Annotated in this window: 42 protein-coding genes and 1 pseudogene (2 of these 43 only partly in view); 22 read left to right on the top strand and 21 right to left on the bottom strand. The window is 58.2% G+C overall.

Annotated features, from left to right (window positions below):
• Both rloB and rloA read right to left on the bottom strand, forming a co-directional pair.
• Positions 1-947: the 5' portion of an osmotic stress tolerance membrane protein RloB gene (gene rloB / locus ACA075_RS09855; protein WP_497298293.1), read on the bottom strand. 589 nt of this gene lie to the left of the window's left edge; only the first 947 of its 1,536 coding nucleotides appear in the window; the start codon lies at positions 945-947; its stop codon lies beyond the left edge, outside the window.
• Positions 948-952: 5 nt separating this feature from the next.
• On the bottom strand, positions 953-1,489 hold the full coding sequence (gene rloA, locus ACA075_RS09860) for a retropepsin-like aspartic peptidase RloA (protein ID WP_497298294.1): 537 nt from the start codon (positions 1,487-1,489) through the stop codon (positions 953-955).
• Between the two features lie 299 nt (positions 1,490-1,788).
• Between rloA and ACA075_RS09865 the strand changes: the two genes are divergently transcribed.
• From ACA075_RS09865 to prpD, 6 genes are all read left to right on the top strand, one after another.
• Positions 1,789-2,511: a GntR family transcriptional regulator gene (locus ACA075_RS09865; protein WP_010456551.1), complete on the top strand. Its 723-nt coding sequence runs from the start codon at positions 1,789-1,791 to the stop codon at positions 2,509-2,511.
• Positions 2,508-3,398, top strand: a complete 891-nt coding sequence (gene prpB, locus ACA075_RS09870) for a methylisocitrate lyase (RefSeq protein ID WP_010456549.1) — start codon at positions 2,508-2,510, stop codon at positions 3,396-3,398. The genes ACA075_RS09865 and prpB overlap by 4 nt, the downstream gene beginning before the upstream one ends.
• 216 nt (positions 3,399-3,614) lie before the next feature.
• A complete protein-coding gene (gene prpC, locus ACA075_RS09875) occupies positions 3,615-4,742 on the top strand; it encodes a bifunctional 2-methylcitrate synthase/citrate synthase (RefSeq protein WP_219096370.1) in 1,128 nt (375 codons plus the stop codon).
• A gap of 202 nt (positions 4,743-4,944) precedes the next feature.
• Positions 4,945-7,539, top strand: a complete 2,595-nt coding sequence (gene acnD / locus ACA075_RS09880; RefSeq protein ID WP_497298295.1) for a Fe/S-dependent 2-methylisocitrate dehydratase AcnD — start codon at positions 4,945-4,947, stop codon at positions 7,537-7,539.
• Positions 7,540-7,593: 54 nt separating this feature from the next.
• A complete protein-coding gene (prpF, locus tag ACA075_RS09885) occupies positions 7,594-8,784 on the top strand; it encodes a 2-methylaconitate cis-trans isomerase PrpF (protein WP_219096372.1) in 1,191 nt (396 codons plus the stop codon).
• A gap of 214 nt (positions 8,785-8,998) precedes the next feature.
• Complete coding sequence (prpD, locus tag ACA075_RS09890) at positions 8,999-10,483, top strand: 2-methylcitrate dehydratase (RefSeq protein ID WP_497298296.1); 1,485 nt, start codon at positions 8,999-9,001, stop codon at positions 10,481-10,483.
• A gap of 36 nt (positions 10,484-10,519) precedes the next feature.
• Here the strand turns inward: prpD and ACA075_RS09895 are convergent, their stop codons facing one another.
• Complete coding sequence (locus ACA075_RS09895; RefSeq protein WP_497299221.1) at positions 10,520-11,407, bottom strand: DMT family transporter; 888 nt, start codon at positions 11,405-11,407, stop codon at positions 10,520-10,522.
• A 136-nt stretch (positions 11,408-11,543) separates the two neighbouring features.
• Here ACA075_RS09895 and ACA075_RS09900 point away from each other — a divergent pair, with 136 nt between their 5' ends.
• Positions 11,544-12,953 (top strand): aminotransferase-like domain-containing protein, encoded by a 1,410-nt coding sequence (locus ACA075_RS09900; RefSeq protein WP_497298297.1) that lies wholly within the window; start codon positions 11,544-11,546, stop codon positions 12,951-12,953.
• Positions 12,954-13,074: 121 nt separating this feature from the next.
• Here the strand turns inward: ACA075_RS09900 and ppsR are convergent, their stop codons facing one another.
• Positions 13,075-13,893 carry a posphoenolpyruvate synthetase regulatory kinase/phosphorylase PpsR gene (ppsR, locus tag ACA075_RS09905; protein ID WP_077748193.1) on the bottom strand — a complete coding sequence of 273 codons (819 nt, stop codon included), beginning with the start codon at positions 13,891-13,893 and terminating at the stop codon, positions 13,075-13,077.
• A 174-nt stretch (positions 13,894-14,067) separates the two neighbouring features.
• Here ppsR and ppsA point away from each other — a divergent pair, with 174 nt between their 5' ends.
• The 8 genes from ppsA (at position 14,068) to ACA075_RS09945 (ending at position 22,215) form a co-directional block, all read left to right on the top strand.
• Positions 14,068-16,443 carry a phosphoenolpyruvate synthase gene (gene ppsA, locus ACA075_RS09910; protein ID WP_219096376.1) on the top strand — a complete coding sequence of 792 codons (2,376 nt, stop codon included), beginning with the start codon at positions 14,068-14,070 and terminating at the stop codon, positions 16,441-16,443.
• A 188-nt stretch (positions 16,444-16,631) separates the two neighbouring features.
• Complete coding sequence (locus ACA075_RS09915; protein ID WP_497298298.1) at positions 16,632-17,621, top strand: alpha/beta fold hydrolase; 990 nt, start codon at positions 16,632-16,634, stop codon at positions 17,619-17,621.
• 121 nt (positions 17,622-17,742) lie between these two features.
• Positions 17,743-18,234 carry a ribonuclease E activity regulator RraA gene (gene rraA, locus ACA075_RS09920; RefSeq protein WP_010456528.1) on the top strand — a complete coding sequence of 164 codons (492 nt, stop codon included), beginning with the start codon at positions 17,743-17,745 and terminating at the stop codon, positions 18,232-18,234.
• A 26-nt stretch (positions 18,235-18,260) separates the two neighbouring features.
• A complete protein-coding gene (gene cmaX, locus ACA075_RS09925) occupies positions 18,261-19,256 on the top strand; it encodes a divalent cation transporter CmaX (RefSeq protein WP_497298299.1) in 996 nt (331 codons plus the stop codon).
• A gap of 63 nt (positions 19,257-19,319) precedes the next feature.
• Positions 19,320-19,568, top strand: coding sequence for a hypothetical protein (locus ACA075_RS09930; RefSeq protein ID WP_007944521.1), 249 nt, complete (start codon positions 19,320-19,322; stop codon positions 19,566-19,568).
• 2 nt (positions 19,569-19,570) lie between these two features.
• Positions 19,571-20,395: a mechanosensitive ion channel family protein gene (locus ACA075_RS09935; protein WP_008027407.1), complete on the top strand. Its 825-nt coding sequence runs from the start codon at positions 19,571-19,573 to the stop codon at positions 20,393-20,395.
• A gap of 87 nt (positions 20,396-20,482) precedes the next feature.
• On the top strand, positions 20,483-21,073 hold the full coding sequence (gene sigX / locus ACA075_RS09940; RefSeq protein ID WP_131062998.1) for an RNA polymerase sigma factor SigX: 591 nt from the start codon (positions 20,483-20,485) through the stop codon (positions 21,071-21,073).
• A 107-nt stretch (positions 21,074-21,180) separates the two neighbouring features.
• Complete coding sequence (locus tag ACA075_RS09945) at positions 21,181-22,215, top strand: OmpA family protein (protein WP_497298301.1); 1,035 nt, start codon at positions 21,181-21,183, stop codon at positions 22,213-22,215.
• A 75-nt stretch (positions 22,216-22,290) separates the two neighbouring features.
• Here ACA075_RS09945 and cobA read toward each other — a convergent pair whose 3' ends face one another.
• From cobA to ACA075_RS09970, 5 genes and pseudogenes are all read right to left on the bottom strand, one after another.
• Positions 22,291-23,076, bottom strand: a complete 786-nt coding sequence (gene cobA / locus ACA075_RS09950) for a uroporphyrinogen-III C-methyltransferase (RefSeq protein ID WP_497298302.1) — start codon at positions 23,074-23,076, stop codon at positions 22,291-22,293.
• 10 nt (positions 23,077-23,086) lie between these two features.
• Entirely contained in the window at positions 23,087-25,801 is a 2,715-nt protein-coding gene (locus ACA075_RS09955; protein ID WP_497298303.1) for a nitrate reductase, read from the bottom strand.
• Positions 25,802-25,803: 2 nt separating this feature from the next.
• Positions 25,804-27,060 (bottom strand): annotated as a pseudogene (locus tag ACA075_RS09960) (NAD(P)/FAD-dependent oxidoreductase); the annotation flags it as partial.
• Between the two features lie 454 nt (positions 27,061-27,514).
• A complete protein-coding gene (locus ACA075_RS09965) occupies positions 27,515-29,185 on the bottom strand; it encodes a bifunctional protein-serine/threonine kinase/phosphatase (RefSeq protein ID WP_497298304.1) in 1,671 nt (556 codons plus the stop codon).
• A gap of 7 nt (positions 29,186-29,192) precedes the next feature.
• Entirely contained in the window at positions 29,193-30,404 is a 1,212-nt protein-coding gene (locus ACA075_RS09970; RefSeq protein ID WP_219096380.1) for a nitrate/nitrite transporter, read from the bottom strand.
• A 43-nt stretch (positions 30,405-30,447) separates the two neighbouring features.
• Here ACA075_RS09970 and ACA075_RS09975 point away from each other — a divergent pair, with 43 nt between their 5' ends.
• Entirely contained in the window at positions 30,448-30,627 is a 180-nt protein-coding gene (locus tag ACA075_RS09975; protein ID WP_497298305.1) for a hypothetical protein, read from the top strand.
• 117 nt (positions 30,628-30,744) lie between these two features.
• Here the strand turns inward: ACA075_RS09975 and ACA075_RS09980 are convergent, their stop codons facing one another.
• On the bottom strand, positions 30,745-31,320 hold the full coding sequence (locus ACA075_RS09980) for an ANTAR domain-containing response regulator (protein ID WP_008146285.1): 576 nt from the start codon (positions 31,318-31,320) through the stop codon (positions 30,745-30,747).
• 15 nt (positions 31,321-31,335) lie between these two features.
• Positions 31,336-32,547: a CmpA/NrtA family ABC transporter substrate-binding protein gene (locus ACA075_RS09985; protein ID WP_497298306.1), complete on the bottom strand. Its 1,212-nt coding sequence runs from the start codon at positions 32,545-32,547 to the stop codon at positions 31,336-31,338.
• A 231-nt stretch (positions 32,548-32,778) separates the two neighbouring features.
• On the opposite strand from ACA075_RS09985, the gene ACA075_RS09990 reads away from it, so the two are divergent.
• A complete protein-coding gene (locus ACA075_RS09990; RefSeq protein WP_497298307.1) occupies positions 32,779-33,798 on the top strand; it encodes a quinone-dependent dihydroorotate dehydrogenase in 1,020 nt (339 codons plus the stop codon).
• Positions 33,799-34,081: 283 nt separating this feature from the next.
• On the opposite strand, the gene rmf is transcribed toward ACA075_RS09990, so the two are convergent.
• Entirely contained in the window at positions 34,082-34,297 is a 216-nt protein-coding gene (gene rmf / locus ACA075_RS09995) for a ribosome modulation factor (protein WP_003223300.1), read from the bottom strand.
• Between the two features lie 529 nt (positions 34,298-34,826).
• Between rmf and rlmKL the strand changes: the two genes are divergently transcribed.
• Both rlmKL and ACA075_RS10005 read left to right on the top strand, forming a co-directional pair.
• Positions 34,827-37,103 (top strand): bifunctional 23S rRNA (guanine(2069)-N(7))-methyltransferase RlmK/23S rRNA (guanine(2445)-N(2))-methyltransferase RlmL, encoded by a 2,277-nt coding sequence (rlmKL, locus tag ACA075_RS10000; RefSeq protein ID WP_497298308.1) that lies wholly within the window; start codon positions 34,827-34,829, stop codon positions 37,101-37,103.
• 141 nt (positions 37,104-37,244) lie between these two features.
• On the top strand, positions 37,245-39,647 hold the full coding sequence (locus ACA075_RS10005; protein WP_497298309.1) for a sensor domain-containing diguanylate cyclase: 2,403 nt from the start codon (positions 37,245-37,247) through the stop codon (positions 39,645-39,647).
• A gap of 135 nt (positions 39,648-39,782) precedes the next feature.
• Here ACA075_RS10005 and dacB read toward each other — a convergent pair whose 3' ends face one another.
• The 3 genes from dacB to ACA075_RS10020 all read right to left on the bottom strand — a co-directional run bounded on the left by dacB (position 39,783) and on the right by ACA075_RS10020 (position 43,914).
• On the bottom strand, positions 39,783-41,243 hold the full coding sequence (dacB, locus tag ACA075_RS10010) for a D-alanyl-D-alanine carboxypeptidase/D-alanyl-D-alanine endopeptidase (RefSeq protein ID WP_497298311.1): 1,461 nt from the start codon (positions 41,241-41,243) through the stop codon (positions 39,783-39,785).
• A gap of 1,019 nt (positions 41,244-42,262) precedes the next feature.
• Complete coding sequence (locus ACA075_RS10015) at positions 42,263-43,021, bottom strand: hypothetical protein (RefSeq protein WP_497298312.1); 759 nt, start codon at positions 43,019-43,021, stop codon at positions 42,263-42,265.
• On the bottom strand, positions 43,021-43,914 hold the full coding sequence (locus ACA075_RS10020) for a TIR domain-containing protein (RefSeq protein ID WP_497298313.1): 894 nt from the start codon (positions 43,912-43,914) through the stop codon (positions 43,021-43,023). Before ACA075_RS10020 ends, ACA075_RS10015 begins: the two co-directional genes overlap by 1 nt.
• A 902-nt stretch (positions 43,915-44,816) precedes the next feature.
• Here ACA075_RS10020 and ACA075_RS10025 point away from each other — a divergent pair.
• Both ACA075_RS10025 and ACA075_RS10030 read left to right on the top strand, forming a co-directional pair.
• On the top strand, positions 44,817-45,734 hold the full coding sequence (locus ACA075_RS10025; RefSeq protein WP_497298314.1) for a hypothetical protein: 918 nt from the start codon (positions 44,817-44,819) through the stop codon (positions 45,732-45,734).
• Positions 45,735-45,741: 7 nt separating this feature from the next.
• Positions 45,742-47,091, top strand: coding sequence for a phosphoribosyltransferase-like protein (locus ACA075_RS10030; RefSeq protein ID WP_497298315.1), 1,350 nt, complete (start codon positions 45,742-45,744; stop codon positions 47,089-47,091).
• Positions 47,092-47,131: 40 nt separating this feature from the next.
• On the opposite strand, the gene ACA075_RS10035 is transcribed toward ACA075_RS10030, so the two are convergent.
• From ACA075_RS10035 to ACA075_RS10050, 4 genes are all read right to left on the bottom strand, one after another.
• Entirely contained in the window at positions 47,132-48,163 is a 1,032-nt protein-coding gene (locus ACA075_RS10035) for an AAA family ATPase (protein ID WP_497298317.1), read from the bottom strand.
• Complete coding sequence (locus tag ACA075_RS10040) at positions 48,148-49,716, bottom strand: ATP-dependent nuclease (protein WP_497298318.1); 1,569 nt, start codon at positions 49,714-49,716, stop codon at positions 48,148-48,150. The genes ACA075_RS10035 and ACA075_RS10040 overlap by 16 nt, the downstream gene beginning before the upstream one ends.
• A gap of 79 nt (positions 49,717-49,795) precedes the next feature.
• The gene (locus ACA075_RS10045) at positions 49,796-50,716 is read right to left on the bottom strand and encodes a hypothetical protein (RefSeq protein ID WP_497298319.1); all 921 of its coding nucleotides are present in this window, start codon (positions 50,714-50,716) and stop codon (positions 49,796-49,798) included.
• A gap of 572 nt (positions 50,717-51,288) precedes the next feature.
• On the bottom strand, positions 51,289-51,633 hold the full coding sequence (locus ACA075_RS10050) for a YggL family protein (protein ID WP_007971486.1): 345 nt from the start codon (positions 51,631-51,633) through the stop codon (positions 51,289-51,291).
• Between the two features lie 300 nt (positions 51,634-51,933).
• On the opposite strand from ACA075_RS10050, the gene ACA075_RS10055 reads away from it, so the two are divergent.
• A complete protein-coding gene (locus tag ACA075_RS10055; protein ID WP_497298320.1) occupies positions 51,934-53,631 on the top strand; it encodes a DUF6119 family protein in 1,698 nt (565 codons plus the stop codon).
• Positions 53,632-53,711: 80 nt separating this feature from the next.
• On the opposite strand, the gene ACA075_RS10060 is transcribed toward ACA075_RS10055, so the two are convergent.
• A complete protein-coding gene (locus tag ACA075_RS10060) occupies positions 53,712-54,230 on the bottom strand; it encodes a hypothetical protein (RefSeq protein WP_497298321.1) in 519 nt (172 codons plus the stop codon).
• A protein-coding gene (hyoA, locus tag ACA075_RS10065; RefSeq protein ID WP_497298322.1) for an NACHT domain-containing antiphage protein HyoA crosses the window boundary here: on the bottom strand, positions 54,193-57,671 show its 3' portion. It continues 385 nt past the right edge of the window; 3,479 of the gene's 3,864 nt are visible here — the last part of the coding sequence; its start codon lies beyond the right edge, outside the window; its stop codon occupies positions 54,193-54,195. The genes ACA075_RS10060 and hyoA overlap by 38 nt, the downstream gene beginning before the upstream one ends.

Consider the following 57,671-nt stretch of genomic DNA (forward strand, 5'->3'; position numbering starts at 1 on the left):
ATCATGAAGGTCTGCTGGGTTTGCAGCGGCAAACCGTACAGCGAGTATTCGAGGAAGTTGGCGTCGGTGTTTTCGTCGGTCAGCTTGGCCAGGCGAATCGCGTTCATTTCGCTGTTGTTCAGGCTGAACGTCACGTTGGCTTTCTTGCCGCCATCGACGGTGATCAGGTTTTCGTCGCCGGTCCACCACAGCAGGCGGTCGGTCGGCAGGCCTTGTTCGCCGGTTTCCGGGTTGAAATACAGCCAATCGGTGCCGTTGAAGCTGCGCAGCCAGAGTTCCGGCAGTTGCGGCTGGTCAGCCACCAGGCGGATGGTGTGGACCTTTTCCACCGGCACGTGAGCGATGGACAGGACCAGCTCGACGATTTTAGCCTTGTGCCCGGGGGACGGATCGCCGCCCAGCAACAGCTTCACGTTGTCATCGTTGAGATTGTTGACACGCTTGATGGCTTCGCCGATGAAGGTTTCGACGTCGGCCGAGTGTTGGCGGATCGGCGCGAGCAGGGCTTCGGCGGCGACTTTTTCCGCGCCTTCGACGGCGATGCTGTCGCGGAAGGTCGGGCCCTTGACCTTGGATTTTTCGCCGGTGTAACGCTTGGTCAGCACCAGACGGTAATAAAGGGTCTGATTGCCCTTGGCCCGGCGCGCCGACCAGGTGACCTTGCGGTTGCCGTCGACGCGGTTCACGGCCACGCCGTAGTTATTGGAAATGAAACTCTCGTTGAGGCTGACGTAATCGCGGCTCAGCGGCGGCACGAACATCTGGATCTTGACCGGGTCTTTGGCACTGGCGACGAACTCGACCTTGGCGTCGATGTTCCACAAGTCGTCGGTGGCGTCTTCGGTCACGGGAATGCCGAGCACGAAAATCTGATAGGCCGTAACTGAAATGCCCAGCACCACCAGGATGGCGATCAGCAGTTTCAGATGGAGGGTAAGAGAGCGCATTGGAATTACTCTGCGGTATGTGCGTCGGTGGCGCAGGCGGGTTTGCCAGCAGCGTATTTAAGACTGGGGTCGACCAGCGCGTCGAAGCGTTTCAGCGCTTCGGAGCCAATCAGGAGCGGATATTGGAAGGCACTACGGTCGGTTAGGTTCACTTCGATGCTGCGTAAAGCTGAACCCATGCAGATATCCAGCTCGATCACCGGACGGGCGGTGTACTTCTTGCCTTCATCCGGGTCGTAGTCGCCGGCACGACGCTTGATCTTGCTGACGCGGGCCAGTGGCCGTTCGATGGGGTGCGAATGGGCAGCGTCGATGGCCAAATAGAAGCGCACCCAGGACTCGCCATTGCGTTTGAAGCGTTTGATGTCGCGGGCACTCAAGGACGCTGTTTTCGCCCCGGTGTCGAGTTTGGCGGCGACTTCAAGGTTGATGCCGTCCAGGGAAGCGTACTCGTTGAGGCCGTACACGGTCTTTTCCCCCGCCACGGCGAAACCGGGCAGGCAAAGAAGATAAAGGAATGTCGGGAAGGGCTTGAGTCTCATAAATCCTGGTGCGCAGCGGTCCGTACTTCGATTCAAGGCCCTGGCATCGCTGCGCAAGCTCCCTCGTATGCCTATCAACTATTTATGACAAGCAGTGCAGATGTCACAAACAAATGCGGGCGGCATTCTAGCACGGTGGGTTTATGGCGCCAGCGCTGGCGGGGGGCTATAAACAGAAGGGCTGCTTGGTTGTGGTGCAGTCGGTTATTAGACGATTGTCGACAATACCTATTTATCCTTTGACTGTTGCGCCTGTTTTCGCTAGTTTTTGCGGCATTGGCTTTCAAGGTGTCGACAATATGCTGGATCAACTCGATCCTCCGGTGGTAACGCAAGACGAGTCGGAGACGCTTTCCGAAAACGTCTTCCGCCGCATTCAGGCGGCCATCGTCAAAGGCGAGATCGCCCCGGGCAGCAAGATCTCCGAGCCGGAGCTGGCCCGCACCTATGGCATCAGCCGCGGACCGCTGCGCGAGGCGATCCATCGTCTGGAAGGCCAGCGCTTGCTGGTCCGCGTGCCGCATGTCGGGGCGCGGGTGGTTTCGCTGAGCCATGCCGAGCTGCTGGAGCTCTACGAAATTCGCGAATCCCTCGAAGGCATGGCCTGTCGGCTGGCGGCCGAGCGCATGACCGTCGAAGAAATCGACGAACTGCGCCGGGTCCTCGAAACCCACGAGCGCGATGAGGCGTTTCAGGCCGGCGTTGGCTATTACCAGCAGGAAGGCGACTTCGACTTCCACTACCGGATCATCCAGGGCAGCGGCAACCGCACCCTGACGCAAATGCTCTGCGGCGAGCTCTATCAGCTGGTGCGCATGTACCGCATCCAGTTTTCCACCACGCCCAATCGCCCGCACCAGGCCTTTGCCGAACACCACCGAATCCTCGACGCCATCGCCGACCGTGACGGTGAGTTAGCCGAGTTGTTGATGCGCCGTCACATCGGCGCCTCCAAACGCAATATCGCCCGTCACTACCAGGACGGCGCTAACCAGACAGCCACTGAACGAGGTGAGTCATGAGTTCCAACAAGAGCACTCCAGGCCAGCGTTTCCGCGATGCGGTCGCCAGCGAACATCCGCTGCAAGTGGTCGGCGCGATCAACGCCAACCACGCGCTGCTGGCCAAGCGCGCCGGTTTCAAGGCTATTTACCTGTCGGGTGGCGGGGTGGCTGCCGGCTCCCTCGGCGTGCCGGACCTGGGCATCACCGGCCTGGATGACGTGCTGACCGACGTGCGTCGCATTACCGACGTCTGCGACCTGCCGCTGCTGGTGGACGTGGACACCGGTTTCGGTTCCTCGGCGTTCAACGTCGCGCGCACCGTCAAGTCGATGATCAAGTTCGGCGCGGCGGCGATTCACATCGAAGACCAGGTCGGCGCCAAGCGTTGCGGTCACCGTCCTAATAAAGAGATCGTGTCGCTGCAGGAAATGGTCGACCGGATCAAAGCCGCCGTCGATGCGCGCACCGATGACAGCTTCGTGATCATGGCCCGCACCGACGCCCTAGCGGTGGAAGGCCTGGAATCCGCGCTGGATCGCGCCGCCGCCTGCATCGAGGCCGGCGCCGACATGATCTTCCCGGAAGCCATCACCGAACTGGACATGTACAAACTGTTCGCCAACCGCGTGAAAGCGCCGATCCTGGCCAACATCACCGAATTCGGCGCGACGCCGCTGTACACCACCGAGCAACTCGCCGCTGCCGATGTGTCGCTGGTGCTGTACCCGCTGTCCGCTTTCCGCGCCATGAACAAGGCGGCGGAAAACGTCTACACCGCAATCCGTCGCGACGGCACGCAACAGAACGTCATCGACACCATGCAGACCCGGATGGAGCTTTACGATCGCATCGACTACCACACCTTCGAGCAGAAGCTCGATGCGTTGTTTGCTGCGAAGAAGTAAAGGTTTATGTAGCAGCTGCCGAGCAGCGCGAGGCTGCGTTCGAGGCCGAAGGACTCGCCAGGCCAAGCCAGGCGATCGCGTGCAGGTTTACCACTGCTTCGTCCGAACGCGGCCCGAACCGAACGCAGCCTCGCGCTGGTCGGCAGCTGCTACAGAATCAAGATAACCGTGTAGAAATTGCAGATTCCCTAACAAATTCAAAAACTGGAGACAGCAATGGCCGAAGCAAAAGTACTCAGTGGCGCCGGGCTCCGTGGCCAGGTTGCCGGGCAAACCGCTCTGTCCACCGTGGGCCAATCGGGCGCCGGCCTGACCTATCGCGGCTACGACGTTCGCGAACTGGCGGCTGACGCACAATTCGAAGAAGTCGCCTACCTGCTGCTTTACGGCGAACTGCCGACCAAAGCACAACTCGCCGCTTACATCAGCAAACTGGGCAAGCTGCGCGACCTGCCGCAAGCGCTGAAAGAAGTGCTGGAGCGCATCCCCGCCGACGCCCACCCGATGGACGTGATGCGCACCGGTTGCTCGTTCCTGGGCAACATCGAGCCGGAGAAAGACTTCTCCGAACAACACGACGTGACCGACCGCCTGCTGGCCGCGTTCCCGGCGATCATGTGCTACTGGTATCGCTTCAGCCACGACGGCAAACGCATCAGCTGCGTGAGCGACGAACAATCCATCGGCGGCCACTTCCTGCACCTGTTGCACGACAAGAAGCCGAGCGAGTTGCACGTCAAGGTGATGAACGTTTCGCTGATCCTCTACGCGGAGCACGAGTTCAACGCCTCGACGTTCACCGCACGGGTTTGCGCCTCGACCCTGTCGGACATGTATTCCTGCGTCACGGCCGCCATCGGCTCGCTGCGTGGTCCGCTGCATGGCGGCGCCAACGAAGCGGCGATGGAAATGATCGAGCGCTTCAGCTCGCCGCAAGAGGCGGTCGAGGGCACCCTCGGCATGCTGGCGCGCAAGGACAAGATCATGGGCTTCGGCCACGCGATCTATAAAGACAACGATCCGCGCAACGAAGTGATCAAGGGCTGGTCGAAAAAACTCGCCGACGAAGTGGGCGACACCGTGTTGTTCCCGGTTTCCGAAGCCATCGACGCAACCATGTGGGAGCAGAAGAAACTGTTCCCGAACGCCGACTTCTACCATGCGTCGACGTACCACTTCATGGGCATCCCGACCAAGTTGTTCACACCAATTTTCGTCTGCTCGCGCCTGACCGGCTGGGCAGCGCACGTGTTCGAACAACGTGCCAACAACCGCATCATCCGCCCGAGCGCTGAGTACGTCGGCGTCGAACAGCGCAAGTTCGTGCCAATCGAACAACGCTGAATGGTGAAGGCCGACGCAGGGATTTGAAAGTAATGCAAATTCCTGTGGGAGCGGGCTTGCCCGCGATGACGGAGTCACATTCGACATAAATGTCGCCTGACCCACCGCTATCGCGAGCAAGCTCGCTCCCACAGGGGACGTGTTGAATTCAAACCGGATGTCTGGCCCCACCCTTTGAAACTACCGTGACCGAGTCCTGACGATGAACACTGAATTCCGTAAACCGCTGCCCGGCAGCCATCTGGATTACTTCGACGTCCGTGCGGCTGTCGAGGCCATCCAGCCTGGCGCCTACGACACTCTGCCGTACACCTCTCGCGTGCTGGCGGAAAACCTGGTGCGTCGCTGCGACCCGGCCACGCTCACCGAATCCCTGAAGCAATTCATCGAGCGCAAACGCGACCTCGACTTCCCGTGGTTCCCGGCTCGCGTGGTGTGCCACGACATTCTCGGCCAGACCGCGCTGGTTGACCTCGCCGGCCTGCGTGACGCCATCGCCCTGCAAGGTGGCGACCCGGCGCAAGTGAACCCGGTGGTGCCGACGCAGTTGATCGTCGACCACTCCCTGGCCGTCGAGCGCGGTGGCTTCGATCCAGAGGCGTTCGAGAAGAACCGCGCCATCGAAGACCGTCGCAACGAAGACCGTTTCCACTTCATCAACTGGACCAAAAAGGCCTTCAAGAACGTTGATGTGATTCCACCGGGCAACGGGATCATGCACCAGATCAACCTGGAGAAAATGTCTCCGGTGATCCAGGTACGTGACGGCGTGGCGTTCCCCGACACTTGCGTCGGCACCGACAGTCACACCCCGCACGTCGATGCGCTGGGCGTGATCGCCATCGGTGTCGGTGGCCTGGAAGCCGAGAGCGTGATGCTCGGCCGCGCATCGTGGATGCGCCTGCCGGAAAGCGTCGGCGTCGAATTGACGGGCAAGCTGCAACCGGGCATCACCGCCACCGACATGGTGCTGGCGTTGACCGAGTTCCTGCGCAAGCAAAAAGTCGTCGGTGCATGGCTGGAATTCTTCGGTGAAGGCGCCGCCGCGCTGACCCTCGGCGACCGCGCAACCATCTCCAACATGGCCCCGGAATACGGCGCCACGGCAGCGATGTTCTACATCGATCAGCAGACCATCGACTACCTCAAACTCACCGGCCGTGAAGACGAGCAAGTGCAGTTGGTCGAGAACTACGCCAAGCAAACCGGCCTGTGGGCTGACAGCCTGAAAGGCGCGCAATACGAGCGCGGGTTGACCTTCAACCTGTCCTCGGTGGTGCGTAACATGGCCGGCCCGAGCAACCCGCACGCCCGCGTCGCCACCTCAGACCTCGCCGCCCAAGGCATCTCCGGTCAGTGGGAAGAAGTGCCCGGCCAGATGCCGGACGGAGCGGTGATCATCGCCGCCATCACCAGTTGCACCAACACCAGCAACCCGCGCAACGTCATCGCCGCCGGCCTGCTGGCGCGCAATGCCAACAAGCTCGGGCTGACTCGCAAGCCGTGGGTCAAATCGTCCCTGGCGCCGGGTTCGAAAACCGTCGCGTTGTACCTCGACGAGGCCGGCCTCACCAGCGAACTGGAGCAGCTCGGTTTCGGCATAGTGGCCTTCGCTTGCACCACCTGCAACGGCATGTCCGGCGCGCTGGACCCGGCGATCCAGCAAGAGATCATCGACCGCGACCTGTACGCCACTGCCGTGTTGTCCGGCAACCGTAACTTCGACGGCCGGATCCACCCGTATGCGAAGAACGCCTTCCTCGCTTCGCCACCGTTGGTGGTTGCTTACGCCATCGCCGGCACCATCCGTTTCGACATCGAAAAAGATGTGCTGGGTGTGGTCGATGGCAAGGAAATCCGCCTGAAAGACATCTGGCCGAGCGACGAAGAAATCGACGCGGTGGTGAAGGCTTCGGTCAAGCCGGAGCAGTTCCGTCAGGTCTACATCCCGATGTTCGCCATCCATGAAGACACCGGCCCGAAAGTGACGCCGCTGTACGACTGGCGCGAGATGAGCACCTACATCCGCCGTCCGCCGTACTGGGAAGGCGCGCTGGCCGGGGCGCGTCCGCTCAAGGGCATGCGCCCGCTGGCGGTGCTGCCGGACAACATCACCACCGATCACCTGTCGCCGTCGAACGCGATCATGCTGGACAGCGCGGCGGGTGAATACCTGGCGAAAATGGGCCTGCCGGAAGAGGACTTCAACTCTTACGCGACTCACCGTGGCGACCACCTGACCGCGCAGCGCGCCACCTTCGCCAACCCGAAACTGTTCAATGAAATGGTTCAGGAAAACGGCAAGGTCAAGCAGGGTTCTCTCGCTCGCGTCGAGCCGGAAGGCCAAGTGATGCGCATGTGGGAAGCCATCGAAACCTACATGGAACGCAAGCAGCCGCTGATCATCATCGCCGGCGCCGATTACGGTCAGGGTTCGTCCCGCGACTGGGCGGCGAAGGGCGTGCGTCTGGCCGGTGTCGAGGCGATTGCCGCTGAAGGTTTCGAGCGCATCCACCGCACCAACCTGGTGGGCATGGGCGTGTTGCCACTGGAGTTCAAACCGGGCACCGACCGTCACACCCTGGCCATCGATGGCAGCGAAACCTATGACGTGATCGGTGAGCGCACGCCGCGCGCCGAGCTGACGCTGGTGATCAACCGCAAGAACGGCGAACGTGTCGAAGTGCCGGTGACCTGCCGCCTCGACACCGCTGAAGAAGTGTCGATCTACGAGGCGGGTGGCGTTTTGCAGCGTTTCGCGCAGGACTTCCTCGAAGAATCGGCGGTTGCCGTTTAACACGATGAGTTCGGGCGGGACCCTGCGGTCCCGCTCGATCCTAAAAGGAACATCATGGCTCACGTACCTCAAATTAAAATCGCCGCCACCTACATGCGTGGCGGCACCAGCAAGGGCGTGTTTTTCAGCCTGAAAGACCTGCCCGAAGCGGCACAGGTTCCAGGCCCGGCGCGCGATGCCTTGTTGCTGCGCGTGATCGGCAGCCCCGACCCCTACGACAAGCAAATCGACGGTATGGGCGGCGCGACCTCCAGCACCAGCAAAACCGTGATCCTGTCCAAAAGCATCAAGGCCGATCACGACGTCGATTACCTGTTCGGTCAGGTGTCCATCGACAAGCCTTTCGTCGACTGGAGTGGCAACTGCGGCAACCTGTCGGCGGCGGTCGGTTCGTTTGCCATCAGCAATGGTTTGGTGGACGCCAGCCGCATCCCGCACAACGGTGTGGCGGTGGTTCGCGTGTGGCAGGCCAACATTGGCAAGACCATCATCGCCCATGTGCCGATCACCAACGGTGAAGTGCAGGAAACCGGCGATTTTGAACTCGACGGCGTGACCTTTCCGGCGGCCGAAGTGCAGGTCGAATTCATGGACCCGGCGGCGGAGGAAGAGGGCGGTGGCGGTTCGATGTTTCCTACCGGCAACCTGGTGGATGACCTCGAAGTACCCGGCGTCGGAACCTTCAAGGCGACCATGATCAATGCCGGCATCCCGACGATTTTCGTCAATGCCGAAGACATCGGCTACACCGGCACCGAGTTGCAGGGTGCGATCAACAGCGATCCGAAAGCGCTGCTGATGTTCGAGACCATCCGTGCTTATGGCGCATTGCGCATGGGCTTGATCAAAGACCTGGACGAAGCCGCCAAGCGTCAGCACACGCCGAAGGTGGCCTTTGTCGCCAAGCCTGCCGACTACGTTGCTTCGAGTGGGAAAGCGATCGCGGCGGGTGATGTCGACTTGCTGGTGCGCGCGTTGTCGATGGGTAAATTGCATCACGCGATGATGGGCACGGCGGCGGTTGCCATCGGTACTGCCGCAGCGATTTCCGGGACGTTGGTCAACCTCGCAGCCGGTGGCATCGAACGTAATGCCGTGCGCTTCGGGCATCCGTCCGGCACCTTGCGGGTGGGCGCCGAGGCCAGCCAGGTGAACGGTGAATGGACCGTCAACAAAGCCATCATGAGCCGCAGTGCGCGGGTGTTGATGGAAGGCTTCGTGCGAGTGCCGGGCGACTCCTTCTGACACAAATCCGGAGATAAACACAAAACCCTGTGGGAGCGAGCCTGCTCGCGATGAGGCCATAACATTCAACATCCTTGTTGCCAGTTATACCGCCATCGCGAGCAGGCTCGCTCCCACAATGGATCGCATTTCAATAATAAGAATGTTGTAACTAATCGAGATTGATCCCTGAACCGAGGTCCCATCAACGAACCACTTCAAGAGTGAATCGAACATGAGCGCCAACGTCGACCTGAACAACCGCCCCGACTACGACACCGTCCTGCAGGACATTGCCGATTACGTCCTCAACTTCAAAATCGAGTCCAAGGAAGCGCTGGACACTGCCCGCAACTGCCTGATGGACACCCTCGGCTGCGGCCTGCTGGCCCTGCGCTTCCCCGAATGCACCAAACACCTGGGCCCCATCGTGGAAGGCACCGTCGTTCCGTTCGGCGCCCGGGTTCCCGGAACAAGTTTGCGGCTCGATCCCGTCAAAGCGGCATGGGACATCGGCTGCATCGTCCGCTGGCTCGACTACAACGACACCTGGCTCGCCGCTGAATGGGGGCATCCGTCCGATAACCTCGGCGGTATTCTCGCGGTGGCCGATCACCTGTCGCAGAAACGCCTGGCCAATGGCGATGCGCCGCTGACTGTCCGCGTGGTGCTCGAAGCCATGATCATGGCCCATGAGATTCAAGGCGTGATTGCACTGGAAAACTCCTTCAATCGGGTAGGGCTCGATCACGTCATCCTGGTGAAAGTCGCCTCGACCGCCGTCACCGCCAAACTCATGGGCGCCAATCGCGAGCAGTTGCTGTCAGCGTTGTCCCACGCCTTTGCCGACGGCCAGGCGCTGCGCACGTATCGGCATGCGCCGAATGCCGGGTCGCGCAAGTCCTGGGCAGCGGGCGATGCGTCCAGTCGGGGCGTGCGCCTGGCGGACATGGCGATGCGCGGCGAGATGGGCATTCCCGGCGTGCTGACCGCCAAACAGTGGGGCTTTTACGACGTGTTGTTCAGCCACACCAACAACGATCTGGCGCTCAAACCCGAAGACAAACGCGCGTTCAGCTTCTCCCGCCCATACGGCACCTACGTGATGGAAAACGTGCTGTTCAAAATCAGTTTCCCCGCTGAATTCCACGCACAAACCGCCTGCGAAGCGGCAGTGACCCTGCATCCGCAGGTTCGAAATCGTCTGCATGAGATCGACAAAATCGTCATTACCACCCACGAATCGGCAATCCGCATCATTTCCAAGGTCGGCCCGTTGGCCAATGCGGCCGACCGCGACCACTGCATTCAGTACATGACGGCAGTGCCGCTGGCATTTGGCAATCTGGTCGCCGAGCAGTACGAAGACAGCTTCCACGCGGCGCACCCGATCATCGACGTGCTGCGCGAGAAAATGGTCATCATCGAAGACCCGCAGTACACCCGCGAATACCTGGAGGCTGACAAGCGTTCCATCGCCAACGCGATCCAGGTGTTTTTCAAGGACGGCTCCAGCACCGAGAAGGTCGTGGTGGAATATCCGATCGGCCATCGCCGTCGCCGCACCGCTGGCATTCCGTTGCTGGAGGACAAGTTCAAGGCCAACCTGGCGACGCGCTTTACCGCCCAGCGCAGTAAGGAAATTTTTGCGTTGTGCACGGATCCGGCTGCGTTGGAGGCAACCCCGGTCAATCGCTTCGTCGACCTGTTCGTGATCTGACACGAATCCCTGTAGGAGACAGCGGTGCGGCCGGCGTCAGCCCTTAAGCCATTTTTCGACCGGCAATTTGGTAATGGCAAACCCCGCCAGCAACACCGCCGAATACCCCATCAACTCCCGGGTCAGACTTTGCCCCTCATACCACGCGCCAATCACCACCGCGAACACCGGAAAAATAATAAACACGAACGACAGAATGATCGGGCTCAAGCGTTTGAGCAGCAAAAAGTAAACGATAAACCCGCCCACCGAGGCCACAAGCCCCAGGTACAGCAAGGCCCCCCACGAACGCGCAGTGATGTCATCGAACACCGGTGCCTCAACGCTCAATCCCGCCACCAACAGCATCAAACCGGCCAGGCCGATAGGCAGCGTGTTGTAAGTAATCACGCTGATCGAACTGCCTTGCTTCTTGGTGATTACGTAACACAGTGCATGCATGACCGCCGCCGCCAGAATCGCCAGCACCCCGAAGAATTCGGCATGGTCCAGGTGCAGCCCCTGGCTGCGGATAATCATGAACAGACTGCCGAATCCGATGGCGATGCCAATCACTTGCGAAGGGTAGATTTTCTCCCGCAGAAACACAGCGGAAAACAGCAGGATGAACACCGGCATGCAGCTGAACAGCAGCGCGGTCAGGCCGGACGACACGTGCATCTCGCCAAAGTTGAGCAAGTAATACGGCAGGGTGAAATACGACAGCGTGACGAACACGAAAAACCAGCGGCTTTTCCGGGGAAATAGCAGCGGCTCGCGACGCAACAAGGCGAAGCTCAAAAACAGCGGAAAGGCGATCAGAAAACGCAGCCCGGCGGCGGTCAGCGGCGGCACACTCTCGACGGCAATCTTGATGCCCAGCCACGTCGTGCCCCAACTCAGGCAAACGATCAGGAACAGTGCGCTGGTGACCAGTCCGGCCAGCCAGGGTTTTCGGATGCTGGAAGAGGTGCTGAGGGCCGTGAACATGATCTTGCTCCTTCGTCGTCGAAATTGACCCGGTTACCAAATAGGTCTATTCCTGATTGAACCTGTTTTAAGCACGCTATTCGGGATGGAAATGACTGTCAAAACAAGTATTGCCACGGTGTCAATACTGCGCGAAGGCCTGGCTCAGGGGCGCGGCGTGAAGTACAAACGTCTGGCCGAGGCCCTCGAAAAGAGCATCGGCGAAGGCTTGATCGAGCCCGGCAGCAAATTGCCGCCCCATCGTTTGTTGGCAGACAGCGTGGGCGTGACCATCGGCACCATCAGCCGTGCGTATGGCGAACTGGAGCGGGTAGGGTTGGTCGTGGCTCGTGTAGGAGATGGCACCTATGTGCGTCAGCGCGGGATGGAGCGGCCGCGGGATTCCGGCTTTCGCAATGTCAGCGACGAGCCACAGCCTTACTTCGATATGAGTCGGAATCAGCCGATTCCGGGGCAGGAAGGCGCTTTTCTCAGTCAAAGCCTGCAGACCCTCGCGAGCGATCCGCACACCTTGCAGTTGCTCAGCGGTTACACCGCCGATGCCGGATTACCCCGCCATCGTGCGGCAGGTGCCCATTGGCTGCGGCATCAGGCGTTCGTACCGAGCGCCGAGCAGGTCATTTGCGTCAATGGCGGCCAGCACGGCTTGCTCTGCGTGTTGATGGCGTTGCTCAAGCCCGGCGACACACTGGTCACCGAGCAGTTGACTTACCCCGGGCTGATCAGCGTCGCCCGCATGCTCGGCATAAAGCTGATCGGCGTCGAGATGGATGACGAGGGATTGCTGCCCGACGCGTTGTCGGACGTTTCCCAGCATCATCGGGTATCTGCGGTGTACTGCACGCCGACTATCCAGAATCCTACGGCGGCGGTGATGTCCGTCCCACGACGTGAGGCGATTGCCGAGGTCTGTCGCCAACATAATCTGCTGATCATCGAGGACGAAGCCCACGCCGTGCTGGCGCAGCAGCGTCCGTTGCCCTTGAGTCACTTTGCCCCGGAGCGTTCGGTGTTGATCGGCAGTTTGAGCAAAGCGGTTTCGGCGGGTTTGCGTGCGGGTTATCTGCATGCGCCGCAACCGTTGATCGGACGGCTGAGCGCAGCGGTGCGCGGGACGTGCTGGATGGCGAATCCGCTGTCGATGGAGCTGGCGACGGCGTGGATCGAAAACGGTATCGCCGAGCAGTTGCTGAGGCAGCAGATTGCTGAAATCAGTCGCCGCAAGCGTTTGGTCAGCCCAATGTTAGAAGAGGTCGGATACAAGACTCATCCCCACAGCCCACACTTCTGGATCGAAGTGCCCGAGCCTTGGCGGGCGTCGCAGATTGCGGCGGAGCTCAAACAGAACAATTACCTGGTGGCCACCGCGGAGGCGTTTGCGGTCGGGCATGCCGCGGTACCGCAATTCATTCGGGCAAGTGTGTGTCATTCGGCGGGGGATGATCGGTTGTTGTTGCAGGGGTTTGAGGCGTTGGCGAGGGCATTGGCCGAGACCGTGTAATCGTTCTTCGCGGGCAAGCCTCGCTCCTACAGGTTTCGTGTCGTTCACGGCATGCGGGATCGACACAAAACCTGTACGAGCGAGGCTTGCCCGCGAAGGCGTCCTCGCGGGCGCTACAAATCTACTTGAACCGCCGCTCAACACCTTTTTCGACGAGGATCTTCGCCGAAATCTCTTCCACCGAAAAATGCGTGGAGTTGATGTTCGGGATGTTCTCCCGGCGGAACAGGTTCTCCACCTCGCGCACCTCGAACTCGCACTGGGCGTAGCTCGAATAGCGGCTGTTGGGCTTGCGCTCGTTGCGGATGGCGGTGAGACGGTCCGGGTCGATGGTCAGGCCGAACAGCTTGTGCTGGTGGGCGCGCAGGGCGGTCGGCAGTTGCAGGCGCTCCATGTCGTCTTCGGTCAGCGGGTAGTTGGCCGCGCGGATGCCGAATTGCATAGCCATGTACAGGCACGTCGGTGTCTTACCACAACGCGACACGCCCACTAGGATGAGGTCGGCCTTGTCGTAATAATGCGTGCGCGCGCCGTCGTCGTTGTCGAGGGCGAAGTTCACCGCCTCGATCCGCTCCATGTAATTGGAGTTGGTGCCGATGGAGTGGGATTTGCCGACGGTGTAGGAAGAATGCTCGGTCAGTTCCTGTTCAAGCGGCGCCAGGAAGGTCGAGAAAATGTCGATCATGAAACCATTGGACGTTGCGAGGATCTCACGGATGTCCTGATTGACGATGGTGTCAAAGATAATCGGCCGGAAGCCGTCGGTTTCGGCGGCTTTGTTGATTTGTTGTACCATGGCCCGCGCTTTATCCACGTTGTCGATGTACGGACGCGTGAATTTGCTGAAGGTAATGTTTTCGAACTGCGCCAGGAGGCTTTGGCCGAGGGTTTCGGCTGTGATGCCAGTACCGTCGGAAATAAAGAAAGCAGATCGTTTCATTTGCACCTTGGGCCTTAAGCTAGTAACGAATCTTGGATATGATAGGCGCGATTTGCCGGCCGCCAGTGGTCCGCATTCTCACTTATTTTCCAGGTCCAGGCCATACAGCCGGCAAACGCTCCCCCGAGCAGCCGGCTTCTGAGCTTTTCCAACACAGTTAGTGGAGAGATCACCTTGGTAGAGTACGTAGTTTCCCTCGATAAGCTCGGCGTCCATGATGTAGAGCACGTAGGGGGCAAGAACGCATCCCTGGGCGAGATGATCAGTAACCTCGCAGGCGCCGGTGTATCGGTGCCCGGTGGCTTCGCCACGACAGCTCAGGCTTATCGTGATTTTCTGGAACTGAGCGGCCTGAACGATCAGATCCACGCCGCCCTCGACGCTCTCGACGTCGACGATGTCAACGCCCTGGCCAAGACCGGCGCCCAGATCCGTCAATGGATCATGGAAGCCGAGTTCCCCGAGAAGCTCAACGCCGAGATCCGCACCGCGTTCGCTACGCTGTCGGCCGGCAACCCTGACATGGCCGTGGCCGTGCGTTCTTCCGCTACCGCCGAAGACTTGCCGGACGCTTCCTTCGCCGGTCAGCAAGAAACCTTCCTGAACATCCGTGGTGTCGAAAACGTCATTCGCGCCGCCAAAGAGGTGTTCGCCTCCCTATTCAACGACCGCGCGATTTCCTACCGCGTCCACCAGGGCTTCGACCACAAGCTGGTCGCCCTGTCGGCCGGCGTTCAGCGCATGGTCCGCTCCGAAACCGGCACCGCCGGCGTGATGTTCACCCTCGATACCGAATCGGGCTTCCGTGACGTGGTGTTCATCACCGGCGCCTACGGCCTGGGTGAAACCGTCGTACAAGGCGCGGTGAACCCGGATGAGTTCTACGTCCACAAAGGCACGCTGGCGGCGGGTCGTCCGGCCATCCTGCGTCGCAACCTGGGCAGCAAGGCCATCAAGATGATCTACGGCGAAGTCGCCACGGCCGGCAAGTCGGTCAAGACCATCGACGTGGACAAAGCTGATCGCGCCCGTTTCTGCCTGACCGACGCCGAAGTCAGCGAACTGGCCAAGCAAGCGATGATCATCGAGAAGCACTACAAGTGCCCGATGGACATCGAATGGGCCAAAGACGGCGACGACGGCAAGCTCTACATCGTTCAGGCCCGTCCTGAAACCGTGAAGAGCCGCACCTCGGCCAATGTCATGGAACGCTACCTGTTGAAAGAAACCGGCACCGTGCTGGTTGAAGGTCGTGCCATTGGCCAGCGCATCGGCGCCGGCAAGGTCCGCATCATCAAGGACGTGTCCGAGATGGACAAAGTCCAGCCAGGCGATGTTCTGGTCTCCGACATGACCGACCCGGACTGGGAACCGGTCATGAAGCGCGCCAGCGCCATTGTCACCAACCGTGGCGGCCGTACTTGCCACGCGGCGATCATCGCTCGCGAACTGGGCATCCCGGCCGTGGTCGGTTGCGGCAACGCCACCCAGCTGTTGAAAGACGGCCAGGGCGTGACTGTTTCCTGCGCTGAAGGCGACACCGGTTACATCTTCGAAGGCGAACTGGGCTTCGACATCAAGAAAAACTCCGTCGATGCCATGCCTGATCTGCCGTTCAAGATCATGATGAACGTCGGTAACCCGGACCGTGCATTCGACTTCGCGCAACTGCCGAACGCCGGTGTGGGCCTGGCCCGTCTGGAATTCATCATCAACCGCATGATCGGCGTGCACCCCAAGGCGCTGCTGAACTACGCCGGGCTGCCGCAGGACATCAAGGACAGCGTCGACAAGCGCATTGCCGGCTACGATGATCCGGTCGGTTTCTATGTCGAGAAACTGGTTGAAGGCATCAGCACCCTGGCCGCTGCGTTCACCCCGAAAAAAGTCATCGTGCGTCTGTCGGACTTCAAGTCCAACGAATACGCGAACCTGATCGGCGGCAAGCTCTACGAGCCGGAAGAAGAAAACCCGATGCTGGGTTTCCGTGGCGCCTCGCGTTACATCAGCGAATCGTTCCGCGACTGCTTCGAACTCGAATGCCGTGCCCTCAAGCGCGTGCGCAACGAAATGGGCCTGACCAACGTCGAAATCATGGTGCCGTTCGTCCGTACCCTCGGTGAAGCCAGCCAGGTCATCGACCTGTTGGCGGAGAACGGTCTGAAGCGTGGCGAAAATGGTCTGCGCATCATCATGATGTGTGAACTGCCGTCCAACGCGATCCTGGCTGAAGAGTTCCTCGAGTTCTTCGACGGTTTCTCCATCGGCTCCAACGACCTGACTCAGCTGACGCTGGGCCTGGACCGTGACTCCGGGATCATCGCGCACCTGTTCGACGAGCGGAATCCGGCGGTCAAGAAGCTGCTGGCCAACGCGATTCAGGCTTGCAACAAGGCTGGCAAGTACATCGGTATTTGCGGTCAGGGCCCTTCGGACCACCCTGATCTGGCCAAGTGGCTGATGGAGCAGGGCATCGAAAGCGTTTCGCTGAACCCCGATTCCGTACTGGAAACCTGGTTCTTCCTGGCTGAAGGTCAGGCTGCAGTTTGATGGTGTGAGTGAAAGGGCCGCTCTCCTGTAGGAGCGAGCCTGCTCGCGAAGACGGACTGACATCCAGCAGAGGTGTCGGCGGATATACCGCTTTCGCGAGCAGGCTCGTTCCCACAAGGGGCGGTCTTTTTAGAGATTCAAGCAGGGCGGGCTCTTCTGGAAGCCGCCCTTTTTTGTGCAAGAGCATTATGCAAAGCAGCAGCAACCTATTTCCTGTCGCCCTGATCAGCGCCGAGCGTCGCGGCGATCTGAGCGAAGATGTCTATCGCTTGAAACCTGGCAACAGCCCTGACGGCACCGTCGAACTGGCTGTGACGCGCCTTGGCATGGCTGATGAACCGTCCGTGCGTGGCGTGCCGGTGATTTTGTTGCACGGCAGTTTTTCCAATCGCCGGTTCTGGTTCTCGCCCAAAGGGCTTGGGCTGGGCGCCTACCTGACGCGTCTGGGGTTCGATGTCTGGATTCCCGAAATGCGCGGTCACGGCCTGTCCCAGCGTAATCAGAACTACCGCAAGAACCGTGTTGCCGACTACGCTCGTTACGATCTGCCGGCGATTGGCGCGTTCGTGCGTGAACAGAGCGGCCAGGCTCCGCACTGGATCGGTCACTCGCTGGGCGGCATCACACTGGCGGCGGCACTGGGTGGGCAATACATCGGCGAGCCTGTCGTCGCGTCTGCGGCGTTCTTCGGTACGCAAGTCAGTCGCACCTACTGGCCATTGAAAATTCCACCGGTGGAGTGGAGCGGGCGCTTCATTCTCAAGCGTTTCGCCCAGCTGTCCGGTTCCCGGCTCAAGCGCGGCCCGGAGGACGAGCCGATTGGCCTGGCCCTGGAAAGCATGCGCTGGTATGGCCTGTTCGGGCGCTTCGGCGATGCGGACAAGGACTGGTGGGCGGGATTGGCTGAGGTTCAACTGCCGGTGCTGGCCGTGAGCGCTGCCGGCGATCACCAGGATCCGGCGTGGGCGTGCCGCAAGTTGTTCGATCAAGTGGGTTCCGAACACAAGCAATTCATCAACCTTGGCCGGGAACAGGGCTTTGGCGATAATTTCGGTCACGTGGAAATGCTTGTCAGCAAAGCCGCCCAAGCCGAAGTCTGGCCATTGGTGGCGCGCTGGCTGGCCGATCAGCAAACGCCATTGCTGGGAGAAAAGCCGAATTTGGCCACGGCAGTCTGAGCCTGATGCTCTAACAAGGGCATTTCGCTCTGTTCGGCTTGAGGCTAAGATATGACGCATTGAGCTGTTCCGGTCACTTTGCGACACACTCGATTGTCTTCCTCTTTACAGGAGTTTCTCGATGAACCATTACCTTACGCCTGACCTGTGCGACGCCTACCCGGAGCTGGTGCAGGTGCTGGAACCGATGTTCAGCAATTTCGGCGGCCGTGACTCGTTCGGCGGCGAAATCGTGACCATCAAGTGCTTCGAAGACAACTCGCTGGTCAAGGAACAAGCCGAGCTCAAGGGCAATGGCAAGGTGTTGGTGGTCGACGGTGGCGGTTCACTGCGTCGTGCGCTGCTGGGCGACATGATCGCCGAGAAGGCCGCGAATAACGGCTGGGAAGGGCTGGTGATCTACGGTTGCATCCGTGACGTCGACGTCATTGCGCAAACCGATCTGGGGGTTCAGGCCCTGGCGAGCCACCCGATGAAGACCGACAAGCGCGGTATTGGCGATCTCAACGTGGCGGTGACCTTTGCGGGCGTGACCTTCCATCCAGGCCATTACATTTATGCGGACAACAACGGCGTGATCATCTCGCCAAGCCCGCTGAAGATGCCTGAATAAAGCGCAAGACCAACAAAGGGGTGAGGATGTTCGAGGAAGAAAACGCGCAGTGGGGGCTGGTGCATGCCCTGGTGCTGGATGGTAAAGGCGGCGCGCGTTCGATTGCCCGGACTGAACTAGATGACTTGCAGCTACAGGCCCATGAAAGCCTGTGGCTGCACTGGGATCGCAGTCACCCGCAAACCCAGACCTGGCTGCGCAAATCCAGCGGTCTGAGTGAATTCAGCTGTGACCTGCTGCTCGAAGAGAACACCCGGCCGCGCCTTCTGCCGCTGCCGGACTACGAACTGCTGCTGTTTCTGCGTGGGGTCAACCTGAACCCGGGCGCAGAACCGGAAGACATGGTCTCGGTGCGCATCTTTGCCTCCGCCCAGCGTGTGATTTCCCTGCGCCTGCGTCCATTGCGCGCCACCGATGAGTTGCTGGTGACGCTGGCCGAAGGCAAAGGGCCGAAAACCGCCTCCGAACTCATCCTTTATATGGCTCAGTACCTCACCAACAAGGTGCAGGATCTGGTCAGTTGCCTCTCGGAAGTGGTCGATGAGGAAGAAGAAAAGCTGGATGCCGACGAACGGTATACACCCGAGCACGGCGCCATTTTGCAGATCCGTCGTCGGGCTGCAGCGCTGAAGCGTTTCCTTGCTCCGCAGCGGGAAATTTTCGGACAGCTGACGCGGATAAAACTGCCCTGGTTCGTCGAAGACGATGGCGATTACTGGAACGAATTGAATAACAGCCTGACCCGATATCTGGAGGAGCTGGAATTGACCCGGGAGCGGGTGGGGCTGGTCCTCGAGGCCGAAGACCGACGTTTGAGCGTGCGCATGAACCGCACGATGTACCGCTTCGGGATCATCACCGGAATCTTCCTTCCGATGAGTTTCCTCACCGGTCTCCTGGGCATCAACGTCGGCGGCATTCCGTTCTCGGCAAGCCCGTATGGCTTCCTGATTGCCTGCCTGATGATGCTCTCGGTGGCGCTCGGGCAGTGGTGGTTATTTCGACGTTTGCGCTGGGTGTGACGATGAGCCATGTGACCCGGGCAAATTTGACCGCGTCTTTCACAGACATCACGAGAGGTGCGTATGCACGATCCGTTTGAACAGTCTTTGCGCGACATGCTGAACGCTTCGCCGTCCACCCGTGACGACGATGCGTGCCTTGGGCGTGTCCTGAAAACCGCCAACCGCCAGGTCGGCGCCGGCGATCTGTTCAGCCTGCTGGGCCGCTGGTTGCCCGCGCTGATGATTGCTCTCAATAACGGCTCGGCCCACGTCTCGCCGGTTTCCCGTCACCGTAAACCTACCGTTCGCACCGCTGATAAGGCTGATTGAATATGGAACTTGATCTCTGGACTCAGAGCCTCGTCACTGCAATGACTGCGTTGTGGACCAAAGTGGCCAATTTCATCCCGAACCTGTTCGGCGCACTGGTCGTGCTGCTGTTGGGTTTTGTCGTTGCGAAACTTTTGGATACTTTGCTGTCCAAATTGCTCGCCAAGCTGGGCCTTGATCGCCTGATGGGCGGCACCGGTCTGACCAAATTGCTGTCCCGGGCCGGCCTGCAAGTGCCGATCTCGACCCTGATTGGCAAGATTGTCTATTGGTTCGTCCTGCTGATTTTTCTGGTTTCTGCCGCAGAATCCCTTGGACTTGAGCGAGTTTCGGCTACGCTTGATATGCTTGCGCTGTATTTGCCGAAAGTATTTGGCGCCGCGCTGGTGTTGCTGGTGGGTGTTTTGCTGGCACAACTGGCCAATGGGCTGGTGCGTGGTGCCGCAGAGGGCGTAGGGCTGGATTACGCTGCGGGCCTGGGGCGAATTGCCCAGGGGCTGGTTATTATCATCAGTATTTCGGTCGCGATCAGCCAGTTGGAGGTCAAGACTGACCTGCTCAACCACGTAATTGTGATCGTATTGATTACCGTTGGTCTGGCTGTTGCGCTGGCCATGGGGTTGGGAAGCCGGGAAATCGCCGGTCAGATTCTTGCGGGAATCTATGTGCGTGAGTTGTATCAGGTTGGGCAACAAGTGCGTGTTGGCGAGGTCGAAGGTCAGATCGAAGAGATCGGCACGGTTAAAACCACATTGCTGACCGATGAGGGTGAGCTAGTCTCTCTCTCCAATCGGATCCTCCTGGAGCAGCATGTGAGTAGCCGCTAACCCGGCAAACCCTGCTAATGTATGCCGCCGCAAATGGCCCTGTAAGGGCCGCGGCGGACATTGACCTGACTGTCGGCCCGACTTGTTTTGAATAAAGCTCAATCGCTCTCCACGCGCTACGACCCCCGCGAGCTCTCTGATGAGGAGTTGGTCGCGCGCTCGCATACCGAGCTGTTTCACGTAACACGCGCCTATGAAGAACTGATGCGGCGTTACCAACGAACATTATTTAACGTCTGTGCACGATATCTGGGGAACGATCGCGACGCAGACGATGTCTGTCAGGAAGTGATGTTGAAGGTGTTGTATGGCCTGAAGAACTTCGAGGGGAAATCGAAGTTCAAAACCTGGCTCTACAGCATCACGTACAACGAATGCATCACACAGTATCGGAAGGAACGGCGAAAGCGTCGCTTGATGGATGCTTTGAGTCTGGACCCCCTCGAGGAAGCGTCTGAAGAAAAGATGCCGAAACCCGAGGACAAGGGCGGACTCGATCGCTGGCTGGTGTATGTGAACCCGATTGACCGTGAAATTCTGGTGCTACGATTTGTCGCAGAGCTGGAATTTCAGGAGATCGCAGACATCATGCACATGGGTTTGAGTGCAACAAAAATGCGGTACAAACGCGCTCTAGATAAATTGCGTGAGAAATTTGCAGGCATTGCTGAAACTTAGTTCGGCGCAAATATCTCTTACGTGTAGGCAAGTTCTGATAGACTTGCCGCCGAGTTGTCCCCCGGTTTGCGGGACTGCTTCACAATCACCAGATGGGGATTTAACGGATGAAACTGAAAAACACCTTGGGCTTGGCCATTGGTTCTTTGATTGCCGCCACTTCGTTCGGCGCTCTGGCACAAGGCCAAGGCGCAGTTGAAATCGAAGGCTTCGCAAAGAAAGAGCAATTCGACAGCGCTCGTAACTTCAAGAACAACGGCAACCTGTTCGGCGGTTCCGTTGGTTACTTCCTGACCGACGACGTTGAACTGCGTCTGGGCTACGACGAAGTGCACAACGTGCGTTCCGACGACGGTCGTAACATCAAGGGCGCTAACACCGCTCTGGACGCTCTGTACCACTTCAACAACCCAGGTGACATGCTGCGTCCGTACGTATCGGCTGGTTTCTCCGATCAAAGCATCGGTCAGAACGGCTCGAGCGGTCGTAACCGTTCCACCTTCGCCAACGTTGGTGGCGGTGCCAAGCTGTACTTCACCGAGAACTTCTACGCCCGTGCTGGCGTTGAAGCTCAATACAACATCGACCAAGGCGACACCGAGTGGGCTCCAAGCGTCGGTATCGGTGTGAACTTCGGTGGCGGCTCCAAGCCTGCTGCTGCTCCAGTTCCAGCACCAGCTGAAGTCTGCTCCGACAGCGACAACGATGGCGTTTGCGACAACGTTGACAAGTGCCCGGACACCCCAGCCAACGTAACTGTTGACGCTGATGGCTGCCCAGCAGTTGCTGAAGTTGTTCGTGTTGAGCTGGACGTGAAGTTCGACTTCGACAAGTCGGTAGTCAAGCCTAACAGCTACGGCGACATCAAAAACCTCGCTGACTTCATGAAGCAGTACCCATCCACCAGCACCACTGTTGAAGGTCACACTGACTCCGTCGGTCCTGACGCTTACAACCAGAAACTGTCCGAGCGTCGTGCAAACGCCGTTAAGCAAGTTCTGACCAACCAGTACGGTGTTGAATCGACCCGCGTTCAGTCTGTTGGCTACGGCGAATCCCGCCCAGTTGCTGACAACAAAACTGAAGCTGGCCGCGCTGTAAACCGTCGCGTAGAAGCGCAGGTTGAAGCTCAAGCTAAGTAATTAGCCCGCAGCTCTGAGAAAAGCCCGGCTTAGGCCGGGCTTTTCTTTGTCTGCGATTTGGTGAGAGGCAAACCGTCAGACGCGTCGACATCCAACATTGATGGCGACGGACAAGGCCTCTTCGCGAGCAGGCTCGTTCTCACAGTAAAACGCAGAGCGGGCTGCAACAGCGCCAATTACCAGGATGGCCGGGCTTTTTAATTCAAACGCTGAGGCATCCTGTTCCATGGCCGTCAAATGGCTCCGACATTCCCGTTGGTGCGGCAGGGACGCGTTTTCAATCATCGCCACCGGCGTATCCGCCACCATCCCTCCGGCTAGCAGCTGCTCGCGGATCTCACTCAGTTTCGCCACACCCATGTAGATCACCAGCGTCGTACCGCTTTGGGCAAGGGCTTGCCAGTTCAGGCTGCTGCCATCCTGCGTATGGGCGGTGACCAGCGTCACGCCGCGGGCAACGCCTCTGAGGGTCAACGGAATATCGCATTGCGTCGCACCCGCCAGCCCGGCAGTGATGCCGTTGACCAATTCGACTTCGACGCCGCGCTCGCGCAGCCACTGCGCCTCCTCCCCACCGCGACCAAAGATGCACGGATCGCCGCCCTTGAGCCGTACCACGCATTTGCCGTGGCGGGTATATCGCAACATCAGGCGATGAATGAAGGCTTGAGGCGTGGAGCGACAGCCGCCGCGTTTGCCCACGGTAATGATCCGGGCGCCGGGGCAATGCTCCAGCACCGCGTCATTGACCAGGTCGTCGATCAGCACCACATCCGCTTCCCTCAGTGCCCGAACAGCCTTGAGGGTCAGTAATTCAGGGTCGCCAGGGCCCGCACCCACCAGCCAGACTTTTGCGCTCATCGTATTTTCCTCACGAGATGACGGCGATCGGCTGCGCAGTGGCAGCCAGCAGACGTTTGATTTCCGGTACGCAGGAGCCGCATTGCGTGCCGCAGCCCAATTCTTGTTTCAGGCCCTGCAAGTCCAGGCCACGGCTGATGCCTGCGCAGACAGCGCTTTGACTGACGTTCTTGCAGTTGCACAGGGTTTTCGTGCCCATCGCCGCTGGGCCTGGGTTGCCCGGTGGCGCGCTCAGCGGTGCCAGCAGCCAGCGCCGCAGTGGTTCGTCGACGCGTCCCTCAAGCCAGAGGTTTTGCAGCCAGTGTTGGGCGAGTGTTTCGCCGGCCAGGCGAATCGCGGTGATCCGCCCGTTCTCGATCCGCACGCGTTTGCCGATGGAGCGCCGTGGGTCGTCGTAAGCCAGGACGGGGCCGTCGTTGAGCCCCAGGCATTGATCGATTTCACGCAGCAGTTGCGGATCTGGCGGCATGGCACTGGCAGCGCGTATCAGCAGCGCCGGACGTTCTCGGCCGATAAGGCTGAGGCTGGCGTAGGAAAACGCCTCACAGAGCGGTCGTAGCGTCTCAAAATGCTGTTGAACATTGCCCTCGATCAGTGCGAATAGCTGCCACGGCAGTTGTACGGGTTCCAGGCGTACGCCGCTGTGTTTGAGTTCCGGTTGTTTCGACAGTGGATCGAAGGCGGGCAGGGTGAGGGTGTTCACGCCGCCCTTGAGAAAGCGGTCACCAAAATGCATCGGCAGAAAGGCCTGGCCAGGCCGCACGCTGTCGTCGCTGGCGACCGGCACAATCACCGCGCCACGTCGACTTTTCAGGCTGATCAGATCGCCGGGTTGTAAGCGATGCCGACGCAATTCATCCGGGTGCAGGCTCAACATGGCTTCGCTGACATGACCGAACAGCTGCGCGGCGGTGCCGGTGCGGCTCATGCCGTGCCATTGATCGCGCAAGCGGCCGGTTATCAGCGTCAGCGGGAAGTGTGCGTCGCGTTGTTCCTTGGCCGCGCGATATGGATCGGCCACAAACTGAGCGCGTCCGCTGGCGGTGGGGAAAATACCGTCGAGATAAAGACGGGCAGTGCCTTCGCTGGCGCCAGTGGGGAAGGGCCATTGTTGTGGACCGAGGCGATCGATCAGCTCATGACTGATGCCGGACAAATCCAGATCACGCCCGCGGGTCAGGAGTTTGTATTCGTCAAAGACCTGCGCCGGCGTTTCAAAGGCAAACAAACTGTTTTGCCCGGGGCGCAGCTGTTTTTCCAGGCGTTGTGCGAAATCCACCGTGATCGCCCAGTCGGCGCGCGCTTCACCCGGTGCGACGATGGCCTGGCGAGCGTGGGAAATGCGCCGTTCGGAGTTGGTCACCGTGCCGTCCTTTTCGCCCCAACTGGCGGCAGGCAACAGCAGGTCGGCGAACGTGGCGGTTTCGGTGGTGCGAAAGGCTTCCTGCAACACCACGAACGGGCAGGCCTCCAGGGCGGCGCGCACGGCGGTCTGGTCTGGCAGTGATTGCGCGGGGTTGGTGCAGGCGATCCACAGGGCTTTGATTTTTCCGCTGCGAACCTGCTCGAACAACTCGATCGCGGTGAGCCCGGTATTTTCCGGAAGTTGATCAACGCCCCAATAGGCCGCCACTTCCGCGCGATCTAAGGCATTGGCCGCTTCGCGATGGCCCGGTAGCAGGTTCGACAGGCTGCCAGTTTCCCGTCCGCCCATGGCATTTGGCTGACCGGTCAGGGAGAAAGGTCCTGCGCCGGGGCGGCCTATTTGCCCGGTGGCCAGGTGCAGGTTGATCAGCGCACTGTTTTTGGCGCTGCCAGCGGTGGACTGGTTGAGCCCCATGCACCACAGCGACAGAAAACTCTTGGAAGTGCCGACCCATTTGGCGCATTCCTGTAATTGCTCGACCTCGATCCCACACAGCTGCGCCACCATTGACGGCGTGTAATCGCGTACCAGATTTTTCAGTTCGGCCAAACCTTCGGTATGAGCCTGGATGAAGTCGCGGTCGACCCAGTCTTCCCACAGCAGCAGGTGCAAAATCCCATGGAACAACGCGACATCCGTCCCGGGAAGAATCGCCAGGTGCAGGTCGGCCAAATCGCAGGTGTCGGTACGACGTGGGTCAATGACGATGACTTTCATCTGCGGGCGGCGGGATCTGGCTTCTTCCAGGCGACGAAACAGTACCGGGTGGGCGTAGGCCATGTTGCTGCCGACGATCATCACGCAGTCGCTCAGTTCCAGGTCTTCGTAGCTGCACGGCGGCGCATCGGCCCCCAGGCTGCGCTTATAGCCAACCAGCGCTGAAGACATGCACAGCCGCGAATTGCTGTCGATGTTGTTGGTGCCTACCAGCGCTCGCGCCAGTTTGTTGAAGGCGTAATAGTCCTCGGTCAGCAACTGCCCGGAAATGTAGAACGCCACGCTGTCCGGGCCGTGTTCGGCGATGGTTCGGGCGAAGACATTGGCTGCGTGATCGAGGGCGGTGTCCCAGTCGGTGCGGCTGCGGGCCAGGCCTTTGCCCAGGCGTAATTCCGGGTACAACGCTCGCGCGGTCAAGTCGCCCGTCAGGTGCAAGGTCGAGCCCTTGCTGCACAATTTGCCGAAGTTCGCCGGGTGGCTCGGATCGCCGCTGACGCCGAGGATGCGCTCGCCGTCATGCTCGATCAGCACGCCGCAGCCGACCCCGCAGTAGCAGCAGGTGGAAGCGGTGATCTGGTTCATCAGCTTGCTTCCCTGCCTGGGTGTCCTGCGTCGCCGAGGGCCTGCTCCATGAACGAAGCGTCGCCGAACATCAGGTGATCGCGGATCTCGTCGATGTCCTGATTCTCACGAATCTGCCGGAAATACCACCCGCCATCGGCCGTATCGCCGTACAGACAGGCACCGACCAGCACGTCATCCTTGATCACCAGTTTTTTGTAGATCCCACTGATCGGGTCGGAGAGGGTGATGGTTTCGGTGCCTTCGCCGCCCATGAAGTCGCCGGCGGAGAACAGGTCGATGCCCGTGACTTTCAATTTGGTCGAGGTCACCGAGCCTTTGTAGGTGGCGAAGCCCAGTTGCGCGAGGTGGTTGGCGCATACCTTGGCTTGCTCGAACAGCGGCGCGACCAGGCCGTAGGCGGTTCCGCGGTGGCTGGCGCATTCGCCGATGGCATAGATCCGTGGGTCATAGGTTTGCAGGGTGTCATTGACCAGAATCCCGCGATGGCAGGGAATGCCGGATTTTTCCGCCAGTTCAGTGCTAGGGCGAATGCCGGCGGCCATGACCACCAGGTCGGCGGGGATGATGTCGCCATTCTTGAATTCAACCGAGCCGACCCGGCCGTTGCCGGCATCGTGCAGGGCCTGGGTCTGTTCGCCCAGACGAAAATGCAGGCCACGGGCTTCCAGGGCGGTTTGCAGGAGTTGACCACTGGTGTTGTCCAGTTGCCGTTCCAGCAGCCATTCGCCGATGTGCACCACGGTGACGTGCATGCCGCGCAGCATCAGGCCGTTTGCGGCTTCCAGGCCGAGCAACCCGCCACCGATCACCACGGCGTGCTTGTGGGTTTTCGCGGTGTTGATCATGACCTGGGTGTCGGCGATGTCGCGGTAGCCGATCACGCCCTGCAAGGTATTGCCGGGGATCGGCAGGATGAACGGGGTCGAGCCGGTCGCGATCAGCAGGCGATCGTATTCCGCTTCGGTGCCGTCGTCGGCGATGACCCTGCGTTTGATTCGGTCGATCTCCACCACTTTGCGGTTGAGCAGCAACTTGATGTTGTTGTCCAGGTACCAGTCGAGATCGTTCAGTACGATCTCGTCGAAGGTCTGTTCACCGGCCAGTACCGGTGACAGCAGGATGCGGTTGTAGTTGGTATGGGGTTCGGCGCCGAAGACCGTGATGTCGTACAGCTCATTGCTCAGCTTGAGCAGTTCTTCCAGGGTGCGGACCCCGGCCATGCCGTTGCCGATCATCACCAGTTTTAGTTTTTTCATCAGGTTCTCCGGCGAGCTCGGACCCGCCTCATCAGGGCTGTCAGGTCTTGCTCGACATATTTTGCGCAAACAAAAAAAGGCGTCCCGCTAGTTGCCTAGCGAGGACGCCTTTGTCCTGGTCCCGTTCTCTCGGGAAGCGCACCCTTCATCGTTGAAGGCTGGGCTTTATGTCTGTTGGGAGAGGTAATGCAGTGGTTGTGCCAAGTGCTTCAGGTTCCCGGGTTTGTAGGGTTTTGTCGCGTTCTCGGCTTTTGATAGGGACGCTTTTGCACCGATTAAATGCACGTTGCCCGCAATTGGCGCGGTTTCTGTAGCAGCTGGCGAAGCCTGCGTTCGGCTGCGAAGCAGTCGCGATTTCAGGCGCTGCGGTGTGACAGTTACATCGTGCGTGCAGGGTTTACGACTGCTCCGCAGCCGAACGCAGGCTTCGCCAGCTGCTACAGAGGGTTCGATGTCAGCCATGAAACAGCAAAACCAGCAGCACTAGATTCACCACCAACATCACCAACGCCATTGTCCGCCAGACCTTCAGCGGCTCGCGCTCCAGCAGCGGTCTGGGCCGCACACTCAAACTGCGTCGCTCTGCCTGTTCCAACAGCAGCAACCATTCTTCCGCCGTTTCAAAGCGTTGACCCGGATCCGCTGCGACCGCGCGCTCCAGGCTTTGCGCGATCCAGTCCGGCAGATCGGGGCGGTAGCGGCTGGCGCTGACGGGCACGCCAAAGCGTGGACGCTGGAAGGCTTCGATTTCGCCGTAGGGATAATGCCCGGTCAGCAGGAAATACAAGGTCACACCGACCGCGTACAGATCCTGTTGCGGTGTCGGTGCCTCACCGGCAAAGGCTTCCGGCGCGATGTAGCTCGGCGTGCCGGGCAGGGTCATGGGTTGATCCTCGGACAGGCCCGGACAGTAGGCGAGGCCGAAATCCAGCAGGCGCAACTCACCGTCGTCGCCCAGCAACAGGTTCTCCGGTTTGATGTCGCGGTGAAGAATCTGCCGGCGATGCAGCATGCCGACGGCCTTCAGCAGACGCTCGGCCAGATCCTGCCATTGCGCCAGCGGCAGCGCGGCAACCCGTTCGTGCAGCTGCGCCAGAGTGGAGCCGGAATATTCGCGCATCACGTAATACAAATGCTGACGCTGACTGGCGGCATGGACTTCAGGGAAATGCCGTCCGGCCACGCGCTTGAGAAACCATTCCTCCGACAGCAATGCCTGCCCGGCGAGGTGATCGTCGCGCAGTGCACCGGGCAAGGTTTTCAGCAGCCAGGGTTGTTGCTGGCTGTCGCGAACCCGATAGAGCAGCGACTGCTGGCTCTGGCCGAGCATCCCTTCGACCTGCCATCCCTCGAACGTCTGGCCCGGTTTCAGCGCGGGTGGCAGCGGCCATTGCTGCAGATGAATCAGCGCATCGCCAATGCTCGTCTCACCGAGGGCATCGACCCGCACCAACAGGGCGCTGGCATTGTCCTGACTGCCCGCCAGGTGCGCTGCGCTGACCAGGGTTTGCGCCGCGCTGTGCAGGTCCGGTTGGTCGCGCAGAATCGCCGCAATGGCGGTGTCGCCCAGTACAGCCCAGATGCCGTCGCTGAGCAGCACAAAGCTCTCATCGAGGCGAAGTTCACCGTCGAGAAAGTCCAGGACCAAATGCTGATCGAGCCCCAGCGCACGCTTGAGCACATGCTGCATGCCCGGTTGATCCCATACGTGATCCTCGCTGACCCGTTGCAAGGTGTCGGCGTGCCAGCGATACACCCGGCAATCGCCGACATGGGCCAAGGTAAAACGCCTACCTCGCATGACCAAAGCACTGACAGTGGTGAGCAGCGGTTGCCCACCGCCGTTGGCCTGCAACCAGCGATTTTGCGCCAGCAGCAGGCGATCCAGCGCTTGCGCGACACCCCAGGTTTCCGGCGTGGCGTAATAGTCCAGCGCCAGGGCCTGCAAGGTCGAACGGGCGGCGAGACCGCCATCGGCGCACTGGCTGACCCCGTCGGCGATGGCGAACAGGTAACCCTTGCTCGCCGCCAGCGCCGGGGCCGGAGTGACCAGGCGCAGGGCGTCCTGATTTTCCTCGCGAGGGCCGATGGCGCTCGCTTCGGCAAAGCTCAGTTGCAGGCTCATTGCGGCCTCAGACCCGGGCAGCGGTCACAGCGGCCGAACCCCAGGTGGTTCTCCAGCGACGCTTCACGCCGTGCAGGCCGAACCAGGCCAGAACGCCAAGGCTGGCGAACAACCACAGGGCCAGTTGATAACTGCCGGTGCTTTGCTTGATCGCGCCCATGCCCGCCGCCAGTGCGAAACCACCGATGCCGCCAGCCATGCCAATCAAGCCTGTCATTACGCCGATCTCTCGACGAAAACGCTGCGGGACCAATTGGAAAACCGCGCCGTTACCCGCACCCAAACCGAGCATGGTGCAGACGAAAAGTGCCAGTGCCGCGTAGGAACTCGGCAGGTTGAAACCCACCGCGGCGATGCAGATCGCTGCAACCGTGTACATCCCCAGCAACGTGCGAATCCCGCCGAAACGGTCGGCCAGGGCGCCGCCCAGTGGACGCATCAGGCTGCCGCCGAACACGCAGGCCGCGGTGTAGTAGCCGGCGGTGACCGGGCTCAGGCCGTATTGGTCGTTGAAGTAGCCGGGCAGGGCACTGGCCAGGCCGATGAAGCCGCCGAAGGTCACGCTGTAGAAAAACATGAACCACCAACTGTCGCGGTCGCCCAAGGCCTTGAAGTAGTCGGACATGGACTTGGCTTTCGGCCGCTCAGGCGCGTTTTTGGCCAGCCAAGCGAACACGATGAGGGTCAGGATCAGCGGGATCAGGGCGAAACCGAACACATTGCTCCAGCCAAAAGCGGCGGCCAGTACCGGGGCGATCAATGCGGCAAGCACGGTGCCCGAATTGCCGGCACCGGCGATGCCCATGGCCTTGCCTTGATGCTGCGGTGGATACCATTGCGAGGCCAGCGGCAGCGCGACGGCGAACGACGCACCGGCCATGCCGAGGAACAGACCCAGCACCAAGGCTTGTTCATAACTGTGAATGCCGAGTTTCCAGGCACCGAACAGCGCACAGATGACGATCACCTGGCCGATCAGCCCGGCGGTTTTTGGCGACAGGCGATCGGCCAGCAGGCCCATGACAAAACGCAGCACGGCGCCGGCCAGAATCGGCGTGGCCACTACGAGCCCGCGCTGTTGGGTGGTCAGGTGCAAGTCGGCAGCGATCTGCACCGCCAGGGGGCCGAGCAGGTACCAGACCATGAAACTCAGGTCGAAATAGAGGAAGGCCGCGAACAATGTCGGGGTATGGCCAGATTTCCAGAAGCTTGAATTCATCGCGCACCTCAGCTGTAGGGAGTCTCGAGAAGGAGTCAGGAGCTTGCAGGTGGGGCGCCGCCTCGGCCGCACCACCGGCCCCGATCTCTGGGGCCAAAACGAAAAAACGCCGCCACCCGATTCGCCGTGGGCAAATGAGGTGAGCGACGTCTTTGTCGTAGGTGGGGCAACCGCCGTTGGTTACCTATGTGGATTACTTAGCGAGATCTGTGCCAACAGGTGAAACCGAGTTGCGGCCATTCGCGAGCAAGCCCGCTCCCACAATGGAATTGCGTCGTACACAAATCAACTGTGGGAGCGGGCTTGCTCGCGAAGGCGATAGAGCATTCACCACAGGGCTTCAGCCGAGCAGCTCACTCATGGCAATAATTTGCTCCGCCACTTGAATCAGCTTCTGCTGCCGGCTCATGGCCTGGCGGCGCATGAGGGTGTAGGCCTCTTCCTCGTTGCAGTCCTTCATCTTCATCAACAGCCCCTTGGCCAGTTCGATGCGCTTGCGCTCGGCCAGTTGCTGGTCGCGGGCGTTGAGCTGGGCGCGCAGGGCCTGGTCGCTTTCAAAGCGTGCCATGGCGACGTCGAGAATCGGCTGCAAGCGTTGTGCGTGAATGCCTTCGACGATGTAGGCACTGACCCCGGACTTGATCGCCTGACGCATCACGTCGGGGTCGTGTTCATCGGTAAACATCACAATCGGCCGCGGTTGGTCGCGACTCACGAGCACCACTTGTTCCATCACATCGCGGCTCGGTGACTCGGTATCGATCAGGATCACGTCCGGGCGCACTGTTTCGACGCGCGCGGGCAGGTCGATGGTCAGGCCCGACTCGTCGATCACCTCGAACCCGGCTTCGGTCAGGGCCGCTTTCAGGCGACCGACTTTCTTCGCAGTGTCGTTGATCAGCAGGATACGCAACATATTCGCAGTCTCCTGTCAGCGGCTGGCGAGAAGGGGCGAGCTGTCGCTCATGGCGTGCAGCTTGAAACTGCGGGCATAGCCGACCGGGTCGGAGCCGTCCCAGATTTTTCCGTCAATCAACTGGCTGCTGCGCATGTCCTCACCCTCGGTGGCAACACCGACTGCGCTGGCGGCCTCACGGTACACGTCCAGTTGCTGGACCTCACGGGCCACCCCGAGGTAATCCGGGTCGTCGCGCAACAAGCCCCAGCGGCGGAACTGTGTCATGAACCACATGCCATCGGACAAGTACGGCACGTTGACCTCACCGCCCGCATGGAAGCGCAGCGCGTGCGGGTCCTGCCAGCGATTGCCGAGGCCATCGGCGTAGTCGCCGAGCAAGCGCGGTTCGATGCAATCGAGCGGTGCGTCAAGGTATTCGGGCGCGCTCAATAGCTTCGCGGTGCTGCGGCGGTTTTCGTTGCTGTCTTCGATGAAGCGACTGGCTTCGAGGATCGCCATCACCAACGCCCGGGCGGTGTTGGGGTACTGCTCGACAAAGGCGCGGGTGCAGCCGAGGACTTTTTCCGGGTGATCGGGCCAGATGGCCTGGGTCGTTGCCATGGTGAACCCTAGGTTCTGCTTCACCGCGCTGGCGGACCACGGTTCGCCGACGCAGAAACCATCAATGCGCCCGGCTTGCAGGTGCGCGACCATTTGCGGCGGCGGCACCACCACACTGTCGACATCCTGTAACGGATGAATGCCCTGACTCGCGAGCCAGTAATACAGCCACATGGCGTGGGTGCCTGTCGGAAATGTCTGGGCGAAGGTCAGTTTTGGGCGACTTTGGTGCACGCGCCGGTCCAGTGCTTCAGGACTGGTCACCCCCAAGGCCTGCAAACCATGAGAAAGGTTGATGCTCTGGCCGTTCTGGTTCAGGCCCATGAGCACCGCCATGTCGGTCGGCGCCACGCCGCCGATGCCCAGGTGCACGGCGTAGATCAAGCCGTACAGGCTGTGGGCGGCGTCGAGTTCGCCGCTGACCAGTTTGTCCCGCAGGTTGGCCCAGGACGACTGGCGCTTGAGGTTCAGGGTCAGGCCATAAGGCTGCGCGAAACCCTGCGTGGCCGCGACCACCACCGAGGCGCAATCACTCAGGGCCATGAAGCCGAGATTGATTTCAGTTTTTTCCGGGGCATCGCTGCCATTGACCCAGGCCAGTGGCCCCGCTGTGGTTTCATTCATGGCTAAACACCTTCCAAAAAAAAGCGCCGTACCGGGCTGCTTGCCGGGGCAAGGCCAAGTGACGACGCCTTTGTCTTTCGACTCATCCCGCCGTTGGCATGAGTGCTGATGTCAGTGATGGTGCAAGGCATATGCCACCGCCCGCTGATTTTGTCGCGCGCCTCGCTTGCGACACCGATGCCCGGCTATAATCGCCGCCTCATTTCGCCGCCATTCGAGTCAAAACCGCCCATGTACACCCTGGCCCGTCAGCTGTTGTTCAAACTTTCCCCGGAAACCTCCCACGATCTGTCCCTGGACCTGATCGGCGCGGGCGGGCGTTTGGGCCTCAACGGTTTGCTGTGCAAGGCGCCGGCGAAAATGCCGGTGAACGTCATGGGCCTGGAATTTCCGAACCCGGTAGGTTTGGCGGCCGGTCTGGACAAGAACGGCGCGGCCATCGACGGGTTTGCCCAGCTGGGTTTCGGTTTTGTCGAAATCGGCACCATCACCCCGCGTCCGCAGCCGGGCAACCCGAAGCCACGGATTTTCCGCCTGCCGGAGGCCGAGGCGATCATCAACCGCATGGGGTTCAACAACCTCGGCGTCGATCACCTGCTGGCGCGCGTGGCGGCGGCCAAGTACAAGGGCGTGCTGGGCATCAACATCGGCAAGAACTTCGATACGCCGGTTGAGCGTGCGGTCGACGATTACCTGATCTGCCTGGATAAGGTCTACGCCCATGCCAGCTACGTGACGGTCAACGTCAGTTCGCCGAACACCCCTGGCCTGCGCAGCCTGCAATTCGGCGATTCGCTCAAGCAATTGCTCGCCGATCTGGCGACCCGTCGCGCAGAACTGGCGTTGCGCCACGGCAAACATGTACCGCTGGCGATCAAGATCGCGCCGGACATGACCGATGAAGAAACCGCGCAGGTCGCGCAAGCGTTGATCGAAACCGGGATGGACGCGGTGATCGCCACCAACACCACCCTGAGCCGCGTAGGCGTTGAAGGCATGGAGCATGGTGACGAAGCGGGCGGTCTGTCCGGCGCACCGGTTCGCGACAAGAGCACCCACACCGTGAAGGTGCTGGCAGCGGAACTGGCCGGTCGCTTGCCGATCATCGCCGTGGGCGGCATTACCGAAGGCAAGCACGCGGCCGAGAAAATCGCTGCGGGTGCTAGCCTGGTGCAGCTCTATTCCGGCTTCATCTACAAAGGCCCGGCGCTGATTCGCGAATCCGTCGACGCCATCGCCGCCCTGCGCTGAACCCTCTGTGAGCGGGCTTTTGTGGCGAGGGAGCTTGCTCCCGCTCGGCTGCGAAGCAGTCGAGTTTTTCCTGACAAACAATGTTGAGTGTTTGGAGGCTGCTTCGCAGCCCAGCGGGAGCAAGCTCCCTCGCCACAAGATCGATTTCACTCGCGGAAGGTTTTTGCAGGCATAAAAAAGGGCTCCTCGAAGGAGCCCCTGGGCCGGAGCCCGCCGCCCGGATGGGGCGTGCGTGTTAAGTCGTTACGTAACCAGATTGTCGTGTCGGAGTGTGTGCCCTGTGTTAGCCGACGGCGTGAAGTTCGTTGAGTCTGTGGATTCCCGCAGTGCCGGTCATACCGTCCCAGTTGTCGCCGCGTCCTTCTCGCCAGCCGTTAATCCAGGCTTGGCGTACCGACGGTAGAGTAAATGGGCAAAGCTCACGGGATTTGCCACCAACGCCATATTGATATCCGCGCAAAAATGCTCTTTCCAACGGATCACGCTTAAGTCTTCTCATAGGGTGTTGCCCTCACTTGTTGACTGTATTTATCGCGTCGACCTCAATTGAGGTCTGGCAGAAAAACTCCTGCCGTTGGGGCTCGCTGCCGGCGTCGCGAGCCAAGGTGTTGACGTCGTTGCGGCGTCAACCTGTGTTGAGTTCTAACCAATGCGTCACATCGAGGGAATGATCGTTTTGTCATAAGAACGTAACCATAAAGATGCTAAGGCCATAAGTAACACGATGTTTGTCCCGTGTTTATTGGTCAAAGCCCTGTATGATCGGCCCCCCACAGAATGATGGAGTTAATCCTTTGTGAGAATGGCTCCTGTTAAGCAGCAGGATTATTCGACGAAGGGTCGACTTATGACATTTTGTTGCATCAACTTTTTTATCTGCCTGTGCATCTAAGCTCTTCTAACCTGAGCAGCACAGGTGGGACGGCACACCTTCGTGCCACGCGGGCGCTCTTTTAGAAAAGCGCCTGATTGAAAACCGGGCCGGCAATGCGTTGCCGGTTCACTTAGCTAAAGGCTCTGAAATTCCAATGTCCGATCAATTCGAAATCTTCCTCACTTGCCCCAAAGGCCTTGAAGGCCTGCTGATCGAGGAAGCCGTCGGGCTTGGCCTTGAAGAAGCACGTGAGCACACCTCTGCCGTGCGCGGCATGGCCACCATGGAAACCGCTTATCGCCTGTGCCTGTGGTCGCGTCTGGCGAACCGGGTGCTGCTGGTGCTCAAGCGTTTCCCGATGAAGGACGCCGAAGACCTGTACCACGGCGTGCTCGACATCGAGTGGCAAGACCACATGCTCAACGACGGCACCCTGGCCGTAGAGTTCAGCGGCCACGGCTCGGGCATCGACAACACGCACTTCGGCGCCTTGAAAGTCAAAGACGCCATCGTCGACAAACTGCGCACTCCGCAGGGCGATCGTCCGTCCATCGACAAGCTCAACCCGGACCTGCGCATTCACCTGCGCCTGGACCGTGGCGAAGCCATTTTGTCCCTCGACCTCTCCGGCCACAGCCTGCACCAGCGCGGTTATCGTTTGCAGCAGGGCGCGGCGCCGCTGAAGGAAAACCTCGCGGCCGCGATCCTGATCCGTTCCGGCTGGCCACGCATTGCGGCCGATGGCGGCGCACTGGCTGACCCGATGTGCGGTGTCGGCACGTTCCTCGTCGAAGCCGCGATGATCGCCGCCGACATGGCGCCGAACCTGCGTCGCGAGCAGTGGGGCTTCACCGCCTGGCTCGGCCACGTGCCGGCGCTGTGGAAAAAACTTCACGAAGAAGCCACCGAACGCGCTGCCGCCGGTCTGGCCAAGCCACCGCTGTGGATTCGCGGTTACGAAGCCGATCCGCGCCTGATTCAACCAGGCCGCAACAACGTCGAACGTGCAGGCCTGAGTGAGTGGATCAAGATCTACCAGGGCGAAGTCGGCACGTTCGAGCCGCGTCCGGACCAGAACCAGAAAGGTCTGGTCATCTGCAACCCGCCATACGGCGAGCGTCTGGGCGACGAGGCGAGCCTGCTCTACCTCTACCAGAACCTTGGCGAGCGTCTGCGTCAGGCCTGCCTGAACTGGGAAGCGGCGGTGTTCACCGGCGCGCCGGACCTGGGCAAGCGCATGGGCATCCGCAGCCACAAACAGTATTCGTTCTGGAACGGCGCCTTGCCGTGCAAATTGCTGCTGATCAAAGTCACGCCGGACCAGTTCGTCACCGGCGAGCGTCGCACCCCGGAACAGCGTCAGGTCGAGCGTGAACAAGTTCAAGCCGAAATCGAAGTCGCCGACAACGACGTAGCGCCAGGCAAATACGAGAAGTACAACAAGAACGGCAACCCGATCAAACCGGCCCCGGTGGTGATCGAGCAGCCGCGCTTGAGCGAAGGCGGGCAGATGTTCGCCAACCGCCTGCAAAAGAACCTCAAGGCGTTGGGCAAGTGGGTCAAGCGCGAGGGCATTGATTGCTACCGCGTCTACGATGCCGACATGCCGGAATATTCCATGGCCATCGACCTGTATCAGGATTGGGTCCATGTCCAGGAATACGCCGCGCCGAAGTCCATCGACCCGGAAAAAGCGTCGGCACGCATGTTCGATGCCTTGGCGGCGATTCCGCAGGCCTTGAACATCGACAAGAGCCGCGTGGTGGTCAAGCGCCGCGAGCGTCAGAGCGGCACCAAGCAGTACGAACGCCAAGCGGCGCAGGGCAAGTTTGTCGAGGTCAACGAAGGCGGCGTGAAGCTGCTGGTCAACCTCACCGACTACCTCGACACCGGGCTGTTCCTCGACCACCGCCCAATGCGTATGCGCATCCAGAAAGAGGCGGCCGGCAAGCGCTTCCTTAACCTGTATTGCTACACCGCGACCGCCAGCGTTCACGCGGCCAAGGGCGGCGCGCGCAGCACCACCAGCGTCGACCTGTCGAAAACCTACCTGGACTGGGCGCGTCGCAACCTGTCGCTGAACGGTTTCTCCGACAAGAACCGTCTGGAGCAGGGTGACGTGATGGCGTGGCTCGATGCCTGCCGTGACGAGTACGACCTGATCTTCATCGACCCGCCAACATTCTCCAACTCCAAGCGCATGGAAGGGATCTTCGACGTACAGCGCGATCAGGTGCAATTGATCGATCTGGCCATGGCGCGCTTGGCGCCGGGTGGCGTGTTGTACTTCTCCAACAACTTCCGCAAGTTCGCGCTCGAGGAAAACCTCGCCGCGCGTTATGCCGTTGAAGAAATCACCGCCCAGACCATCGATCCGGATTTCGCCCGTAATGGCAAGATCCACCGTGCCTGGAAAATCACAGCGCGTTGACGGATAAGTGATTGGATCCACAGAGCCTTGATTTTTAAAGGCTCTTTGGTTCTTTCTGTGCTGGTCAAATTAGTGGCTAATAGCTATAACTCAACTCATGGCCAATGGGCTTTCCCGCACCTGGCGTTTTGAGTTGCGTTTATGTCGTTGCACGCCGTGCGTCCCAAGATCCTGGGTTTTATCAGTGAAGATGTCTCGGCCTGGCTGGTCGCGCTGCTGGTATTGCTCGTCGGTGGGATTCTCACGGGATTGCTGGCCTGGTCGACGCTGAATCTGTATCACCATCAATTACGGCAACGTTTCCAGCTGCTCGCCAGCGAACGTTACAGCCGCATCGAAGAACGTTTCGAAGATCAGGAGCAGCGCCTTGACGGCCTGCGCCGGTTCTTCGCCAATTCCGAGTCGGTCTCGCGCGAGGAGTTCGACGGCTACACCCAACCGTTGCTGCACCGCACGCAGGCGTATTCATTCGCGGCGCGGGTCACCCGTGCCGAGCGGGCGGAGTTCGAGCGCAAGGTGCGCGAAGAAGAAGGTTTGAACGACTTCACACTGCGTGAGCTCAATGCCGAGGGCCAGCTGCAATTGGCCGCCGAACGGGATGAATACGTGGCGGTGCTCTACAGCCAGACCCGAAGCCGACTCGGCTCGCCGCTGGGGTACGACTTGTTTGCCCAGCCGTTACGCCGCGCCACCCTTGATCGGGCCGACAAGTTGGGCAGCATGGCCGTCTCGCAGCCGATGCATCTGGTGGGTATTGAGCCGGCGTATGCGCGTGGCGTGCTGCTGGTAGCGCCGGTGAAGCGTCAGAGTGATGCGGCGACGCCAAGCGCCAAACCCTACGGTTATGTCATGGCCGTGATCAGCATGCGTCAGTTGCTGGCGGACGGGTTGCCGGAGGCCAGTTATGACTATCTTTCGGTGCGCATCCTCGACCTGTCCACCGACGATCAGCATGAAGTGCTTTACGAGTCCTATAACTCGCCTGCGCCCAGTGAATTGTCCGCGACACGCCTGTTGCGTATGGCCGACCACGACTATCAAGTCGATATCCTGCCCAGCGAAGCCTTTCTGAAAGCCAACCATTCCTCAGTGACCAGCCTGGTGGTGCTCGGTGGTTTGCTCAGTGTGCTGTTCAGTGCGCTGCTCTACGTGTTGGTCAGCCAACGCCAGCGCGCACTGAAAATGGTCGAGCAGCGCACCCAGGAACTGCACGCCCGCGAGCAGGAATTGCGCGGCACTCACGGCCAGTTGCGCGGCGTACTGAATGCGGCGACCCAGGTGGCGATCATCGCCACGGACCTGCGTGGCGTCATCAGCACCTTCAACGCCGGGGCCGAGCAAATGCTGGGTTACCCCAGCGCGGAAGTGGTGGGGCGCATGACCCTGGAAAACCTGCACTTTCCCCGAGAGCTGGTCGCACGCTCGGCAGAATTGAGTGCGCGGTATGGTAAGCCGATTCCGACCTGTCAGGCGATGTTGGTCGAAGGCGCAGAGGAGGGCGGTCACGAAGCGCGGGAGTGGACACTGGTCCGTCAGGATGGCAGCCATTTGACCGTGAACATGCTCGCGACCCCGGTCCTTGACGAGCAGGGCCTGTGGGTCGGGCATCTGGCGGTCTGCATCGACATCACCGAACGCAAGCGTGTCCACGAAGCCCTGGCTGCGCGCGACCTGTTGCTGAAAAAACTCAGCGCCCATGTGCCCGGTGGCATTTATCAATTCAAGATGGAATTCGACGGTCGCTTCAGCGTGATCTACGCCAGCGACGGGATTCGCGAGATCTACGAACTCGAGCCGGATGTGCTGCTGCTCAACGCGGAAGCGATTTTCACGCGGATTCATCCACAGGACACGACCCGCGTTCGCGCCTCGATCCGCGCGTCGGCGGACACCCTCAGCCCGTGGCGCGAGGAATACCGGGTACAGCTGCCTCAACGCGGCCTGCGCTGGGTGCGCGGCGAGGCGACCCCGGAGGAACTGCCGGGCGGCGGCGTGCTCTGGCATGGTTACATCTCGGACATTTCCGACCTGAAGCGGGTGGAAGAAGAGCTGCGGGCGCTGTCGATTACCGACTCTCTGACCGGAATTCACAACCGTCGCTACTTTCAAGAACGCCTGACCACTGAGATGGCCCGGGTAGAGCGCGGTGGTGGCGAGTTGTCGGTGATCATGCTCGACATCGACCACTTCAAGCGCATCAATGACCAGCATGGCCATGCCGTGGGCGACCGGGTGTTGCAGGTCGTGTGCGAACGCATCGGTCATCGTCTGCGACGTACTGACGTGTTCTGTCGCCTGGGTGGTGAGGAATTCATGGTGCTGTGCCCGGACATCGACGCAGAGCATGCCCATGTCCTGGCCTTACAGCTGTGGCAAGGCTTGCGCAGTTCACCGATCGAAGGCGTCGGGGTGGTTACCGCGAGTTTCGGGATTGCCAGTTGGCGAGTCGGGGAAGGCGCGGATGCGCTGTTGCTGCGGGCGGATTCTGGGGTTTATGCGGCGAAGCAGGCGGGACGGGATCGCGTTGAAGGAGAGATGAACTAAGCCTTCATGCTGACCCTGTAGGAGCGAGCCTGCTCGCGAATGCGGTTTGCCAGTCAACATTGATCTCGACTGACACACGCTCATCGCGGGCAAGCCCGCTCCTACATTGGATCTGTTGTGTCGTGTAGATCGGGGTTAGAGCACCGAAGCTGTTTCCGGCACTTTCGGCTGGCGATACAGGTCCAGCAGCACTTGATCCAGTACCGACGATGCGCCAAACGGGGCCTTGTCGTTGAGAATCGCCACCACCGCCCAGGTGTTGCCATTGACGTCACGGCTGAAGCCGGAGATCGCGCGCACGGTGTTCAGGGTGCCGGTTTTGACGTGGGCTTCGCCGCGCATCGCCGTGGTTTTCAGGCGTTTGCGCATGGTGCCGTCGGTGCCGGCAATCGGCATCGAGCTGATGAACTCGGCGGAGTAGGGGCTGCGCCACGCGGCTTGCAGCATCGCCGCCATTTCACGGGCGCTCACACGTTCGGCGCGAGACAGGCCGGAGCCGTTCTCCATCACCAGGTGCGGCGCGGTGATGCCTTTCTTCGCCAGCCACTGACGCACCACGCGCTGGGCAGCCTTGGCGTCGTCACCGTCGGCGTCGGTGCGGAATTTCTGGCCCAGGCTCAGGAACAACTGCTGAGCCATGGTGTTGTTGCTGTATTTGTTGATGTCGCGAATGATTTCCGCCAGATCCGGCGAGTAGGCCCGGGCCAGCACTTTGGCGTTGCTCGGCGTTGGCGCCAGACGATCCTTGCCCTGGATGCTGCCGCCCAGTTCCTTCCAGATCGCCCGCACGGCACCGGCGGTGTAGGTTGCGTGGTCGAGCAGCGACAGATACGTCTGCGAGCTGCAGCCATCGCCCAACTGACCGCCGACCGTCACGGTCACGCTGCCATCGGCCTGGGTCACCGGGTTGTAACGCACGCCACCGGTGCATTGCTTGGAATTGACCGCTTTGACCTGGTTTTCAATATTGATGCTGGCAATCGGCGGTTCCACCGACACCAGCACCCGGCCGTTGTCGTTGCGCGCCACGAAGCGCAAGGCCTTGAGGTTGACCATCAGCGAGTCGGGTTTGACCAGGAACGGTTTGTTCTCGTCATTGCCGTCGTCGTTGAACTCCGGCAGTTGCGGTTGCACGAAGAAACTGCGGTCGAGCACCAGGTCGCCAGTGATTTGCGTCACGCCGTTGGCGCGCAGGTCACGCATCAGCAGCCAGAGTTTTTCCATGTTCAGTTTCGGATCACCGCCACCCTTTAGGTAGAGGTTGCCGTTGAGGATGCCGCCGCTGAGGGTGCCGTCGGTGTAGAACTCGGTTTTCCACTGATGGTTCGGACCGAGCATTTCCAGCGCGGCATAGGTGGTTACCAGCTTCATGGTCGAGGCCGGGTTGACCGAAACGTCGGCGTTGTAAATGGTCGGCGTGCCCGGGCCGTTCAACGGAATCATTACCAGCGACAGAGCGCTGTCCGGAAGCTTGCTGGCCTTGAGGGCTTTTTCGACGTTGGGGGACAGACCGGTGTTGATGGAGGCGGCGGAAACGGAGAAGGCCAGAGGAAGAAGGAAACCGGCCAGCAACAAGGGACGCAAAGATTTGATCATGTGAAATAGAACCCTGCATTCGAGGGGAAAAAAGGCGAGGGCATGAAGATAAATTCCCTCAGTGGTCATGAAAGTGTCGGCATTATGCCCCAAGGTGTAACGGCTTGTGCCTTGCCGAGGCCCTCTAATCCGCAATTTTTTTACCGACGGTCAGCGACGCGCCCCAGAGAGTCGGGCAATTAGCGGCTTAAACTGCTAAAGTGCCGCCCGTTATTACTTATGAGGATTGTTCCAATGGCGACTAACCGTTCCCAGCGTCTGCGCAAAAAACTGTGCGTCGATGAATTTCAAGTTTTGCTAATTAGCAAAAAATAACCCGAATGTTGTCAAAAACGCTTTTCCCCTCTTTCCTCTGATTCCCCGCTCTCCCCATAGGCATCCAGCCGCCTCCAGCCTTCAGCCGATCTATCCCCTGGCTCTAAACTAAAATCTTTGAGTTTCTTCCCACGCCCTGCAAAGCGCGAAATGCCATATAGTTTTGGCCTTTTCAGCCACGCCACTGTCCTGCACAACACGACACCGTCATGCCTAACACGGCACTGTCACGTCTAAACGGTACGAAATTTCCGACTCAGACCAGGAGTAAGTCGCGGATCTTTTCGTTGTACGCCGCCATAGCTGACACCCAGAACTGACACTCCAGAACTGAAACCCCACAGTGGGTTTATGACACGCTTATAGAGCCTGTACTGACGCTGCTGGGCCTGTTGAGTTTCGGTGTGCCGATGACCAAGGAACACCGATTCCCTGGACTGGCGAGCGCTGATAAAGCATGTACGGGATCTTTTCGATCCATCTGCGCGGGTGGGAAATGAGCCAAGAAGCCAAGAAGCCAAGAAGTCACTGCCAAAGGAGCCCCGCGTGCCGATTGCTACGAGCAGGTGATTCTTTTCGTTCGAGTGGGTGCGGACTTTGGCATGGAGCCTAATCCGCAGTGAAGTTCCCAGTGAAGTCCGCAGTGAAGCCTGATGCAGACCACCACAAAGAATAGAGCTGTCCGTTTTGTCCCCAAACGTGGCTTAACCCTTACGAACCTCAAATCCTACCAATTTCTTCGGCAGGTCTTGGAGCTTGTCAAAGCGAAGTGTGCCTGAGGCCGTACTCGGCCACGCTTTCTTGAGGTTATCTGAGACTCGAACAGTGTTCACGCCAGAGCTCAATTTGGAGGCTTCCCAGACGCATTGCCCGATGGCCTTCGGTTGCATAAATGCCGGGGTACCTACAAGCGTTACGATTGCATGGCTCAGGGATAGCCCTGCACCGATTGACAGATTAGGCAGGTCAAATCGCTCAGCCAAAAGTTCGTTGACGACTCGCCTCGCCCCCGTTACGCAGTTATCTGCAACGAGATAGGCCTCGCGGACGGTTTTAGGCCGATCGGTTGGATCTACCTTGAACAGGATGAGGGCCCCGTCACCGAGGTACTCGGTAACATGGCCATCTTCGAATAGCGCGGTCGTGGCTAGGGCTGGGAGCAGCGCTGAGGTCTCATAGTAGACTCGCTGAAAACCGCTGTTGATCGATGGAAATTTCTGGAGGTTCTGCAGGCGATCAGTCGAGTTGCGCATGTCAACGACGAGAGCGACAAACTCTGTCACTTCAGGCTCCCCTTTCGTGACGAAGGGGTGACCAGGGATGTTGCTTTCAGTCCCCGCTCTGGCCTCCATAGAGGCGTTGATGCTGTCCATGACCATCCCGACTTTTCTCCAAGTACGGATAGCCTCGTCAAGGCCGTCTACTGCGGCTTGGCGAACCAGCGCTATTTGATGGTCGTCCATTACAGCAGCTTCCTGAAGTGTCGTTTAACCTTGTCCCAGACCTGATTCTCCTGAGTGTCCTTCATGTCCTTCGGGTAGTAAATGATGCTCAGGCCTTTGAGGTCGCTCGGGAGTTTTACGTCAATCCCTTGCGGAGCCATCAGTACAGTACGTTTGCGTCCAAAGCGACCCACGAAAAGCCCAAGCTCGAACAGGACATTGTCCCGTGGCATGGATTGCTCTAGGTTGCGGGACGTCACCATGTCGTCATCGTTAGCTATGACCACTGCGAAATCTGCGCGACTCAGTTCCGCCTCAAGGTCATCCATGGGGTAGCTGGAAAGATGGAAAATTTGCGGCATGCTCCAAGGTGCGTATTCCAGACTGGAATCGTGTTCGAAATGTTGGATGCCGCTTTGGACGACAGAGAGCGCTTCGGCAGAAGAAATAGCAAAAATGCGGTGTTTTGCACGTGGCTTGGCGACGTTGGCATTCCGGATAGCGATCCGTTTTGCTAAATCCAAGGCAAAGGCGTGTGATGCTTGGGGAAACTCTTGCAGAAAGGCTTTGAAATGCTCCCGTGAGAGCTGCAAGGCCACGACCTCGTCGCGAGCGTTCACCGTGCTTGTGCGAGACGTCACGTAGACGGCAGCAATCTCGCCCACATAGTTGCCAGCTTCGAACGACTCGACCAAGACGTGTTTGCCGATGCTGATCTTCACCGAGCCTGTCAGCAAAAAGAAGACGTCTGTAGTCTGCTCGCCAAGAGTGATTAGCTCCTCGTTGCTCTGAAAAGCCTTCAGATCCCCATGCTCTGCCAAGTAGTTCGCACGTGCCTGGTCGTGTTTGACCAGTGGCTGAATCAGGAGCTGTTCAATCAGCTCTGCTTGATCACTTTTAAAGCGCTCCAACATTTACCGCATCCTTGTGCTTAATGATGTCTAAATGATGTCTCATGGGGCGTCGTGCGCGCAACTGGCGTTTGGTAGGATACAGACCAGCTCTATTTGAGGCGTCGCGGCGCGGTAGGTTGGACGGGGGGATAAGGTTCGCAGCTGCGACGTGCCCGATGTTTCGCCGGCTGGATTAGCTAGCCGAGGCGTGATGAAAGAAGGATAGGGATACAGGGATTGGCTTTTGCGAGTACAAAGTGGGTAGCGTTAGCTTGCTTGGTTTCAGTGACCTGCGTAGGTCATGATTCGAAGCACTCAGCGCAATGATCCTTGCATTTCAACAGTGAGGCAGGGCAACGCGGGCTTTGCGGCATCAATGGATGCACGGAGGCACACTGAATGCACATAAGCTTACTGGGTGGCACTACTCGGTCGAGCTTTAATCACGGGGCGTCTGTGAGTCGCCGGTTTGTAAAGCATTTCCGGCGTTTGGCTTTCACGTTGCGCTTTGTTTCTAAGGGTTTGACAAGCATGTGGCAGTCCATGCAAAATCTCTATATCCAACGAGTGTTCTTGCTACTAGCTAGGCGTGAACATTCGGCGCAGACAGCGTGACGCGGCAATAGATACGTAGCGTCATTCGGAGCATGGGACAAGTTTGCTGCGACTTACCTTTCTCTCGGTGCATCAGGAAACACAGAAAAAGATGCAGAACGCCTCGACCGAGGGTGACTGAAATGGGGCATGCCTTTTTATCTGTTGGACACAGAACTGATCATTTTGTCAGTAGGGCGCATGGAGGATATCTGGCCTTCCTTGGCGAAGAGATCGGCTTCGTCATGCATATCTAAACCGACGAACTCTCATTTGTTGACTCATCTCAGGCATATTTATGCTTGGGGTGAGGCTCGTCAGGACTAAATGTGGATAGCCATAACCGCCTCTCAGCATTTGAAATTCAACAAATCCGACTTTCTCTCCAGTTTAACCTGCGAAATCATGGGGTTAACCTGCTTGGCTCCCAGCTTGGGCAGTTCGTTGCAAAGGCTATTGCCCCCCGAACTGTCAAATCGCTAGGCGGTATTCGCAGCATCGTCGAGACCGATCTGAACGATGCTGTCGAGTTCGTTGAGCCCCGCCAGTCCGACTTTCTGTTCCGAATCAAGCTTGCGGCTACTAAGCCTGTGCGCGAGCTGGTCGAACCTACAACGGTGAGCGGTACGGAGCTCTGGCATTACTTCTCAAACCCGAATGCACGTTGCTTGCTTGGCATCGATGCTGCCCAGCAGATCATCGTAACCCCGGACAACATGCCATTCACGTCAGACGTAAAGCCGCTGCGAAGGATGCAGGTGGACGACTATCGGGAACTGGCTCTAGCGTATGCGCAGGAGCAGGTTGACGATGGCTTCCGTGAAGAACTGATGGAGCTGTTGGACGACGGCTGGTTCTATTCCAAGTGGATCAATTGCCTGCGTCACAACCGAAGCCAAGCAGCCAACCATCTCAAGTCTTGGGAAATCAGGCGCACTGAGCTAATCGTAACGCAGCTGCGTCAAGAGTTGGAACAAGCAGGGCTCGAACCTAGCCAAGCCACGGTGCTGGCTGACGGTGTTCGCCCGCAAGCACCAAAGAAATGGCCGACCGCAGAGGCACCCGCAGCCGTTCAGCCTACCGAGGCGGTCGCTCAAGCGGTGCATGAAGATGGTGACACGAAGGAGCTGCAAGATCTTCGAGATTTGCTCCGTCAAGCCGTGGATCAAATGTCTCTGGCCGATCTGAAGGCGATTCGGGTACCTATTGGTATCTTGCTAGCGCTTCAGGCCAAGTCCAGGGGTTAATGCTGACATGCGGCCGCTGCTTATTCTGGCTGAGACCAGGCATCTCCCGAAAATCAAAGAGCTTGTTCAAGTCTATGGGCACCCGGCTGTAGTCGATAAGTTCGTTCGCATCATTGACGTCGATCTGACGCTGGATATCGAAACAGGGCGGATCTACCTGGAAATACAGACAGCTCTGCAGGCAAAGCGTCCTGATAATGCTTCTGAAGGGTATACGGTATGCGCGACCTCAGATCTCGCCGGAAAGCTGAGCCTAAAGACATTGCTGCAGCCGCAAAATATCAAGCTGGAGATCTACAGCGGTAAAGCGTTGGCCAAGGTCTTGCGCCCTGATGATCCGAAGAAACCGGAGTTGGCCAACATCCTGGGTTCGTGCGAACTCTCCATCAATACGGCTGCGTCGAAGCTTCTGGGGGCGTGGAGCCACTCCCTCATTGATGTCAACTCGCTCTCTGCCTGGAAAGGGCAGTTTGGCAAGCTTGGAAAATTCTCTTGGGTGGCTGACGCGATTCTTGCCAACACTGTACTGATTGCTCCACATGAGTTGGGCCGTCGTTTCGTTGAGTCTCCGCTTCCCCACGCTGATTCAGTCGTTTACAACAAGGATGGTCGTGGAACTATCAAGAGTGGAGAGGTTATCGCCAACCTGTTGACGAAGCGACTTCCAGGGCTGGAAATACTGGACTCCCTGACGGATGCCATCGAAAAGCATCCGGGTGGCAATATTGTCATGGTCGAGGATGGTTTGTGGACGGGAACCGAGGCTGTGGGTGTGTTCGAGAGTCTTCTGGGAAACCGGACTGCTAAAGAAAAAACCAAAGCGCTAAAAGATCCGGCGTTGCTGAAAGATGTGACCCTAACGCTGGTTTATGGCGTAACGACGGACTACGGCGTTTCGATGATCAACCGGTACCTGAGTGAGAAAGGCCTAGCCAATATCACGATTTTCAGCGCTGAAAAGCTAAACCTTACGTCTGCGCAACTGCTCCAGAACATTGCGGATCCTGCCTTTGATGTCAATGATCTCAAAAATTATGGCCCGGATCCGGTCGACATTACGCCTCATTTCTTTAGCCATTTTGGCTCGTTGCCCCAGAAACAGTTGGCTATCGATTTCTGCAAGGAGGTCGGGCAGCAGTTGTTCGACAACTACCTTGCTGACATGCAGGCTAAAGGTTGGAGTCCGTGGCCCGAAAGCAAGCGTGAGAAGTGCTGCTTTGGCATGAATGGACTGGGCCTAACCCATGCTTTTGGCCATTCGATTCCTAAGGCCAGCCTGCCGCTCCTGTGGTGTAAAGGCACGGTCGAATGGGCAGGACGCTCTGTAGAGTGGGTTCCACTGTTCGAAAACTCTTGAGTGGTCGGCAGGGTGGCGGAGCTAGTACGTCAGGGCTCCATCACCGACTCTGTTTGAATGGCTTGAACAGCTTATCTGAAACGAAAAATAGATTGCCTCTTGCACGCGAGCACGCCACGTATAGCTTGTTTCGAGTCTGGGGTTTGGCTTCGTGCAATTTTCCGCTTTGGTAGCGTTTCCATGCCTCCGAGCCCAAGACGACACAGACGTCTTGGAAGTCATCCATGCCTTTACTCGCTCCCCAGTTTTGCGAGTAACAACCGTACTTGCCATGCTCTTGCAGGAATAGCTTCACCACCGAAGGGTCGGCGTGCAGAGCATTGGCTTGGGCTTGTTCCAAGACCGTGACGATTTCACTGGCACGCTCCACATGCGAGCCCATCACGATCTGCAGCTTGGCGCTGATGAACTCGCATACTGACGTTGCGCATCGCCAACTGCGACCGAGGGTGGCCTTGTCGACGGCGACACCTGCGTCGCGAAATCGTTTTTCGTACTTGACCATGTCGTCATGCAGTGTGCTGTTAACACTGCCGTCTCGGCTCGTGTCGAACGTATGCTGATAGAAATCTCCAACGAAGGTCATATTCGCTTTGGCCTTGGAAATGTCTAACAGCAGGTTGAAATCGTGGCCGGCCAAATCCTGCACCTCATCGACATAAACGCAGTCGTAAAAGCGCTCTATGCGAGCCTGAATCGCGGGTATGCAGCCTTTCAGTTGCAGAAATTTCGCTAAGCGATTGTGGTAAAGCCTACGGCTGCCGTCACGGAAACGTGCAATGTCGGTCAACGGGATTTGGCGATTTGGCGGGCGCCTGAAGGTCAAACCTCGGCTGCCTATCTTCAGCTGCATCAACGGGCGGTAACAAAATCCGTGCAGGAACGAGAAATAGGTCATCAGGGTGATGTTGGATGGAATTGTCCCGAACTTCTGAATGATCCTGTTGCGCAGATGGCGGTAGTTATTTTCCGTGTACGTGATGATCAGCGCGCGCTGGTCGAGGCTAAGACGTTCGATCACGAGGCTGGTCTTACCGGATCCGGCCACCGCAAAGATCACGCTCTTATCCACTTGATCGCCTCCTGGATGTAAGCAGGAGCGATCAGATCACCCGCTTTATTCGTGAGCAACTCGAATGCCACGTCTGCCTTGTTCTTGAGCATGTACTCCTGAACCGTCAAGGTTTTACGTTCCTTGCCAAACAGATCGTCACACGTTTTCTGGTTGTCCAGGTACAAACCGATTTCGAACGTCGAGCGCTCATCGTTAGCGTCAGCAAAAATCTGAGCGCCGCCATAGAGACTCTCCTTGTAGTTTTCAACGCAATTTTGCTGGTGGTTACGGTCGTTGTCCCGGATCGCAGCCACCTTGATTCCTAGCAGCTTGCCCAACTCCAGGTAGCGCTTGAAACTGGTACCGCCGATGGAAATGATGTGGACGTCATCGGCCTGCGGGGTATTGCCTTGAGCATGCTGCTTGTAGAAGTGTTCGATGAGGATGAATTCGGCATCGCCCTCGACCAGGATGACGCGTTTCGAGAGCGCGAACTCAAGTACGTTGTTGTCCGGTGCCTTCATGAAAAATTCGGCGGTGGGTTCTGTCAGATCCTTCAGCCGTCCGGCTTTTTGCTCTGTACCCAAGAGCAGCGCATGACGAAGATCAAGACGGGAGCAGATGTGGCTGCTGTGAGTGGCAATGAAAAGTTGAGTGCCTTGGGTACGCGTGAGCCGCTCCACGAGCCGTTTCATATTCGTATGGCTCAGGTGGTTCTCAGGCTCTTCCAGCAGCAGTGCGTGTAGGCCGCCCTTGGCGTCGTGCTTCTGCAGCGCAAAGTTGGTCTTTATGAAGCACTGTTCCCCCTTGCCTCGGTTCTCGATCGGAATGCCGTCCTTGGTGATGACAAGGTCTGTCTCCAGGTTCGAGCGCACGCTGGTTCTGAGGGCAAACTGGTAGTCGCCCAGCGTTTCGTTAAGAGCCTTCAGGTTGTCTTTCTGAAAGCCTTCCTTTCCTTGACGGTACTGATTTTCGAGACGATATCGATCTGGTGCCTGCGTGTGGAATCCGAACACAGTTCGCGTGTATTCCCGGGCTGCGTATTCGGTATCGATTCGGGAGCTATCGATCAGCAGATGTTTCACCGGTCGCCTGTAGCTGACATGCGGAGCACCCGAGAACGTCGAGAAATGCACGGTGTAGTACTCGAACGGGAAGCTCTCCTTGTTAGTGTGCAGCAGCTCTAGAATCGTAGGGCCAAATTCCTCCACGAGGGGCACGATCGACATGCGCAAACCGTCGCTGTCGGTTCCCACAAGATTCTGATACCCGTACAAGCCTTGATCTGCGCCATCCTCAAGGAAGACGTCTACGATGACTTCTGGTAGCAGGTCGAGGCGCGCCGGCCCCGCCAGGAATTTCTTCACCGCAGCCTGATTGAGCAGGGCTTCATAGCCAATGGTCTCAACGCGACTTCGGCTTGCGCTGAGCGCCAGATCAAGAGCCAGTAAAACGCTGCTCTTACCCGTTTCGTTATCACCGATCAGCACGTTGGTGCCGGCATCAAAGAGGAGAGTCAACTCAGAAAAGCTTTTGAAGTTTTGCAGCACTAACTGTGTGATGGCCGGCATTTTCGCTCTCTCTAACCTGCTTAATGTGGTTATCTAATTGGCCCTGCCTTCTATCCTCATTGCATTGGCAGCACGGCATCTACTCTTCGATTTTGGAGACTTGTGTCTTTAGGACTAACGTAAGACTCAAGCGACGCCGAGTGAATGTGCTGTAGCGGCCGCCTTCTGGAGCAGGCGATGTCTTTGTGCTGTGCTTCCACATTCCAAGTACGACAATCTCATCGCCCTTATTGAAACCTTGCAGCCACGCAACATCGCGCGCCCAAATGCTCACCTCCAGCCCAATGCCGTTCGATGGGTCATTGGGATTGGGTCGGAACTTGTTCATTTGAATGTTCAGGACGTTTTGAGTTTTATTGCCATTAATTGCCGGCTTCATGCCGCCAACGATGCCTTGGATGGCGATCGGATGCTGAGCGGTGTTATTCGATACCGCATAGTGCGCTTCCATATGACGCTCAGGCTCGAAGTAGAATTGATTCCAGGCAACCTTGACATTGCCTTCAAACACCAGCTCTAAATGTTGTTCAATGTCATGGTCGTTGTCGCAAAGAGACCGAAGCCTCAAGGCTCTTTTGGCAGAGTTGATGTAGGCGGGCAGCAAGCCAGGATTGCGCGTATAGGTTTTGCCCGTTCTGGCCCTGGTTCCGTCCCCGTCCTCAGGTGTGGGGTTGGCACCTCTTTCCAGCGCTTCCTTGATCATGACTAGGCGCATGCGGTATCGATTGTTCTGGATGCTTTCGATCAGGTCTTCTGAGTTCTTCGCGATTTCCGTAATTTTCTCATCAACCCCGAAGCGACAGTTCGACGCATGCGCACCTTTGGGGTAGAGACGGAAGTAGCCTTGGACAAAAACAGGCTTGTCATACATTTCTTTGGGATAAGGAGGGTTGTGGGCGACTGGTGTGCCGCATTTGCACTGCAGAGGCTCCGCACCCATGCCTTTCGCATATGTAGCAGCTTCCCATCGAATGCCATTCTGGTCGAAGGCGTGATCCATCTTTATACCCATACAAACCCCTCATGCGTCTGGAGCCGACTTCCCTCTGGACTCCTGAATCTCAAATGGCACAGCCGGCTGCGTGGAACGCTCTGACTCGCAGCAGGCAATGAGCCATCAGTGTACTGACCGGGCGTGCTGCTGCAAGCGATTGATATGGAAGTTTGGCGTTGCTTCAGAGAAGCCGCTCTTGGCATTCCAGCCATGGATTGGAAAGGCTGAAGATCGCAAGATGTCGATCGCCCCGGCTTCGATTTCCAGCCATCTGCGAGTAGGGAGCTATCGCGGTGTTCCCAGCCCGTCTTGCAAGCGATGCTTGACAAACGGCTGTTTCTGAATGGGGGAGGCGGGGGAAGAGTTGAAAAGCTAGTCACCAACTTTCACGGCAGCCGGTAATTGATCCGAAGGTGCTGTGCGCGCAAGGCGAGATAGCTGACAGGGTGGCCGGAAAAGCGTTTAAACGATGAGGTGACTAATGCGAGGAGAACCAGAGGGGCTCTATTTGACAACGAAATGCATTCGTCCCGAGCCAGAAACAAAAAGGGCCATCGCGATGGATGGCCCTTTGAACATCAAGCTACCGGATTGATCGGCTTTTCCGGGTACCACACGTCCAGCAGCGGGCTGACTTCAACGCTGGTCAGCTCGGTGCGGCCTTTGAGCCAGGCTTCAACGGCAGCGCGCTGTTCAGCGCTGACCGAGCCACGCTTCTGCAGGCAAACCAGACCGTAGTCGTCGCCGCCAACATAGCCCAGACCGTTGGCTTCCATGGCTTCTTTCAGAAATGCGTCGAGGAATGCATCGATTGCCTCGTCAGCCAAGTCTTCCTTGAAGTCCAGGTTCAGCTCGAAGCCCAATTCCTGGAACTCGTCTACACAGAGCTTTTTGCGCAGACGCTGGGAGCGGTTAGTGGCCATTGAAACAATCCTCTTAAGTAATAACGCCGCGCATCTTACCAGCTAAGCGACGTGCATGCCTGACTGAGTGAGTGAGGGAGTATTGCGCTCAGGCAGATAGCCCACCACAACCTGTCGGTAGGCCCCGTAGATGATACGCGCAACCTCCAATACAGCCGCGTGCTGCGGAATGTCGGAGGCAGCATAACTGAATAAAGGCAATACAGATCGGTTGGGAGCATTCGACAGAGTGATAGCTCATGGCTATCGTCTACTCAGGCGAACCCAAGATGGCTTTGTCTCTGTGCATGGAGAATCAAGTTGCCAAATCCGGAGAAGGTCAGGACGTTGTCCGTACGGTTGCTACGTGAGGATTCTACGGCCGATGCTGCCCTTAAGCAGGAATATGCTCCTGAGGGGCGACGTAATACGCTCAGGCGGAGCGAATGGCCAGGGATCGAAGGTGCGCAGCTATTTATAGGACAGATCTACTCCAGTAGGCCTTCTTGGGTCTCGTTCGTCGAGGAGCAGGCGGGTGCGCAGTCCGATCGGCTTCTAGCCAGTGGGGCGGGGGCTGTTGTGTTCGTGCCTGTCGGCGTAAGAACCATGGCGATTTGCTTCGGACACATTCATTTGGCCCTGCAGGATGATGCGTTTGAGCGTCAATTTGGGTTGAAGGTTACTCTCAACTCAGTACCTCGTGATGGGCTGCGCACGCTTGATCTTGCGACACCAGATGCCGTCACTTTCCAGAAACGTGTGCAAGCCAGTAAAGACAGTGACCTGCAAGAGTTTGGGGTCGATATGCTTCGTGATTTGGCTCGCGTTGCGGGTGGCACCCCGACGGATACACTGTTCGCAAGATTTCTAGCCGGCCGGGACAGTCTTTCCATCACCTGCAAGGTGGGTTCGGATGATTTGTTGGCTAAATGCGAGCAGATTCTCACTGTGTACGGCTCTAATGATTACAAGCAGCGATTCTCCTGGATCGACAATATGCAGGTCGTACGGGATAAGGCAACGCTCGGGGAGCTGGATCTCAAGCTATTCAATGCTTTGGGGGCGCTTCGAAATGGTAGGGAAAGCGCCCTGCACATGGCTCCTCCTGAGGTGGTCAATTACGAAGAAGGCAACCTGTTGCACTACAACGGTTTCGGCAGCGGGGGCACTGACTTCCACAGTCTCTCAATCGAAGATTACGTGTCGGAGCTCAATCGTTGTCACTTCGACGGCACAATTGATGAGATACGCGAAAAACACTATGTCAGGACAAAGGCGGCTTCCTCGGAGACGTTTAAGGAGCATTGGAAGGTGTACCAATGCTTTACGTTTGAAACGTCGCTAAGGGTGGGGCAAGCTCTGAACAGCTATGTGCTCTTTTCTGGCTCCTGGTACTGCATTGAGCGTGACTTTAAGCGGCAAGTTGAAGAGCGCTTCGCTCAGATTCCGAAGGTCAATATCATTGGGCCGACTGAGTGTCAGAATGAGCGGGAGCTCATCGCTCACCTCACCCAGAGCCGTGCAGATCTTTTGTGCCTGGATCAGGTGAAAATTAATCCGCGCGGAGTTCGGTATGCGAACATCGAACCCTGTGACTTTTTCTCAGATGCCAAGCAATTTATCCACCTCAAAGATGGACACTCCTCGGGGCCTATCAGCCACCTCTGGGCGCAAGGGGTTGTGAGTGCGGAGGCATTAGTCAGTGATGCCGATTTCCGAAAAAAGCTGCGTGTAGTCGTCCAAGAGCGCCGCCGAAGTATGCTTGCCCTATTGCCGATCGCTGATGCTCGTGTCCGACGTTCGGATTACACCGTCGTCTACGGAATCATGAGAAAGCCTTATAGGAACGGCGACCTTGATTTACCTTTCTTTAGCAAGGTAAGCCTGCAGGCTGCAGTCGATCGAATCGATCAGCTCGACATCCCTGTAGCTCTAGAAATTATCGCAAAGCCAGCCAGTGATCACACCGGGGAGGATGATATTGCCGAAGCAGTGGCAGTCGATCCAGATGAAGAATGACAGTGTCATAAACATCCAAGTGAAGGGCTCAGGCGATACACATTAATGACTACACGGATCTCCTACTTTGTTTGACGAAATCAAGCACCCGATCGTTTAGTGGCGGACTTTTTTGCGTCGATGCCGCGCTTGGTTAGGTCGATACCGATCACCCTGATATCTTCGATTCCTGGGAATTGCGGCGAGAGTGTCGCCCAATGAGCCTGAAGCTCATCAACAAGAGCCTCAATACCTGTGGCGCTTTTCCCATTGAGCAACTCCCAGTTTTGTTTGTTCTCTGTACCGTGGTAGGTCAGCAGGAAAATTCCATACGTGGATCGGCAATCGCGCATGTAATCCCCGCAGAGCTGAATTTCCAGTCGCTCCAGTAAGTGCGGGCCCGTCCACTTGTCCGCGATTTTGAGTTCGATCGGCACTTGCCCATCGAATCCCTGACCATGGAAACGCAGGTCTGCACGTTTGCCGTCGGCAAATTCTTCCTCTTGCGGAACGCCGTACCGACCAGCTGAATGTTCGCGGCACCAGTGACCGATAAAATTGCGTATTTCGGTTTCTTGCGGTTTAGGCTGGAGGAAGCATCGCAATGCTGGTGTCCCCATTCTCCAGATCATGTTTCAAATCGAGCAGTCGATCGACCGCTAGATCCCAGAGGTCACGATTGTTGGAGGGCGTACGTTCAAGACGATCATTGAAATCGCGAACTTGCTGGGGCGACCATGGCAATAAGTCAGCATCCAGTGTTGCTTTTTGTTTGGCTTGGAATGCCATCCAAGGCCGTGCAGTTGTTGCCGGATGAGCCTGAGAGATTTCCATCAGCGCCAGAAAAGCTTCTTTGCCGGGTGTTTCACGAATGTAAGAAACCAACGCGTTGCGGGCGTCCTGAGCGTCGTCTCGAAGTTCTGGGGAATATACGCCCATGTTCGCGCGTTCGAGATCGTCCTGCTCCTTGATGTAGCGGTTCATTAGCAGATACAGGGTTTTCATGTTCTCGACAGTACGGTATGCCGCCCGTGCAACGCGCCGCTCGCGTCGACTGCCGACGAGCGCAGTGATGAAATGCATCGCAAAGTTGGTCTTATCCTCATCGTTCTTCATTGCCACCAAGCGCGCCGCGAGCGTCGCGATGGCGACTGACGGATCGACACCCGCCCACACTGCGAACCACAAAGGTGCTGTAATTGGGTTTTTGGTAGCTTTTGCTTTTCGTGCCGCGAGCGTTGCTAGTGTTTGGTTCTCCAGCGATGAACCTTGGAGAATGTTCAACATATGGCGTAACTGTGCGGTGTTTTTAGGCGTGCTCTTCAGGCGCGTGCAGAGAAGGGGTGCCAGTTGATTCCACATCCATTCGCCACTCCAACTGACATCGTAGAGCACATAATTGTCCACCCCGTTTGTGGTCTGAGTCACGAGTTCATAATCGATCTCGTTGAACACGATATCGGTCACCGCTTGCGGGTGAGCTTCGTAAAGTTTAGGTAGCCAGCCTGGAAAACCATTGAGTTCATGAAGCGCGTAGCGTGTCGCTCTTTGCGCCTCTGCTGGCGAGAGTGTTTCGAGCCAGAGTGGGTTCTCTCGCGCCTCAATTGAGAGGCCCATGAGTCCGAAGATGACGCTGTGGGGGGTCGAGTTTGCTGGTGCGCCTTGCGATCGTAACAGGGGACAGTAATGACGCCAGAAGTTAACCGCCCCATCGCGAAAGGCTGTTGCAATCAGCTCTCCAAACTCTGGAGCCAGTACGCGCCAATTACCCTCACTCCATAAATCATTGCTGTGGGGGCTCTCGCGCAATCGCTCAGACAAGTAGTGTTGATCACTCGTCATTTCCCCCAGCACCTTCGGGTTGCGTAGGGCATCGACGTTGGCGTCCAGATGTTCTTTCCACTTCCGCTTTTGCTCATCCCTCAAGGCTATTTGTTGATCTGCTTTATTCCGCCAATGAGCTTGCTGTCGTTTGAAATCACGCAGTTCGTCTACTGGTGGGTGAATCAGGTTAGAGAGCAGCGTTCTGAGTTCTTCATGGTGCTCAGATTGTTGCTCGATTTGTTTCAGCCACTCGTCAGGGCGGTCGTTTTCACGGTACAGCGAGAAGGCCAAGGTTAATGCGATTTTTTTATCATCGAGCAGTTCGCGCTGAGCAATATCTTTGCACGCCCTGTCAAAACTGTCGGTATTCATCGCCCATAAATGACCAAAAACGCCTATCTGTGAGTAGATGGATATGCGCTGTGTCGTTCCCTCCCGCGTCGCCCAAGCCTCACGCGCTTTTGCAACATCGTGCCAAAACAGTAAAAAATTAAATTCTGGCCAATCAGCCACGCGACTGAGTATAACTTTTTCAATGTCGCGCAAATCCAGCTCGCCATAGTGTTCGATGGTCGGAATCTGGCAGAGCATTGTTAAGAGTGGTGGTTCGACGGCGCTCATGTCCTGCGCTTCGACAATGCTAAGCGCTATTTGAGCTGCGGGTTTTACCAGCCAGGCGTAGCGCTCCGACAGACTACAATCAACCATCTCCAGGGCGGGCAGCCTACTCATCAAAGAACTGAACCCTGCCATAAGGCGTGTCAGTAAAGGCAGTGGCCATTGCGATACTTGCGTGGATACAGCCCGGGTAAGGCTGTCGACATGGTAACGCTGCTCAGGAGCTGCGCGCTCTACCGCTTCCAGTAACCAATCAACTGCGTCATCACCCGGTGAAAGCCAAAGGATCAACTCAGCGAGCCAGTTGCGATTGAGCTCATCAGCTTCCTGCAGGATTGCCGCACGCACTTCCTTTTTGTCTTCCTGGGAGCCCACGGCAGACATTGCGCGGAACGCCGCAATTCGTGTGTATTCCGCACGGGAGTGCAGTGCGAAATGTTTGGCCTGTGCAGCGGCCCCGATGATCTGGCCGTGCCAAACCATAAGAAGCAAAAACCAAGTGATATTCTCATCCTCGCAATGTTGGACGAGCAGTGCATTGATATCCTCGGTGAGATCGGCGGCGGTGAACCGTTTGACTGCTGAAAAATCGGTGAGCGTACGTCCATGTGCGGGTTGAGCAAGTTGCTCGCAAGCTTGGCGCAAAATGGAGCGGCGGGTTTCGAGCGGTAATTGGCTGGGGTCACCGCCTTCGAATAGAACTTCCGGTGCCAGATTACAGAGCCGAGAGAGGATGCGTCCGTCGAGAAGTGCAAGCCAGGAAAGTACAGGCCGCATTGTCGGTACTACCACATCAATATCGTATTGCTTACGGAAGAATAGGTGTTCGATTTGAACGCGCGAAGCGTCTTTTTTGAGTAGTTCATGTAGCCATTGCGCCGTCAAATACTCACGTACTGATCGGTGGTGAAAGCGGACAGCACCATAAATGCCTTGTTCAAAGATTGGTCGGCTCAAAAGTGTGGCGCACTCCAAGCCATCCCAGTCAATGAGTACATCCAAGATGGAAATGCCCTGAGCATTTTTCGACCCATCAGGTACCCGAATAAATGACTGCTGGCCCAGTGTGGTTGCAGCTGCGATTAATTGCGCACCTTCGCGTAATCGCTTGGCCGTCATCGGTCGTACATCTTCCCGATCTTGGTCATGTTCTTTTAAGCGACGTTCAATACTGTTGCGCATGAGCTCCAAGCGAGAACCAATGCCTTGATGAACGTTCCAGAACTCGACCAGTTCGGAAAGGTCTTGGGGCCGGGTCGTCAGCAATAGAGCATCTTTACGGTCAGCCTCACGTAAAAAAGCGGCGGGATCTTGTACATTTTTGGCGACTAAAAAGTTGTTGACCTGATCACCATGGAGATCCTCCAGTGCGAATATCCGGAACGGTGCAGACAGACTACCTTTTGCCTGCCCGACCTCAGCAGTCACATGTCCCTCTTGCGCTTGCGTCTGCTCAATGACGACGTTCACGGCTTGTGCGTATGGAAAAGAGTTTGCGCACATTATCAGGTCAGTTTTCGCGCGCCACGCAGCTGTTCGTCCGGTGATGACGATGTGTACTTGGTTGATGACGGCACTCAGCAGTCGGCCGATTTTTTTGATCGCTATCTCGAAATCTT

The sequence above is a fragment of the Pseudomonas sp. LBUM1663 genome, from assembly GCF_059695905.1.

Excerpts from the sequence above, each read along its gene's own strand:
- cmaX (WP_497298299.1), top strand. The coding sequence starts at position 18,261 with ATGTTCGAGGAAGAAAACGCGCAGTGGGGGCTGGTGCATGCCCTGGTG.
- ACA075_RS09915 (WP_497298298.1), top strand. The coding sequence starts at position 16,632 with ATGCAAAGCAGCAGCAACCTATTTCCTGTCGCCCTGATCAGCGCCGAG.
- dacB (WP_497298311.1), bottom strand. The coding sequence starts at position 41,243 with ATGATCAAATCTTTGCGTCCCTTGTTGCTGGCCGGTTTCCTTCTTCCT.
- ACA075_RS09970 (WP_219096380.1), bottom strand. The coding sequence starts at position 30,404 with ATGAATTCAAGCTTCTGGAAATCTGGCCATACCCCGACATTGTTCGCG.
- ACA075_RS09955 (WP_497298303.1), bottom strand. The coding sequence starts at position 25,801 with ATGAACCAGATCACCGCTTCCACCTGCTGCTACTGCGGGGTCGGCTGC.
- prpC (WP_219096370.1), top strand. The coding sequence starts at position 3,615 with ATGGCCGAAGCAAAAGTACTCAGTGGCGCCGGGCTCCGTGGCCAGGTT.
- ppsR (WP_077748193.1), bottom strand. The coding sequence starts at position 13,893 with ATGAAACGATCTGCTTTCTTTATTTCCGACGGTACTGGCATCACAGCC.
- ACA075_RS10060 (WP_497298321.1), bottom strand. The coding sequence starts at position 54,230 with ATGGGGACACCAGCATTGCGATGCTTCCTCCAGCCTAAACCGCAAGAA.
- ACA075_RS10005 (WP_497298309.1), top strand. The coding sequence starts at position 37,245 with ATGTCGTTGCACGCCGTGCGTCCCAAGATCCTGGGTTTTATCAGTGAA.
- ACA075_RS09980 (WP_008146285.1), bottom strand. The coding sequence starts at position 31,320 with ATGTTGCGTATCCTGCTGATCAACGACACTGCGAAGAAAGTCGGTCGC.
- rloA (WP_497298294.1), bottom strand. The coding sequence starts at position 1,489 with ATGAGACTCAAGCCCTTCCCGACATTCCTTTATCTTCTTTGCCTGCCC.
- ACA075_RS10030 (WP_497298315.1), top strand. The coding sequence starts at position 45,742 with ATGCGGCCGCTGCTTATTCTGGCTGAGACCAGGCATCTCCCGAAAATC.
- ACA075_RS09965 (WP_497298304.1), bottom strand. The coding sequence starts at position 29,185 with ATGAGCCTGCAACTGAGCTTTGCCGAAGCGAGCGCCATCGGCCCTCGC.
- ACA075_RS10020 (WP_497298313.1), bottom strand. The coding sequence starts at position 43,914 with ATGTTGGAGCGCTTTAAAAGTGATCAAGCAGAGCTGATTGAACAGCTC.
- ACA075_RS10040 (WP_497298318.1), bottom strand. The coding sequence starts at position 49,716 with ATGCCGGCCATCACACAGTTAGTGCTGCAAAACTTCAAAAGCTTTTCT.
- prpF (WP_219096372.1), top strand. The coding sequence starts at position 7,594 with ATGGCTCACGTACCTCAAATTAAAATCGCCGCCACCTACATGCGTGGC.
- ACA075_RS10045 (WP_497298319.1), bottom strand. The coding sequence starts at position 50,716 with ATGGATCACGCCTTCGACCAGAATGGCATTCGATGGGAAGCTGCTACA.
- ACA075_RS09930 (WP_007944521.1), top strand. The coding sequence starts at position 19,320 with ATGCACGATCCGTTTGAACAGTCTTTGCGCGACATGCTGAACGCTTCG.
- ACA075_RS09945 (WP_497298301.1), top strand. The coding sequence starts at position 21,181 with ATGAAACTGAAAAACACCTTGGGCTTGGCCATTGGTTCTTTGATTGCC.
- rraA (WP_010456528.1), top strand. The coding sequence starts at position 17,743 with ATGAACCATTACCTTACGCCTGACCTGTGCGACGCCTACCCGGAGCTG.
- ACA075_RS09935 (WP_008027407.1), top strand. The coding sequence starts at position 19,571 with ATGGAACTTGATCTCTGGACTCAGAGCCTCGTCACTGCAATGACTGCG.
- cobA (WP_497298302.1), bottom strand. The coding sequence starts at position 23,076 with ATGAGCGCAAAAGTCTGGCTGGTGGGTGCGGGCCCTGGCGACCCTGAA.
- ACA075_RS09990 (WP_497298307.1), top strand. The coding sequence starts at position 32,779 with ATGTACACCCTGGCCCGTCAGCTGTTGTTCAAACTTTCCCCGGAAACC.
- acnD (WP_497298295.1), top strand. The coding sequence starts at position 4,945 with ATGAACACTGAATTCCGTAAACCGCTGCCCGGCAGCCATCTGGATTAC.
- rlmKL (WP_497298308.1), top strand. The coding sequence starts at position 34,827 with ATGTCCGATCAATTCGAAATCTTCCTCACTTGCCCCAAAGGCCTTGAA.
- ACA075_RS10050 (WP_007971486.1), bottom strand. The coding sequence starts at position 51,633 with ATGGCCACTAACCGCTCCCAGCGTCTGCGCAAAAAGCTCTGTGTAGAC.
- ACA075_RS10015 (WP_497298312.1), bottom strand. The coding sequence starts at position 43,021 with ATGGACGACCATCAAATAGCGCTGGTTCGCCAAGCCGCAGTAGACGGC.
- prpB (WP_010456549.1), top strand. The coding sequence starts at position 2,508 with ATGAGTTCCAACAAGAGCACTCCAGGCCAGCGTTTCCGCGATGCGGTC.
- ACA075_RS09865 (WP_010456551.1), top strand. The coding sequence starts at position 1,789 with ATGCTGGATCAACTCGATCCTCCGGTGGTAACGCAAGACGAGTCGGAG.
- rmf (WP_003223300.1), bottom strand. The coding sequence starts at position 34,297 with ATGAGAAGACTTAAGCGTGATCCGTTGGAAAGAGCATTTTTGCGCGGA.
- ACA075_RS09985 (WP_497298306.1), bottom strand. The coding sequence starts at position 32,547 with ATGAATGAAACCACAGCGGGGCCACTGGCCTGGGTCAATGGCAGCGAT.
- ACA075_RS09900 (WP_497298297.1), top strand. The coding sequence starts at position 11,544 with ATGACTGTCAAAACAAGTATTGCCACGGTGTCAATACTGCGCGAAGGC.
- prpD (WP_497298296.1), top strand. The coding sequence starts at position 8,999 with ATGAGCGCCAACGTCGACCTGAACAACCGCCCCGACTACGACACCGTC.